Source organism: Novosphingobium sediminicola (genome assembly GCF_014196525.1).
GTDB lineage: Bacteria > Pseudomonadota > Alphaproteobacteria > Sphingomonadales > Sphingomonadaceae > Novosphingobium > Novosphingobium sediminicola.
The window spans coordinates 229,581-287,251 of sequence record NZ_JACIDX010000002.1 but is presented as its reverse complement, the minus strand read 5'-3'; the positions used below and the strand labels follow the sequence as shown (position 1 = coordinate 287,251).

Annotated in this window: 43 protein-coding genes (2 of these 43 cut by a window edge); 21 read left to right on the top strand and 22 right to left on the bottom strand. The window is 64.0% G+C overall.

Going from position 1 to position 57,671, the window contains the following annotated elements; all coding sequences use genetic code 11:
- The 3 genes in view from GGR38_RS03745 to GGR38_RS03735 are tightly spaced (at most 12 nt apart) and all read left to right on the top strand, a layout consistent with a single transcriptional unit that may run on beyond the window.
- A protein-coding gene (locus GGR38_RS03745) for an efflux RND transporter permease subunit (RefSeq protein WP_183622789.1) crosses the window boundary here: on the top strand, positions 1–1,982 show its 3' portion. It extends 1,144 nt beyond the left edge of the window; the window shows 1,982 of its 3,126 coding nt (coding positions 1,145–3,126); the start codon falls outside the window, past its left edge; its stop codon occupies positions 1,980–1,982.
- Positions 1,983–1,994: 12 nt separating this feature from the next.
- Entirely contained in the window at positions 1,995–3,098 is a 1,104-nt protein-coding gene (locus GGR38_RS03740; RefSeq protein ID WP_183622787.1) for an efflux RND transporter periplasmic adaptor subunit, read from the top strand.
- Complete coding sequence (locus GGR38_RS03735; protein ID WP_183622785.1) at positions 3,095–4,408, top strand: TolC family protein; 1,314 nt, start codon at positions 3,095–3,097, stop codon at positions 4,406–4,408. Before GGR38_RS03740 ends, GGR38_RS03735 begins: the two co-directional genes overlap by 4 nt.
- Here the strand turns inward: GGR38_RS03735 and GGR38_RS03730 are convergent.
- A complete protein-coding gene (locus GGR38_RS03730; protein ID WP_221226991.1) occupies positions 4,405–5,361 on the bottom strand; it encodes a bifunctional helix-turn-helix transcriptional regulator/GNAT family N-acetyltransferase in 957 nt (318 codons plus the stop codon). The two genes, GGR38_RS03735 and GGR38_RS03730, sit on opposite strands and share 4 nt — an antisense overlap.
- Before the next feature lie 61 nt (positions 5,362–5,422).
- The gene (locus tag GGR38_RS03725; RefSeq protein ID WP_183622781.1) at positions 5,423–6,307 is read right to left on the bottom strand and encodes a LysR family transcriptional regulator ArgP; all 885 of its coding nucleotides are present in this window, start codon (positions 6,305–6,307) and stop codon (positions 5,423–5,425) included.
- A 72-nt stretch (positions 6,308–6,379) separates the two neighbouring features.
- Here GGR38_RS03725 and GGR38_RS03720 point away from each other — a divergent pair, with 72 nt between their 5' ends.
- Entirely contained in the window at positions 6,380–7,000 is a 621-nt protein-coding gene (locus GGR38_RS03720; RefSeq protein WP_183622779.1) for a LysE/ArgO family amino acid transporter, read from the top strand.
- Positions 7,001–7,085: 85 nt separating this feature from the next.
- Here GGR38_RS03720 and GGR38_RS03715 read toward each other — a convergent pair whose 3' ends face one another.
- Positions 7,086–7,979, bottom strand: a complete 894-nt coding sequence (locus tag GGR38_RS03715; protein WP_183622777.1) for a LysR family transcriptional regulator — start codon at positions 7,977–7,979, stop codon at positions 7,086–7,088.
- Positions 7,980–8,070: 91 nt separating this feature from the next.
- Here GGR38_RS03715 and GGR38_RS03710 point away from each other — a divergent pair, with 91 nt between their 5' ends.
- Genes GGR38_RS03710 through mmsB form a run of 5 tightly spaced genes read left to right on the top strand, consistent with a single transcriptional unit; the run spans position 8,071 to position 13,480 of the window.
- Entirely contained in the window at positions 8,071–9,567 is a 1,497-nt protein-coding gene (locus GGR38_RS03710) for a CoA-acylating methylmalonate-semialdehyde dehydrogenase (protein ID WP_183622775.1), read from the top strand.
- Positions 9,568–9,585: 18 nt separating this feature from the next.
- Positions 9,586–10,728 (top strand): acyl-CoA dehydrogenase family protein, encoded by a 1,143-nt coding sequence (locus GGR38_RS03705; protein WP_183622773.1) that lies wholly within the window; start codon positions 9,586–9,588, stop codon positions 10,726–10,728.
- Positions 10,725–11,804, top strand: coding sequence for an enoyl-CoA hydratase/isomerase family protein (locus GGR38_RS03700; protein WP_183622771.1), 1,080 nt, complete (start codon positions 10,725–10,727; stop codon positions 11,802–11,804). The genes GGR38_RS03705 and GGR38_RS03700 overlap by 4 nt, the downstream gene beginning before the upstream one ends.
- Positions 11,801–12,583 carry an enoyl-CoA hydratase-related protein gene (locus GGR38_RS03695; protein WP_183622769.1) on the top strand — a complete coding sequence of 261 codons (783 nt, stop codon included), beginning with the start codon at positions 11,801–11,803 and terminating at the stop codon, positions 12,581–12,583. Before GGR38_RS03700 ends, GGR38_RS03695 begins: the two co-directional genes overlap by 4 nt.
- Before the next feature lie 27 nt (positions 12,584–12,610).
- Positions 12,611–13,480, top strand: coding sequence for a 3-hydroxyisobutyrate dehydrogenase (mmsB, locus tag GGR38_RS03690; protein WP_183622766.1), 870 nt, complete (start codon positions 12,611–12,613; stop codon positions 13,478–13,480).
- Here the strand turns inward: mmsB and GGR38_RS03685 are convergent.
- The 6 genes from GGR38_RS03685 to GGR38_RS03660 all read right to left on the bottom strand — a co-directional run bounded on the left by GGR38_RS03685 (position 13,477) and on the right by GGR38_RS03660 (position 22,777).
- Complete coding sequence (locus GGR38_RS03685) at positions 13,477–14,694, bottom strand: MFS transporter (protein ID WP_183622764.1); 1,218 nt, start codon at positions 14,692–14,694, stop codon at positions 13,477–13,479. The genes mmsB and GGR38_RS03685 overlap by 4 nt on opposite strands.
- Positions 14,695–14,848: 154 nt before the next feature.
- The gene (locus GGR38_RS03680; protein ID WP_183622762.1) at positions 14,849–17,425 is read right to left on the bottom strand and encodes a TonB-dependent receptor; all 2,577 of its coding nucleotides are present in this window, start codon (positions 17,423–17,425) and stop codon (positions 14,849–14,851) included.
- On the bottom strand, positions 17,426–18,361 hold the full coding sequence (locus GGR38_RS03675; protein ID WP_183622760.1) for a FecR family protein: 936 nt from the start codon (positions 18,359–18,361) through the stop codon (positions 17,426–17,428).
- Complete coding sequence (locus GGR38_RS03670) at positions 18,358–18,906, bottom strand: RNA polymerase sigma factor (RefSeq protein WP_183622758.1); 549 nt, start codon at positions 18,904–18,906, stop codon at positions 18,358–18,360. The genes GGR38_RS03675 and GGR38_RS03670 overlap by 4 nt, the downstream gene beginning before the upstream one ends.
- A gap of 121 nt (positions 18,907–19,027) precedes the next feature.
- Positions 19,028–21,796: a TonB-dependent receptor gene (locus tag GGR38_RS03665; RefSeq protein ID WP_183622756.1), complete on the bottom strand. Its 2,769-nt coding sequence runs from the start codon at positions 21,794–21,796 to the stop codon at positions 19,028–19,030.
- 132 nt (positions 21,797–21,928) lie between these two features.
- A complete protein-coding gene (locus GGR38_RS03660; RefSeq protein WP_183622754.1) occupies positions 21,929–22,777 on the bottom strand; it encodes an RMD1 family protein in 849 nt (282 codons plus the stop codon).
- Between the two features lie 187 nt (positions 22,778–22,964).
- Here GGR38_RS03660 and GGR38_RS03655 point away from each other — a divergent pair, with 187 nt between their 5' ends.
- From GGR38_RS03655 to GGR38_RS03640, 4 genes are all read left to right on the top strand, one after another.
- Positions 22,965–23,561, top strand: a complete 597-nt coding sequence (locus tag GGR38_RS03655; RefSeq protein ID WP_183622752.1) for an RNA polymerase sigma factor — start codon at positions 22,965–22,967, stop codon at positions 23,559–23,561.
- A gap of 58 nt (positions 23,562–23,619) precedes the next feature.
- Positions 23,620–24,462, top strand: coding sequence for a FecR domain-containing protein (locus GGR38_RS03650; RefSeq protein ID WP_246404207.1), 843 nt, complete (start codon positions 23,620–23,622; stop codon positions 24,460–24,462).
- Between the two features lie 89 nt (positions 24,463–24,551).
- Positions 24,552–27,341 carry a TonB-dependent receptor gene (locus tag GGR38_RS03645; protein ID WP_183622747.1) on the top strand — a complete coding sequence of 930 codons (2,790 nt, stop codon included), beginning with the start codon at positions 24,552–24,554 and terminating at the stop codon, positions 27,339–27,341.
- 18 nt (positions 27,342–27,359) lie between these two features.
- A complete protein-coding gene (locus GGR38_RS03640; RefSeq protein WP_183622745.1) occupies positions 27,360–28,547 on the top strand; it encodes a histidine-type phosphatase in 1,188 nt (395 codons plus the stop codon).
- A 36-nt stretch (positions 28,548–28,583) separates the two neighbouring features.
- Here the strand turns inward: GGR38_RS03640 and GGR38_RS03635 are convergent, their stop codons facing one another.
- The 13 genes from GGR38_RS03635 to GGR38_RS03575 all read right to left on the bottom strand — a co-directional run bounded on the left by GGR38_RS03635 (position 28,584) and on the right by GGR38_RS03575 (position 46,819).
- Positions 28,584–29,570, bottom strand: coding sequence for an MBL fold metallo-hydrolase (locus GGR38_RS03635; RefSeq protein WP_183622743.1), 987 nt, complete (start codon positions 29,568–29,570; stop codon positions 28,584–28,586).
- Between the two features lie 20 nt (positions 29,571–29,590).
- Positions 29,591–30,913, bottom strand: coding sequence for a PHB depolymerase family esterase (locus tag GGR38_RS03630; RefSeq protein ID WP_183622741.1), 1,323 nt, complete (start codon positions 30,911–30,913; stop codon positions 29,591–29,593).
- The gene (locus GGR38_RS03625; protein ID WP_183622739.1) at positions 30,910–32,244 is read right to left on the bottom strand and encodes a hypothetical protein; all 1,335 of its coding nucleotides are present in this window, start codon (positions 32,242–32,244) and stop codon (positions 30,910–30,912) included. Before GGR38_RS03625 ends, GGR38_RS03630 begins: the two co-directional genes overlap by 4 nt.
- A gap of 173 nt (positions 32,245–32,417) precedes the next feature.
- The gene (locus tag GGR38_RS03620) at positions 32,418–33,722 is read right to left on the bottom strand and encodes a TonB-dependent receptor domain-containing protein (RefSeq protein WP_183622737.1); all 1,305 of its coding nucleotides are present in this window, start codon (positions 33,720–33,722) and stop codon (positions 32,418–32,420) included.
- 48 nt (positions 33,723–33,770) lie between these two features.
- Positions 33,771–34,805 carry a TonB-dependent receptor gene (locus GGR38_RS03615; RefSeq protein WP_183622735.1) on the bottom strand — a complete coding sequence of 345 codons (1,035 nt, stop codon included), beginning with the start codon at positions 34,803–34,805 and terminating at the stop codon, positions 33,771–33,773.
- Positions 34,806–35,101: 296 nt separating this feature from the next.
- The gene (locus GGR38_RS03610; RefSeq protein WP_183622733.1) at positions 35,102–37,345 is read right to left on the bottom strand and encodes a TonB-dependent receptor; all 2,244 of its coding nucleotides are present in this window, start codon (positions 37,343–37,345) and stop codon (positions 35,102–35,104) included.
- Between the two features lie 98 nt (positions 37,346–37,443).
- Positions 37,444–38,442, bottom strand: a complete 999-nt coding sequence (locus GGR38_RS03605) for a FecR family protein (protein ID WP_183622731.1) — start codon at positions 38,440–38,442, stop codon at positions 37,444–37,446.
- A gap of 5 nt (positions 38,443–38,447) precedes the next feature.
- The gene (locus GGR38_RS03600; RefSeq protein ID WP_183622729.1) at positions 38,448–38,996 is read right to left on the bottom strand and encodes a sigma-70 family RNA polymerase sigma factor; all 549 of its coding nucleotides are present in this window, start codon (positions 38,994–38,996) and stop codon (positions 38,448–38,450) included.
- A 116-nt stretch (positions 38,997–39,112) separates the two neighbouring features.
- Positions 39,113–39,796 carry a Fe2+-dependent dioxygenase gene (locus GGR38_RS03595; RefSeq protein WP_183622727.1) on the bottom strand — a complete coding sequence of 228 codons (684 nt, stop codon included), beginning with the start codon at positions 39,794–39,796 and terminating at the stop codon, positions 39,113–39,115.
- Positions 39,797–39,800: 4 nt separating this feature from the next.
- Complete coding sequence (locus tag GGR38_RS03590; RefSeq protein WP_183622725.1) at positions 39,801–41,963, bottom strand: TonB-dependent receptor; 2,163 nt, start codon at positions 41,961–41,963, stop codon at positions 39,801–39,803.
- Between the two features lie 78 nt (positions 41,964–42,041).
- Positions 42,042–45,146, bottom strand: a complete 3,105-nt coding sequence (locus GGR38_RS03585; protein ID WP_183622723.1) for a TonB-dependent receptor — start codon at positions 45,144–45,146, stop codon at positions 42,042–42,044.
- Positions 45,147–45,290: 144 nt separating this feature from the next.
- Positions 45,291–46,247, bottom strand: a complete 957-nt coding sequence (locus GGR38_RS03580; protein ID WP_183622721.1) for a FecR family protein — start codon at positions 46,245–46,247, stop codon at positions 45,291–45,293.
- Complete coding sequence (locus tag GGR38_RS03575) at positions 46,244–46,819, bottom strand: RNA polymerase sigma factor (RefSeq protein WP_183622719.1); 576 nt, start codon at positions 46,817–46,819, stop codon at positions 46,244–46,246. The genes GGR38_RS03580 and GGR38_RS03575 overlap by 4 nt, the downstream gene beginning before the upstream one ends.
- 250 nt (positions 46,820–47,069) lie before the next feature.
- Here GGR38_RS03575 and GGR38_RS03570 point away from each other — a divergent pair, with 250 nt between their 5' ends.
- The 8 genes from GGR38_RS03570 to GGR38_RS03535 form a co-directional block, all read left to right on the top strand.
- Positions 47,070–49,904 (top strand): TonB-dependent receptor domain-containing protein, encoded by a 2,835-nt coding sequence (locus tag GGR38_RS03570; protein ID WP_343058972.1) that lies wholly within the window; start codon positions 47,070–47,072, stop codon positions 49,902–49,904.
- A 120-nt stretch (positions 49,905–50,024) separates the two neighbouring features.
- A complete protein-coding gene (locus tag GGR38_RS03565; RefSeq protein ID WP_183623023.1) occupies positions 50,025–51,176 on the top strand; it encodes an amidohydrolase family protein in 1,152 nt (383 codons plus the stop codon).
- A 15-nt stretch (positions 51,177–51,191) separates the two neighbouring features.
- Positions 51,192–51,761, top strand: coding sequence for a hypothetical protein (locus tag GGR38_RS03560; RefSeq protein WP_183622716.1), 570 nt, complete (start codon positions 51,192–51,194; stop codon positions 51,759–51,761).
- Positions 51,762–51,766: 5 nt separating this feature from the next.
- Complete coding sequence (locus GGR38_RS03555) at positions 51,767–52,261, top strand: c-type cytochrome (RefSeq protein ID WP_183622714.1); 495 nt, start codon at positions 51,767–51,769, stop codon at positions 52,259–52,261.
- A gap of 20 nt (positions 52,262–52,281) precedes the next feature.
- Positions 52,282–54,174 carry a carboxypeptidase regulatory-like domain-containing protein gene (locus GGR38_RS03550; RefSeq protein WP_183622712.1) on the top strand — a complete coding sequence of 631 codons (1,893 nt, stop codon included), beginning with the start codon at positions 52,282–52,284 and terminating at the stop codon, positions 54,172–54,174.
- The gene (locus tag GGR38_RS03545) at positions 54,171–55,892 is read left to right on the top strand and encodes a tannase/feruloyl esterase family alpha/beta hydrolase (RefSeq protein WP_183622710.1); all 1,722 of its coding nucleotides are present in this window, start codon (positions 54,171–54,173) and stop codon (positions 55,890–55,892) included. The genes GGR38_RS03550 and GGR38_RS03545 overlap by 4 nt, the downstream gene beginning before the upstream one ends.
- Entirely contained in the window at positions 55,889–56,788 is a 900-nt protein-coding gene (locus GGR38_RS03540; protein WP_183622708.1) for a cupin domain-containing protein, read from the top strand. The genes GGR38_RS03545 and GGR38_RS03540 overlap by 4 nt, the downstream gene beginning before the upstream one ends.
- A 17-nt stretch (positions 56,789–56,805) precedes the next feature.
- Positions 56,806–57,671, top strand: partial view of an MFS family transporter gene (locus GGR38_RS03535; protein WP_343058971.1) — the 5' portion only. It continues 424 nt past the right edge of the window; the window shows 866 of its 1,290 coding nt (coding positions 1–866); it begins with the start codon at positions 56,806–56,808; the stop codon falls past the right edge of the window.

Sequence of the window (57,671 nt, the reverse complement as noted above, 5' to 3'; positions counted from 1 at the left end):
CGATCAATCTGATGAGCCTTGGCGGCTTGGCGCTGGCGGTGGGCATTCTGGTGGATATGTCCACGGTGACGATGGAAAATATCCATGTACAATTGGCGCAGGGCAAGGCTCTGCCGCGCGCGGTGGCCGATTCCGGGCGCGAGGTGGCGGGGCCTTTGCTGATCGCGCTGCTCTGCGTGCTGTGCGTTTTCGTGCCGGCGCTGTTCATGCAGGGCGCGGCGCGGGCGCTGTTCCTGCCGATGACGCTGGCGGTGGGTTTTGCGATGATCGCCTCGTGGTTGCTCGATCGCACACTGGTGCCGGTGCTGGCGGTTTGGTGGTTGCGTGCCGATGCGATTGGCCATGACGGTCCGGACGAGGGGCTGCGGCGGCGCTATCAGGGAGTGAAGGAGCGCGTGGCGGGCCTGCCTGCCGGGCTGGTGGCGGGGGCCTATCTGGCCGGTGCGGCGCTGGTGGTGGGGCTGGGCGGGGCCTATCTGGGCGCCGATATTTTTCCGCAAGGGTCTGCCGGGCAATTGCAATTGCGCCTGCGCGCGCCCGCCGGGACGCGGCTCGATCTGACCGAGGATCTGACCAAGCGGGCATTGGCCATTATAGCGCGCGATACCGGCGATGGCGTGGCGGCCAGTCTGGCGCTGGTGGGGATGCATGGGTCGGCCTATCCGATCAATTTCATCCACCAATGGAATGGCGGCACGCATGAGGCTGTGCTTCAGGTTCAGCTTAAGGATCATCGCGATATGGCTGCGCTGCGCGACCGGCTGCGCGGCGATCTGGCGAAGGAGTTGCCGCAATTGCGCACCTCCTTCGAGCCTGCCGATATTGTCAGCCGGGTGATGAGTTTTGGCGCGCAGACCCCCATCGAGGTCGCCGTGCTTGGCAAATCGCTGGAGGACAATCGCGCCTATGCCGAAAAGATCCGTGCCGCGATGGGCCGGATCGGGGCTTTGCGCGATGTCCAGATCGCCCAGACGCTGGATTATCCAGCGGTCAAGGTGACGCTGGACCGGGGGCTGGCCGGGCTGGCGGGCGTTTCGGCGGACAATCTTACCCGTTCGCTCACGCCTTTCACCTCGTCGAGCCGCTTTACCCAGCCGGTCTATTGGGCGGCTAACACCGGCGTTTCCTATCAGGTGCAGGTGCAGGGCGCGCCCGCCAAACCGGCGACGATGGAGGATCTGCGCAATCTGCCGGTCAGTTCCGCCAGCGGCCATCCGATGCTGCTGCGCAATGTGGCGCAGGTGGCGCAGGGCAGCGTGCCGGGCCAGTTCGACCGCTATAACGGCCAGCGCGTGGTCAGCGTGACCGCCAATTATGAACATGCCGCGCTGGGCACCGTGGCGGGGCAGGTGCAGGCCGCCGTTGACAGCCTTGGCCCGCCGCCCAAGGGCATCACCGTGATGCTGCGCGGTCAGGTCGAGCCTTTGCGCGATATTCTGAGCAATCTGCAAACCGGCTTGCTGGTGGCGGTTCTGGCGATTTTCCTGATGCTGCTGGCCTATTTCCAGTCGCCCGGTCTGGCGCTTTGCGCGCTCTCCAGCGTGCCTGCCGCGTTGGTGGGGGTGGTGCTGACGCTGGGGCTGACGGGCACGACGCTCAATCTGGAAAGCTATATGGGCGCGATCACGGCGACCGGCGTGGCGGTGGCCAATGCGATCCTGCTGGTGAGTTTTGCCGAAAAGGCGCGGATCGACGGCATGAGCGCGATGGAGGCCGGATGGCATGGCGCATCGACCCGCCTGCGTCCCATCGTGATGACCAGCATGGCGATGGTGGCGGGCATGGCCCCGATGGCGCTGGGCCTTGGCGAGAGCGGGGCGCAGACCGCGCCGCTGGGCCGGGCGGTGGCGGGCGGGGTGATCACTGCCACGCTGGCCACGCTGTTCGTCCTGCCGGTGATCTTTGGCCTGCTGCGCGCCTCGGCCTCGCGCCATTCGCCTTCGCTCGATCCCGATGATCCGGCGGCTTCTTCTCATGCGTAAAGGTTTGCCGTCATGTCGATGACTTCATCCAAGGCTCTGTCGATGGCCATGGGCGCGGGCGTGCTGATCGCCGGGGGCCTGTGGTGGCATGGGCAAAGCGCCCCCGCCGCATCAAGCGCGCCTGCGGCGGCCTCGGCGCTGGATGCCGTCCATCCCGCCCGCGCCGATATTGCCGCCAGTTTCGAGGCCGACGCCAGCATCGAGCCATGGCAGAGCGCCGACCTCTTCGCCAAGGTTTCGGGCTATGTGGCCGATATGCGCGTCGATATTGGCGACAGGGTGACCGCCGGACAGGTGCTGGCCACGATCCGCCTGCCCGAGGTCGCGCATGAACTGGCCGAGGACCGCGCGACATTGGCCGCGCGGCGGGCCGAACTGTCGCTGCAACAGATCACGCAGAAGCGGCAGGAGGAACTCTATCGCGCCAAGGGCATCACCGATCAGGCGATGGACGAGGCAAAAGCGCACACCAGCATCGCCCATGCGCAGGCCGATCTGGCCGCCGCCACGCTGGCCAAGGCGCAGGCGGTTTCGGCCTATACGCGGATTGTCGCGCCCTTTGCCGGGGTGGTGACGCGGCGCATGGTCAACAATGGCGTCTTCATTCAGGCGGCCACCAATGGCCTCTCCTCGCCTTTGTTCACGGTGCAGCAGGTTGACCGGTTGCGCGTGATGGTGGCCGTGCCCGCCGCGCAGGCCGCCGCAGTGCGCAAGGGGCAGAGCGCGACGCTGAGCACGGGGAGCGACGATCCGGTCAAGGCCAGTGTCACCCGCACCGCAGGCAGCCTGGATCAGGCCACGCGCACGATGATGGCCGAAATCGACGTGCCGGGCGACCGTTTGCTGGCGGGCGGCTTTACGCGGGCGAAAATCGAGACGGCGCGACACACCGGCGCGCTGGGCCTGCCCAATGCGGCCATCGGCAAGGATGACAATGGCAGTTTCGTCATGGCCGTCATCGGCGGCAAGGTCGCGCGCCGGGTGATCACCACCGGGATCACCGATGGCAAGCTGACCGAAATCACCGATGGGGTGGGCGTGGCCGATGTCATTCTGGCCAATGCCAAATCCGCGCCGCCGGTGGGCAATGCCGTGACGGTCAAGGTGGCGCCATGAAGCGGGCCGCGCTGGCGCTGATGCTGATCGCCGCGCCCGCCATGGCGCAGGAGCCTGCTTCCGGCGAATTGGCTACGTTGGCGCGCGATGTGGTCAGCCTTGATCTGCCCCATGCGCTGCAACTGGCCCATGCGCGAAACCTCGATCTGGAGGAGGCCAAGGCGCGGGTTAAACAGGGCAGCGGCGTGGTCAGCGGGGCCTTGGGCGCGGCCCTGCCGGGGATCGCGGTGGGGGTTGATGCGATGCGGCTGGATGGGGCCTTGCCGGGGGCGGCGGGCGCCTATCAGGTGGGCCGGTTTGAGCGCGTCAGCCCCTTTGCGCTGGTCAGCTGGATCATGCGGCCCGGACAGGTGGTATTCGATATTCTGGCCGCGCGGCGCAATCTGTCCGCGCTGCGCCATGATGCCGAATTCACCGGCCGGCGGGTCGATCACGATATTGCGCAGGCCTTTTACGCGCTGGCTCTGGCGCAGGCGCATATTATCGCCAGCAGCGAGCGGGTCGAGGAAAGCCGCGAACTGTTGCGCCTGAGCGCGGCGCGCGAGGCATCGGGGCTGGGCCTGACGCTGGACACGCAAATGGCGCGGGAAGGCGCGGCCCGCGCGCAGATGGATCAGATCAAGGCGCTCAATGCCTATTATGCCGCTTCGCTGCGTCTGGCCGGGTTGCTCGATCTCGATCCGGCGGTGCTGCTGGTTCCTGCGCAGGGGGCCTTGCCCGAACCGCCCTCGGCTGAGGAGCCTGCGCTTGACACGCTGACCGCCGCCGCTCTGGCCCATCGCGCCGATCTGGCCGCGATCCGGCAACAGGTGGGGGTGAGCGATGCGGCGGGTGCGGCGGCGATATTGGCCGCCGTGGGGCCGCAGATTTCGGCCAGCGCGATGGCCGCCGATCCTATCCCCACCGGCAAGGTCAGCGACACGATGTTCCGCCTGCCCAGCGCCAATGCCAGCCTGTCGCTGACCCTGTCGGCCAGCGTGATCGGCAAGGCGCAGAGTGCGGCGGCATCGCGCGCGCTGGCCCGGATCGCGGTGCGGCGGCGGCTGGAGGATTTGCGCAAGGAGGTTGCCTCGGCGCGGCAGGAGATGATCGCGGCGCAAAAGGCGATTCCGCTGGCCCGCGAAAGGCTGGTGGCCAGTCAGAGCGCGCTGACGCTGGCCCGCGCCGGGTTGCAGGCGGGCACCGCGATTCTGCATCCCGTGCTGATCGCGCAGGCCAATGTGCAGGAGGCAAGGTCGGCCTATGCCGACAATCTGGCCCGCTACTGGTCGGCCCGCAACGATCTCGATCTGGCCACGGGCGGGCGTTAAGCTACGCCCGCCGTATAGCGCATGGCGACATCGCAGCGCGCATAGCGGGCGCCATAGCTGGCCATGATCTCGGCATCATGGGTAAAGCCCAGCTTTTCATAGAGATGGATCGCCGCCGCGCATTTGCGATTGGTCAGCAGATAGAGCGGATCGGCGCCCATTTCCCCCGCCCGCGCGATCATTGCGTCGAGCAAGAATTCCCCGGCCTTCAGCCCGCGCGCACTTTCGCGCACCCCCATCTTGGTTAGTTCGAAGCTGGACGCGCCGGTCTTTTGCAGCGCACAGGTCCCCACCACGCCAAGGCCGGGCGCCTCGACGAACAGGATCGCGCCGCCCGGTTCGATGATGCGCGCGCGCGGGTTTTCCAGCACCTCGCGGTCGGTGGCCTCCAGCGAGAACATGGCGTTGATCCACTGCGCGTTGATGTCGTGAAAATCGCGGGCCAGATCATCGCTGAATTCGCGCAGGCGCAAGCCGTCGGGGCGGGCGCGGGCGGCGCGCTCGGCAATCGAGGCTTCGTCCAGCGCGCGCTCGATGGCGGCGATCTGGGCCATGAAGCGGTCCTCAAATCCATCCAGCAATTCCTGCGCTGCCATGCCGATGCGGGGCCACAGATCGCTGGCGGCCTGATGCGCGGCGGCGCGGCCCGCCTCGGTCAATTCGACCAGCCTTGTGCGCTGATCGGCGGCGGGCGCATCGGCCAGGATGCCCAGATTGCCTAACTGGCCCACGCTGCGCGTGACGCCGGGTTGGCTGATGCCGATGGTTTCGGCCAGTTGGCCGATCGTCATCGGCCCCGCACGCAGCGCCGCCAGCACGGCCATATGGCCCGGCTGCATCGCCAATCCGGCATCGGCAATCGTGCTCATCGCGCCCGCTTGCATCTTTTCGGCCAAACGCTTGAGCCTGCTTCCCAGAAAGGCGGGGCCCATATCGGCAATCACATCGCGCATCACATTCTCCATATCGCGTTATATAACATGATATGAAATCGTCCCACCTGTCAAGGCCTCTCTATTGCAGCAATTTTTCCGCCGCCCCCCGCCGCACCGCATCGGTCAGCGTCTTGAGCGCGGAGGCATGCAGGCGTGTGACGGTCCAGTAAAGCTTGACCCGAAGCGGCGTGTCGGGCGTCAGCTCGACCAGCAGGCCCTGTTCGACCAGCGGGCGCGAGATCATCGCGGGGTGCATGCCCCATGCCATCCCGGCCAGCGCAAAGTTCAGAAAACCATAGGTGGACGGCACCCAATGCATCGGCCCGTTCAGCGCCAGACCATGGCTTTCGCGCGCCCATCGCGCCTGCAGCCCGTCGCGCCGCTCGAAACGCAGGCATGGCGCGAGCGACAGGCTTTCCTCATTCACGCCATCGGGGAAATAGCGCGCGGCGAAATCGGGGCTGCAACAGGCCTGATATTCAAGGCTGCCCAGTTCCACCGTCTTGCAGCCCTGCACCGCGCCCGGATCGGCGGACACCGCAGCCAGCACCTCGCCGGAGCGCAGGCGGTTGGCGGTAACCTCCTCATCCTCAATCATGAAGTCGAGCAAATAGCCGGTGGTGCGGGCGAAATCGGCGGCGGCCTGCGGAAACCATGTGGCGATACTGTCGGAATTGACCGCGATGCGCAGCGTGACCGGCGCGTCCATGGGCAGAGCCAGCGCGGGCCGCAATTCGGCCTCCAGCAATTGCACCTGATCGACATGGGCGCACAGGCGATGGCCCAGATCGGTTGCCACGCAGGGCTGGCCCCGCACGATCAGGATGCTGCCCAGCCTTTCCTCCAGCGCGCGGACGCGTTGCGAGACCGCCGATGGGGTGATGCCGAGCCTTTCGGCGGCGCGTTCGAAACTGCCTTCGCGGGCAACGCAGGCGACGGCGGCAAGGGCGGGATAATCAAGCATGATGAAGTTTTACTTCATCAAGATTAGCAGAACAAGTTTTCCTGAACCACGCTGCCGCGTCATAGCGCCCCCATGACAAACATCCTCCCCTCCTTCCTCACCGGTTTTGCCATGTCGGCGGCGCTTATCATGGCGATTGGTGCGCAAAACCTCTTCGTCCTGCGACAGGGGCTGAAACGCGAGCATGTCGGGCCGATCGTGCTGTTTTGCGGCGCGGCCGATGCGCTGCTGATTGCGGCGGGTGTGGGTGGGGTGGGTGCCTTGCTGGGCGCCATGCCGCAATTGACGATGGCGCTGACCATCGGCGGGGCGCTGTTTCTGGGCTGGTATGCGATCAAGGCTTTTGCCCGGATGATGGCGCCCGAGGCCATGGCCGTGACCGCCCAAGTCAGCGTGACCTTGGGCCGCGCGCTGGCGACGACGGCGGCTTTCACCTTTCTCAATCCGCATGTCTATCTCGACACGGTGCTGCTGATGGGAGCGGCAGGCTCTGCCCAAGCGCCTGCTCTGCGTCCGGTGTTCGTCGCAGGGGCGGCCAGTGCCAGCATCCTCTGGTTCGTCGGCCTTGGCTATGGCGCGCGCATTCTGACGCCTGTGTTCTCCCGCCCTGCGGCTTGGCGGGTGCTGGACGGCATCGTAGGGGTGACGATGCTGACGCTGGCGGTCACTCTGGTCGGGAGGGTTGCGACATGAGCGCGCTATCTCATCTGTGGCGGCTGTTGCTCGCTACATCCGAGGTCGCTGTCCGCCATCGCTATCATGCGCTCTGGCACGGCGATTAAACCCCGGCAAACAGCCGCGCATCCAGCTTCACGATCTCGCTGAGCCAGTCGATGGTGGCGCGGATGCGTTGCAGCCCATGGGTATCCTTATGCGTTACCAGCCAGAAGCTGCGGGTGATGACATGGGCGGGCAGAACGCGCACCAGCAAGGGATCGGCATCGCCGATAAAACAGGGCAGGACCCCGACCCCGGCGTGGGATATCAACATACTGTGCTGGGCCAGGATCGAGGTCGAGCGCAAAGTGGCGGCCAGGCTGGCGTCAATATCGCCCAGATAATTGAGTTCGGGGGCATAGATCAGTTCGGGAACATAGCCGATCAACTGATGCCCCTGCCGCAGGTCCGTCGGCGCCAGAATGGGCTTGCGCCCGGCCAGATAGGTCGGGCTGGCATAGAGGCGCAGCGCATAATTGGACAATTTGCGCGCGATCAGCGGCCCGGTTTTCGGGCGTGAGAGCAGCACGGCAATATCAGCCTCGCGCCGCGAGGGGCTGAGAAAACCGCTGGAGGCGACCAGATCGACCGTCAATCCCGGATAGCGCGCGGCAAACCCCCCCAGATGCCGCGCCACGACCCAACTGCCAAAGCCTTCCGACACGCTGATTCGCACGCTGCCGGTGGGGCCGGAGGGGGAATTGGCACTTTCCAGTTCGCTGCTGGCCATGGCCATCTGCTCGACCACCGCCAGGAGCTTTTCGCCCGCCAGCGTCAGGATCTGGCCCTCGCGCGTCTGTTCGAACAGGGTGGCGCCCATCTGGCCTTCCAACCGGCGCAGGCGGCGAGCGATGGTGGTGGCGTCCATGCCCATCATGCGCCCGGCCCGCGCCAGTTGCCCGGTGCGCGCCACGGCCAGAAAGGCTTGAAAATCGCTCCAGTCGGTTACCTGCATTTTTGCAGGTCTAACGGGCATTAATGTCTGTTGCCAGTCATTTTTGAGGCAATACAAATGGGGGAAATCAAGAAATGGGAAGGATGCGGAAGTGCGTTTTATCGACCATCTGATCGTTGGCGGTTCGGGCGCGGCTCCGGCGCGCAAGGCTCCGGTTTTCAACCCTTCAACGGGCGCTGTGCAGGCCGAGGTGGCGCTGGGCGATGCCGCGCTGCTCGACCGCGCGGTGGCCGCGGCGCAGGCCGCGCAGCCGGCTTGGGCCGCCACCAACCCCCAGCGCCGCGCCCGCGTGATGTTCGAATTCAAACGCCTTGTCGAAGCCAATATGCAGGAACTGGCCGAATTGCTGGCCAGCGAACATGGCAAGGTGGTGGCCGACGCCAAAGGTGACATTCAGCGCGGGCTGGAAGTGGTGGAATTCGCCTGCGGCATCCCTCATGCGCTCAAGGGTGAATATACCAATGGCGCTGGGCCGGGCATCGACGTCTATTCGATGCGCCAGCCCATCGGCATCGGCGCGGGTATCACGCCTTTCAACTTCCCCGGCATGATCCCGATGTGGATGTTCGGCGTGGCCATCGCCTGCGGCAATGCCTTTATCCTGAAACCTTCGGAACGCGATCCCTCGGTCCCGGTGCGCCTTGTCGAACTGATGCTGGAGGCAGGCGCGCCCGAAGGCATCCTGCAATGCGTGCATGGCGACAAGGAGATGGTGGACGCGATCCTTGACCATCCCGCCATCGGCGCGATCAGTTTTGTCGGTTCCTCCGATATTGCCAATTACGTCTATCAGCGGGGCGCGGCCAACGGCAAGCGCGTCCAGGCGATGGGCGGCGCCAAGAACCACGGCATCATCATGCCCGATGCCGATATTGACAAGGCGGTGGTCGATCTGGTCGGCGCGGCCTTTGGTTCGGCGGGCGAACGCTGCATGGCGCTGCCCGTGGTGGTGCCGGTGGGCGAGGGGACGGCAGAACGCCTGATCGAGAAGCTGCTGCCCGAAATCGCCGCGCTCAATGTGGGGGCCAGCCTTGATGATTCGGCCCATTACGGCCCCGTCGTCACCGCCCAGCACAAGGCGCGGGTCGAGGAGTGGATTACGAAATGCGAGGAAGAAGGCGGCCAGATCCTTGTCGACGGCCGCAATTTCACGCCGCAGGGGCTGGAGGGCGGCTTCTATGTCGGCCCCACGCTGATCGACCATGTGACGCCCGGCATGAGCAGCTATCACAATGAAATCTTCGGCCCGGTGCTGCAGATCGTGCGCGCGGCCGATTTCGAAACCGCGCTTTCCCTGCCCAGCAAGCATCAATATGGCAATGGCGTGGCGATTTTTACCCGCAACGGTCATGCTGCGCGCGAATTTGCCGCACGGGTCAATGTCGGCATGGTGGGCATCAATGTGCCGATCCCGGTGCCGGTGGCCTATCATACATTTGGCGGATGGAAACGCAGCGCCTTTGGCGATACCAATCAGCATGGTATGGAGGGCGTCAAGTTCTGGACCAAAATCAAGACCATCACTGCGCGTTGGCCCGACAGCACGCCTGAGGGCGGGAATGCATTTATCATCCCTACCATGGGCTGAGACAGGACATAGGATGCCATGACCGACGCCTTTGCGCTCAACGAGGATCAGCTATCGATACAGGAGGCCGCCGCCCGGTTCACCGCCTCCGCGATCACGCCCCACGCGGCGCGGTGGGACGAGGAGCATCACTTCCCCCGCGAAGTCATGAGCGCGGCGGGCGAAATGGGCTTTGGCGCGATCTATGTGCGTGAGGAGAGCGGGGGCATCGGTCTGGGGCGGCTGGAGGCGGCGCTGGTGATCGAGGCGCTTGCCTATGGTTGCCCGGCCACGGCGGCTTTCGTCTCGATCCACAATATGGCCGCATGGATGATCGACCGTTTCGGCGGCGAGGCGCTTCGGGCGCGATATCTGCCCGGTCTGGTGGGGATGGACAAGCTCGCCTCCTATTGCCTGACCGAGCCGGGCAGCGGATCGGATGCCGCCGCGCTGCGCACCACGGCGCGGCGGGATGGCGATCATTATGTGCTGAACGGCACCAAACAGTTCATTTCCGGCGCGGGGGTGAATGATGTCTATCTCATCATGGTCCGCACAGGCGAGGCCGGAGCCAAAGGAATCTCCTGCTTGCTGGTGGAAAAGGGCACGCCGGGTCTGTCCTTTGGCGCCCCGGAGCGCAAGCTGGGCTGGAACGCCTCGCCCACCGCGCAGGTGATCCTTGAGGATGTGCGCGTGCCGGTGGAAAACCGGCTGGGCGAGGAGGGCGACGGCTTCAAAATTGCCATGGCCGGGATCGACGGCGGGCGGGTCAATATCGGCGCGGCCTCGCTGGGCGGAGCGCAGCGCTGCCTTGACGAGGCGGTGCAATATACCAAGGACCGCAAGCAATTCGGCAAGGCGATCGCTGATTTTCAGAACACGCAATTTGTTCTGGCCGATATGGCCACCGAACTGGAGGCGGCGCGCGCGCTGCTCTACACCGCTGCGGGCAAGGTGAGCGCGGGCGCACCCGACAAGACCGCCTTTGCCGCCATGGCCAAGCGTTTCGCCACCGATACCGGGTCGAGCGTGGTGGACCGCGCCCTGCAGATGTTTGGCGGCTACGGCTATCTGCGTGATTACCCCATCGAGCGCTTCTGGCGCGACCTGCGCGTTCACCGCATTCTGGAAGGGACCAATGAAATCATGCGCATGATCATCGCGCGGGATCTGCTGAAATGAGCGAGGTTCTGACACGGGTCGAGGGGCGTACGGGCCTGCTTTCGCTTAACCGCCCGCGCGCGATCCATGCGCTGACGCTGGATATGGTGAGGGCAATGACGGTCGCCTTGTTGGCATGGCGTGATGATCCTGCGGTGGGCGCGGTGATGATCGACCATGCGGTTGACCCTGCTGGCGACCCCAAACTGTCGCGCGGCTTTTGCGCCGGGGGCGATATCAACCTGCTGCGCCAATCGGCGCTGAGCGATGGCGGGGCGCTGGGGCGTCGGTTCTTTTACGAGGAATATCAGCTCAACCATCTGATCTTTGCCTATGGCGGCGGCGAGGATGGCAAGCCGGTGGTGGCCTTTATGGACGGCATCACTATGGGCGGTGGCGTGGGCATCAGCGGCCCGGCGGGTTTGCGCGTGGCGACGGAAAACACAAGGCTGGCCATGCCCGAGAGCGGGATCGGCCTGTTTCCCGATGTTGGCGGGGGGTGGTATCTCTCGCGCCTTGCGGGGCGGTTGGGGCAATATCTGGCGTTGACCGGCGCTCGGCTGGATGGGGCGGAATGCGTCTGGGCCGGATTGGCAACGCATTATCTACCCGCGCAGAGCCTGAGCGAGGCCAAGGCGCGGATCATTGCAGGCGAGGCGCCAGAGGCGGTGTTCAATGCGCTGTCCGTCACGCCGCCCGCCCCCGCGCTGGCCGACCATGCCGCCGACATCGCCCGGTTGTTCGCCAGCGACCGGCTGGAGGACATTCTGGCCGCGCTGGAGGAGGATAGTGGCGCCTTTGCCGCCCGCACTCTGGCCACCATCCGCACCAAAAGCCCGACCACCTGCAAGGTTGCCTTGCGCCAATTGGCGACCAGCCTGACCCTGCCCGATTTCGCCGCCAATATGGCCATGGAATACCGGATCGGCTCGCGCGTGCTGATGCTGCCCGATTTTGCCGAAGGGGTGCGCGCGGTGATCGTCGACAAGGATAATGCCCCCGCATGGAGCCCGCCCCGCCCCGAGCAGGTGACCGAGGCCATGCTGGACGCTATCTTCGCCCCACTATCAGCGTTGGAAGAATGGAAACCTCTATGAGCTTTGAGACGATCCTGGTTGAACAAAAGGGCGCGGTCACGCTCATCACGCTCAACCGGCCCAAGGCGCTCAATGCGCTCAACTCGCAGGTCTGCGCCGAACTGGTCGCCGCCTTTGCCGCCTTTGAGGCCGATGAGACGCAGGGCTGCGCCGTGCTGACGGGCAGCGGTGAGAAGGCCTTTGCCGCCGGGGCCGACATTAAGGAAATGGCCGACAAGCCCGCCGCCGACTTCTTCCTGCAGGATTTCTTCGCCGACTGGCAGGCCAAACTGGTCAAGACCACGCGCAAGCCGTGGATCGCGGCGGTCAATGGCTTTGCGCTGGGCGGGGGCTGCGAACTGGCGATGATGGCCGATTTCATTCTGGCCGCCGACACCGCCAAGTTCGGCCAGCCCGAGATCAAGCTGGGCGTGGCCCCCGGCATGGGCGGATCACAGCGCCTGACCCGCGCGGTGGGCAAGGCCAAGGCGATGGAAATGTGCCTGACCGGGCGGATGATGGGCGCGGTGGAGGCCGAGAGCGCCGGTCTGGTGGCGCGCATCGTGCCGCTGGCCGACTTGCTCGACGATGCGCTGAAAACCGCGCAGACCATTGCCGAGATGCCCCGCATGGCCGCTATTGCGAACAAGGAAATGGTCAATGCCGCCTTTGAAACCACGCTGGATCAGGGCCTGCTGCACGAACGCCGCCTGTTCCAGATCCTGACCGCCAGCGCCGACAAGGCCGAGGGCATGGCGGCCTTTGTCGAGAAACGCGCAGCCCAATGGCAGGGCCGCTAAAACTATAATAAATAAGGAGAGGTCATCATGAAAATCGCTTTCATCGGCTTGGGCAATATGGGCGGCGGCATGGCGGCCAATCTGGTGAAGGCGGGCCATCAGGTCCACGCCTTCGATCTGGCGCAAGCCGCGCTGGATCGGGCGGTCGCCAATGGCTGCGCCACCTTCACCAACGTGCGCGATGCGGTGGGGGATGCGGATGCGGTTGTTTCGATGCTGCCCAATGGCGCGATTGTCCGGTCGGTCTATGCCGCCGATGTGATCGGCCATGCGCCGGCGGGCGCGCTGCTGCTCGATTGTTCGACCATCGATGTGGCCAGCGCGCGCGAGGTGGCCGCCGGGGCGCAGGCGGGCGGCTATCGCATGCTCGATGCGCCGGTGTCGGGCGGGATCGCGGCGGCCAATGGCGGCACGTTGACCTTTATGGTGGGCGGCACGGAGCAGGATTTCGCCGCTGCTCAGCCGATCCTCGCCGCCATGGGCAAGGCCGTGATCCACGCTGGCGAGAGCGGCGCGGGGCAGGCGGCCAAGATTTGCAACAATATGCTGCTCGGCGCCTCGATGGTGGCCACGTGCGAGACGTTCAAATTGGCCGAAAGGCTGGGGCTGGATCTCCAGACCTTCTATGACATTTCCTCGAAAGCCTCGGGTCAGTGCTGGTCGATGACCTCCTATTGCCCGGTGCCGGGGGTGGGGCCGGTAACGCCTGCGGACAACGATTATCAGGGCGGCTTTGCCACCGCGCTGATGCTCAAGGATCTGAAACTGGCCATGGCGGCCGCGCAGGATGCCGGCGCGCCCGTGCCGATGGGCCACCGCGCGCAGGAGCTTTACGAAGCCTTTGACGCGGCGGGTAATGGCGGGGTCGATTTCTCCGCCATCATCAAAACGCTCTAGCCCAGACGGCGCGCCACCCGCGCCGCCACGGCCCAGATGCCCAGCCCGGCCAGCGCCAGACCGGCCCCGACAAAGCCGGTCGAGGCCCAGCCATAGCCTGCCGTAATCGCCATGCCGCCCATCCACGGACCCAGCGCATTGGCGATGTTGAAGGCCGAATGGTTGAGCGCGGCGGCCAACGTCTGCGCCTCGCCCGCCACATCCATCAGGCGCGTTTGCAGCACCGAACCGAGCGCGCCGCCGATGCCGATGGCAAAGACCACCACCGCCACCGCCCAGACATGTCCCACGGCAAAGGGATAGATCGCCAACCACACTGCGCTCCACACCAGCAGACCTCCGGCGGTGGGCATCAGGGCACGGTCGGCAAAGCGCGGGGCGATGATGTTGCCCAGCGTCATGCCCACGCCAAAGATCGCGAAAATCAGCGGGATCGCCGCCTTGGAAGCATGGGTCACCTCGATCAGCGTCGAGGCGATATAGGTATAGACGCAGAACATGCCGCCAAAGCCGATCGCGCCAATGGCCAGCGTCAGCCACACCTGACCCTGGCCCAGCGCGCCCAGTTCGCGCATCGGGCTGGCCCCGGCCGTGGGCCGGTCATGCGGGGCAAAGCGCGCCACCATCGCGGCGCAGAGCAGCGCCAGCACCGCCACCACGCCAAAGCCCCAGCGCCAGTTGACCGATTGGCCCAGTACGCTGGCCGTGGGCACGCCGATGATCGTCGCCACCGTCAGGCCGAGCATGACATAGCCGACTGCCTGCGTGCGCTTTTCGGGCGGCACAAGGCTGGCCGCCATCAAGGCCGCCACGCCGAAATAGGCCCCATGCGGCAGGCCGGAGAGAAAGCGGAACAGCAGCATCCAGTGATAATCGGGCGCCAGCGCCGAAAGCGCGTTGCACAGGCCGAACATCGCCATCAGCAGGATCAGCAAGGTCCGCCGCGCCAGATTGGCCCCCAGCACCGCCAGCATCGGCGCCCCTACCACCACGCCCAGCGCATAGGCGCTGATCACATGGCCCGCCGTTGGCGCATCGACATGCAGCCCGTCGGCCATATAGGGCAGCAGGCTCATCGTGGCGAATTCGGTGGTGCCGATGGCAAACCCGCCCATCGCCAGCGCCAGATGCACCAGGGCAACGGGCGAGGAACGGGCGGCATCATCTGCGGGCGTAAAAGCAATCGTTGCAGGGTCCAGCGCGGGGGCGCTCATGGGTGGGGCCTTTCGTCATTCGGGGGCAGGCCGCAATGCGATACAATGTAGTGCAATGCGGCAAAGGCAAGTTCCTATATAGGATGGAATATGCCTTTTGTCAGGCCCTCAAATGTTGCGTTGCAGCAATTGCAGTCCTATGCATGAACTGTCGCTACCATCCCATCGTATAGGACAGGCGCAAGGCTCTGCCCGCCAGTGCCCGGCCGACGGCATAGGGGGCGCTCCCGCCCGATGCGCTGTCGCCCGCGATGGCGTCTCCCTGCATCACGGCAATGGCGTCGGTCAGATTGCTGATCTCGCCCTCGATCCGGCCTCGCGCGCCCAAATCCCATCCGAATTGCACCCCCATCACCACATAGGGCGGCAGGCGCAGGCTGTTGGCGTCATCGGCAAAGCGCCGCCCCGTTGCGGTCATATCCAGCGCCACATGCCACGGCGCGCGCGGCGGGGACAGGGTGATCGCGCCATGCAGCATGATGTCGGGAATGCGTTGCGGCACATGGCCATTATAGTTCGGATAATCCGAGAGCCGCGATTGCTGCCATGTCATTGCGCCCCGCGCCTGCGCCCACTCGGTCAGGGGCAGCTGCGCCTCCGCCTCGATGCCCAGATTGTGCGATGAGGCCTGCCGCGGCACCAGCGTGATCGCGCCTGATGTGGGCTCGATGGTGCTGGCCGAAATATCCAGTCCGCGAAAACGGTTGGCAAATCCGGTCAGCCCCAGCCGGACCCGCCCCTGCGTCAGCACCAGCCCCGCCTCGGCCTCGACCACATCGAGCCTATGGGCGGTGCTGGGCGCCGCGCTGGTGCGATAGGCGCCCACCGAGGGCAGGACATGGCCGATGCTGGCCCGCGCGAAGATGCCCAGCGTTTCGGGCCGGGCCTGCCAATGCAGGGCGATGGTGGCATTGGTGGCAGCAAAATCGCTGGAATAGGCGGCGCTTTGTCCGCTATCGACCTGCGCGGCGCGATTGGCGATGGTTGCGGGGGTGGACAGGTCAGCCGTGCGCGCGATGCCGACAATCCCGCGCAGCACCTCCCATTCATGCCGGACCCCGGCATCCAGCCGCCATCGCGGCGCGATCTGCCATTCGTCACTGGCATAGGCGGCGAGGCTGGCGGTGCGCCCCATCGTCTGTTCCCATGTCGATGCGCGCGAGAGATAGCCGCCGTCGGTGAGAGCCGGGCCGCCCAGCGTATCCAGCGCATCGACCAGCAAGCCCTGCGAGCGCGCTTCGACCAGCGCGCGCGCCACGATCCGCTGATAGCGCCAGCGATTGACCAGCGCATAAAGCCCGCCCGCCAGATTATGCGCGCCCAGTCTTTCGGCGCGCTCGATCTGGACGATCATCTCGTCAAGCTGGACCGTGGCGCTGGCGGGCTGGACCACCTCGACCAGAGCAGAAGAGGCCAGCGCAGCGCCATCGCTGCGGCGCAGGGCATAATGGCTGTCCTGATCGGCAAGGAAATCGGCAGCACTCATCGGCGCCCCGCTCGACAGGATGGCATTGCGCTGGGTGTCCGAACGGCGCAGGCGCAGGCGCGCGGTCCACCCGCTCGACACCAGCGCGCCCGACAGATCAAAAACGCGGTTGCGATTGTTGCGCCCCACCGCGCGCGTCACCGGGCCACCGGCGGTGATAAAGCGCACATTGTTGAAATCCGGCCCGAACCACGATCCGCGCCTGGGGTCGAACCCCGGCAGAGCGCTCCATTGCCCATTGTTCAGAACCATCGGATAGGAGGAGGTGTTGAGGCTGGCGTCATCCTGATAACGCGCGGTGATGGTCAGGCGGCCATCGGGCAAATCATGCTCGGCGCGCAGGCGGATCTGCCCTCCGCCCAGCGTCTGGGTGATATGGCGCAAGGTGGGATCGCGCGCGATATAGCCCCCCGCGATGGCCTGCCAATCCCCCAAAGGTCCGCCGATCCAGCCATCGAGGCGGGCAAGGCCATAGGTGGTCCCCGTGATCCGCATTTGCCCCCCGGCATGATCGGGCGGGCGGCGCAGATGCAGGTCGAGAATGCCCCCCGGCGCATTGGAGGCCAGCACGCCCGATGGCCCGCCGCGCACATAATCGACGCTTTCCAGCATGATGTCGGGCCGCATGAACTGGTCGATGTCGGTCCATGGCAGGCTGGTATGCTGGATCGGCAGGCCGTCTTCCTCGACGGCCATGGCGGTATAGCCATCCATCGGAATGCCGCGCAGCCGGGCGATATTGGCGCTGGTGCCCGCGCTGGTGTCAATCCACAGGCCGGGGATCGATACCAGCATTTCGGCCATGGTCAGCGGCGGGCGGCGGCGCAATTCCTGGGCCGAGATACGCGAGAGCGAGAAGGAGCGCTCGCTTTCCAGCATCACCCCCGCGCCGTGGCGTCCGGTGACGAGGATCGGGCTGTCATCGTTGATGGCCGGAGCGGGCTGGGGAGCAGGGCGGGGCGCTGCGGGACGGCGGCGGACCACCACGCCCATCGGCTCCACCCGGCAGACCAGCCCGGCGGGAGGACAGATCCGCGCCAGCGCTCGCCGCAAATCCTGACCCCCGCGCAGCGCGGGCAGGCGCAGGCCAACCAGGTCGCGCGGGTCCAGCGCAATGGCCACGCCCCCCGCCGAGGCCGCTGCGACCAGCACCTGCGCCGCATCGCCTGCGGGCACGGCGCGTTGCAGCACGGGATCGCTGACGGCGGCGCTACCGGCCGCCATACTTGCCAGCAGCGCAAGCATTCAGGGCGCCATGCGCCAGCCCGCGCCATCGGGCCGAACATGCCAGCCATGCGCCAGCGCGATCAGGCGCAGGCTGGCAAGCGCGTCATGGCTCTTGTAACGCCCGCTGATCAATTGACCCGTCAGTTGCGGAGAGAAAGCCAGCGGTGCGGCGGAATGGCGCTGCAAACGGGCAACCAGCGCGTCGAGCCGCTCATTATCGACCACCAGCCATTGCGGATCGGCGGCCTGCGCCGGATCGGGGCGGAAGGTAAAGCGGTGCAGCCTGTCCGCCTTGTCCAGCATCAGCCCTTGGCCCGCGCCGATCAGCAGGGGTTGATCCAGCCCCTCGATCACCACTCTTACGCGGCCCTGTTCGACGCGCAGGCCTTGGCCCGCCGGGCTGTTATCGACCGAAAAGACCGTGCCGATGGCGGTGACGGCCATCGGGCCGCTCTCAACGGTAAAGGGGCGTTCCGGCGCATGGGCGACCTCGAACAGCGCCCGCCCGCCCGCCAGATGCAGGCGGCGCGCAGCGGGCGACATACGCACGTCGAGCATGGTGGCCGGATCGAGATGCACCACCGAGCCATCGGCAAGGCGCGAGGCGCTGTCCTCATTGAGGCCGGTGGCGAAATGCTGCGCCTGCTCGGCGGGCGGGGCGAAATGCCATGCGCCAAGGCCAATCGCCAGCATCAGCGAGGCGGCCAGCGCCAGCCAGCCATGACGCGCGGGCGCGGCAGGGGCCTCAGTATCATTGGCGGGAAAGGCGGGCAGGGTCTGCAATGCCTGCGTCACCGCCGGATCGTCCATCACGCGAGCCACGGCGCGGGCGGCCCGCACATGCGCCGGGTCGCGGGCCAGCCAGTCGAGGAAGGCGGCGCGGCGGGCATTGTCCCATTCCCCGGCGTCCTCCAACCAGTCGGCGGCCTGTTCGTAGAGATCGGCCCGGCTCATTGCGCCGCCTCGGCTTCATCAAGGGCGCGGGCCAGTTGGGCCATGGCGCGGCTGATATGCTTTTTCACCGCTTCGGGTTGCAGGCCCAGCGCTTCGGCTATTTCCTCGCGGCTCTGGCCTTCCAGACGGCGGCGGCGGAACACTTCGCGGCGCAGCGGGGGCATGGCCTCCAGCGTGGCGGTGAACAGGGCCAGCCTCTGGCGGTGCTGCACATGTTGATCGGGCAGCGGCGCGGCGCAGGCCAGCGCGTCGTCGATCGCGCATTCATCGGCCATGGCGGCATGGCGGGCGTGATCGGCCATCAGATTGCGCGCTATGCTGATCGCGTAGTGATCGGGGCGGGCGATGCCTTGTTCGCCAAGGCCGGTTTCGCCGGCGCGGCGAAGCGTTCGGGCCAGACTTTCCTGCACAATATCCTCTGCATCGGCGCGATTGGCGATATGGGCATGGACATAGCGGCGCACCCGCGCCATCGCATGGTTGATATGCCCCAGCAGCGCGCTTGAGCGATCACCTGCTCCATATCCATTTGCGCCGCTTGCCATATCGACCCTTGTTTCCGACCGCAGCCTTGTTTGTTTCGGCGCGCTATCGGGGGGGTGTTTCAAACATATGAAACGCTCGTGCGAAATGGGGCCGGATTATTCCGGCCCCGCCGTCACGGCATCACATGGTGATGCGCGCGCCCACCATCAGCGAGCGACCGCTCTTCAGATAGGTGTAAACGCGGTTCGAATTGTCGGCGACATTGCCGACATATTGAGAATCAGCCGCATTGTTGAGGTTGACAGCATCCAGCGTGATCGCCGCATTGGGTGTGATATTATAGCGCAGCGATGCGTCGATCTGGGTGCGCGGATTGTATCCGGCCAAATCATTGGCATTGGCCGCGGGCAGGTCGGTCAGATAGCGGCCATGATAGGACAGCGATACGCGGGCGTCGAATTTCGCATCGGTGTAATACAGGGTCGCATTGGCCGAATGGCGCGTCAATTGCGGCAAAGTGGCCACGAAAGCCTTGCCCGTCGTGGCGTTGGTATAGGTGGCCGTGCCGTCGGCATAGGTGTAATTGGCCAGCAGGCCGGTGTTCTTCAGCAATCCGGGCAGGAAGTCGAAGCCGACATTGGCGGTCAGCTCGACGCCCTTCACATTGGCCTGTTGCCCGTTCGAATACCACTGGCGGGTGAAGACGTCGCTGGCCGAATTGCTGGTGGTGGCCACGTTGAGCAGGGTCAGCGGCAGGCCGGTCGAGGCATAGGTGGGATAGTCATAGCTGCTGATGATCAGGCTCTCGATATGTTTGAAGAACGGCGTGACGGCCAGCAGCGTGCGCGGCGAGAGGTAATATTCAGCCGACAGCGAGAGCGAATCCGCACGGAAGGGTTTGAGGTTGGGATTGCCCTGACGGATAATCCGATTGTTGGCATCGACCGAGCCGGAAATCATCAGATTGCCCAGCGTGGGCCGCGACAGGTTGCGGTCGGCGGCAAGACGGAGCTGGAACTTGTCGCTCAGACCCCAGACCGCGTTGAGCGAGGGGAGGAAATCGGTGTAGCCGCTGCCCTGAGAAAGCCAGAGGCCGCCGATATAGCCTTGCGAGGTTATGGCCGTATGCATCACGCGCAGGCCCAGATTGCCGCGCAGATCATGGCCCAGCAGGCTGCCGCGATAATCGCCCTGAACATAGCCGCCCGACACCTGTTCGATGATGCGGGCCGTGCTGGCCTGATCCATTGCCAGAGCATAGGAATCGGCATTCATGCTGGCGCGCACGGTGTTCAGGTTCGGCGCGGCCCAGGTGGTGGGCAGGCCCGACACGCCCAGCCCTTCGCCGAAATTATAGGGCATGGTGGTCAGCGCCGTGGCGGGCGAGGAATTGACCACATTGCTGGTCACATCCAGCGTGTAATAGCGCTGGTTGAGCATCTGGCGCGTGTAGATGCCGCCGAAATGCAGCTTGATCTGGCTGTTTACATCGTAATGCAGGTTCAGCTTGGCTTCGATATTGTTGTGCATCACATGCTGGTTCTGCAAACGCAGCAGGTTGAAAATATAGCTGTTCGGGCTGGTGATGTCGAAGCCATAGGTCATCACCGGCAGGTTCGGGTTCTGGCTGAAATCAAAGCCGACGGTCGATCCGCTGGTGGTGTGGCTGGAATCGCCGCGCGTGTAGTAAAGCTCGGTGCGCTGATTGTCATATTGCGCCATCTGATAGCCGATCAGCGCATCGGCGGTCAGGCGATCGGTGATGCGCGCCTTGGCGTTGAACACGCCCTGATAATAATCGTTGCGCGCTTCATAGCGGCCCGTGTCCGAGCGGACCCAGACATTGCCGAAAGTGCCGCTGGTGATCTGATTGCCCGTCACGCCCAGCGCGGAAACGGTGGTGCGGGAAAGCGCGCTGCTGCTGTTCCACGAATTGCTGTCGAGGTGATATTCATCGCGTGTGTTGCGCAGGCGGCCATAGAGCAGGTCGATGTCGAATTGCAGATCGCTGCTGGGGTGGAACTGGAACGCCGCCGTCACGCCCAGTCGCTTTTGCTGGATCGCATAGAGGTCATAACGCAGATAGCGCGGGAAATAGAGCGCGCTGGCCGAGGCGGCCCCGGCGTTCAGCCGCGAGGTGATCGAGGAATCGACGGAAGGAGAGACATTGTTCAGGTTCCAGCCCCCGGTTGCCCAGCGCACGGTGGAGAAGCCCTTTTCCACCACATTGCGCTGCGAATAGGCGACCGAGACGAGGGCGCCCAGCGTGCCTTCTTCGTTGCGCCAGCTGGCCAGACCCGCGATGCGCGGGGCGACATCCTTGGAAAAGCTGTTGTAGAAGCCCTGACCCGAAAGGGCAAAGCGCGGCTTGGCATAGTCGAGCGGGCGGGCGGTGTGCAGGTCGATCGTGCCGCCGATGCCGCCTTCCTCGACGCTGGCCTCGGCCGATTTGCGCACATCGATGCGGGTGAAGAGTTCCGAGGCGAACAGGTTGAAATCGAAGGAGCGCGAATTGGACGTGCCGCCGCGTGCGTCAATCGAGCCGGAGGTGGAAATGGCGGTCATGCCCGCCACGCGCACCAACGTGTAATCGGGGGTGAAGCCGCGCAAAGACACCTGCCGCCCTTCGCCGCCCGCATCGCGGGTGATGGCCACGCCCGGCACGCGCTGGATCGCCTCGGCCAGATTGGTGTCGGGGAAGGAGGCGATGTCGCTGGCCAGAATGGAATCGAGCGAGACGGAGGCGCGGCGTTTCAGGTCGATGGCATTCTTGATCGATTGGCCAAAGCCGCGCACGACGATGGTGGAGGCCTCGTCGCTCTGGGCGGCGGCCTCTTCGGCGGCCGGGGCGGTTTCATGGGCGCGGGCCATGGCGGGCATCATGGCCAGGCCAAGTGCCGCCGCGATGACGGTGTGAGAAGGACGCAGGAAAAGATGAACCGAACGCATTGCAAAACCCCTTGCACGGATGTGACGTTGGGGAAGACGCAAGGATCGGGGCGAGGGGGACAGGGCGCGCGCAAAAATAAATCGCGTCAAAATGTCATGAAATTGCAATAGTATGCTTAAGAATCGCGACTTCTATCGCCAATGCATGTTCAACAGCGCCAGCACAATTTCAAAGGCAATCAGCGCGATAATCGCCAGTTCAAGCCGAAAGGCGCGCTTGTCCTGAATGATGTTGAGCAGCACTTCGGCAAAATCGCCCAGCGCCACGAATTTGCGCTCCAGCACCTCGGCGCGGTCGTCCAATTCGTGCTCGGCCTCCAGCCTTGCATAGAGCCGGTCCAGCTCGGGATTGTCCCATAGCACATCGGGGCGCTCGTCGGCCTGAACCTTGGCCATCACCCGGTGGCGCGCGGCCAGAACCTCGCCTACCAATTGCATCGCCTGACGCACTGGCGCGCGCGTCCGCCCGGTTTCGCGCAGGTCGGACACCAAAGGGGCGATGCGATCAAACGCCTGCGAAACCGCGATTTCGTCGCGCGATAGCACCACGCTGCGCGCCAGCACGATGGCCACCAGCGTGAGGCGCGCCTCATCCCCATCGGCCAGCAGGATCTGGCCTTCCTCGCCGATGCGATCGGTGCTGTGGCGGGTCAGACTGATCTCGGCGGTTTCCACCTCGATCGTGCCCGCCGGATCGCGCAGATAGCGGCCCAGCGCGTCGTCAATGCGGCCCGGTGTCTCGTCCGGCGCGGTGATGGAAACCACCGCGCCATAGCGGAACACGAAGGACAGCCCCTGGCCCGCCCATGGCGGCAGGCGGCGATTGTCCTCGACCAGCGCGCGCGTGTCGATGCGCCCGGCCAGCACCCTTGCACTGGCCACCAGCCGCCCGGATGTGGGCAGCGCGCCCAGCATCACAAAATCGGGATGGCCCAGATAGCCGGACGAGGAAGCGGGATTATCGACGGCGGTGGCGATCATGCTGTTTTCCCGTCAGGGTTTGCGAAAAATTGGCGCAAAGATAGGGCGGAAATATAACACTTCTTGTCGCCCGCGTGGATTTATATCCGCTGCCGTGCCGCTCCAGCTATTGGGAGTAGAGCGGATGGGGCACTGTCACCAAGTTTTCGCATTAGCCCCCTAGCGGCTGGGCGCAGGAGATTGCGCCATGCCCTGTGCCTCGCCCGCCATCATCGGCTGGGTTGCCCGCCATATCGTGCCCGAAGAGCCTGCTGTGCGGGCTGCGTTGCGCCGTTTGGGCGTAGCGCCGGGCGATGTCGATGATATTGTGCAGGACGCCTATTGCCGCTTTGCCGCACTGTCCTGCGTCGATCATATCACGCGCCCGGGCGCCTATTTCATGCAGACCGCGCGCAACCTGTGGCGTGACCAGTTGCGCCGCGCGGCGATTATTCGTTTCGAGGACCTTACGGAAAGCGCCCAGAACTTCGTTATAGATGAGACGGCGGGCATCGAAAGCGTGCTGGCGGCGCGCGAACAATGGCGGATCGTCGAGGAATTGCTGGCGGCTTTGCCTGATCGGTGCCGACAGATCTTTACGATGAAGCGGATCGAGGGCCTGTCGCAAAGAGACATCGCGCAAAAGCTGGGCGTCAGCGAAAGTGTGGTGGAAAACGATATACAAAAGGCGCTCCGCCTGTTGCAGGCGGGGTTGCGTTGCGCAGAAATGGACGGCCCGCTACCTTCGGGCGAAGACAGGAAAGACATTGCAGCAAGAGGGACAAAAATCCGCCGCTACGCTTGAGGCCGAAGCGGCCGCTTGGGCCGCACGGCTGGATGCTGCGGGGGGGGAAGATCTGCCCTTGGCGCAGCGCGCTCAGTTTGAGGCATGGTTGGACGAGCATCCGCGCCACAGCGGGGCCTTGCTGCGCGCGCAGGCGGTGCTGCATCTGGCCACGGCGGCCGCGCCTGCGGCGCAGGAAACGTCGCCGCTGCGTCGCTGGCGGTTGGCGGCGGGCGCCTTGGGCCTGCTGGCGGCCTCGCTGGTGGCCTGGCTGGCGATTGATCCGGGGGCCCAGACCTATGCCACCACGCAGGGCGAATTGCGCCGCCTCGCTCTGGCCGATGGCAGCGCGCTGACGCTGGATGCGGCCAGCAAGCTGCGCGTCGATCTGGACGAGGACACGCGCAAAGTCAGCCTCTCGCAGGGGCGGGCGCTGTTTCGCGTGGCGCATAATGCCGCGCGCCCGTTCAGCGTGCAGGCGGGCGATGTGACCATCACCGACATCGGCACGGTCTTTTCCGTCAGCACACAGGGCGACACGGTCAACGTGCTGGTCAGCGAGGGCGAGGTCGAGGTGCGCCGGGGGGGCGTCCTCTTGCGGCTTACTGCGGGGCAGGGGGTGCGGCTAGGCAAGGATGGCGCGCCGGTGCGTATGGGGCTGGCCGCGCCCGCGCTGGAGCGCGCGCTGGCATGGACCAGCGGGCGGATCGATCTGGACGGGGAAACGCTGGCAAGCGCGTTGGCCGAATTCAACCAACATAACCGCGTCTCGATCCGACTGGCCAATCCGGCGCTGGGTCGGGAAAAATTCTATGGCGCCTTTCGCCTCGACGATCCCGAAGGTTTCGCCCGCGCAGCCGCGCTCGGGCTGAATGTGCAAATGCGCGCGGAGGAAGGCGGATGGGTCATCGGCGCAAAATAAATTTGATGCCGCCCCAAAGGAAACCCGAACGCGGCCCGTCGAGCAGGTGATGGGGCCGAATAGCCGGCCCGCCGTCCTGTGAGGGTTTCATGATCGGGTTTCTTCGCCATCTCGCTATTGGCACCATGCTGACCAGTGTTGCTATGCCTTTCGCGGCCCATGCCGCCACGTTCGACGTTCCGGCACAGGATGTCGCGGGCGCGGTGCGCCTGTTTGCGCGGCAGGCCAATGTTCAGATCATCATCACCGGCAGCGCCGCCGAGGGCCGCCGCAGCAATGCCATTACCGGCGCAATGACCATCGACGAGGCGCTGGCCCGGATGCTGCGCGGCACCGGCCTGTCGGTGCGCAAGGCGGGCGAGACATCCTATGTCATCACCGCCGGGCTGGCCGATGCGGGCGATGAGAGCGGCGCCATCGTCGTCACCGGCGCTCTGGCGGCCCAGCGCGAGGCTGTGGCCGAAAAGCGCGGGGCCGACAATGTGGTCGAAACGCTGCGCGCCAATGATGTGGGCAAATTGCCCGATCAGAACGTGGCCGAAGCGATCAAGCGCCTGCCCGGCCTGACCGCCGCCAACGATCAGGGTGAGGGCCGCTATGCGATCATTCGCGGCATCGATCCGGCGCTGGCCAATGTCACGATGAACGGCATGACCCAGCCCGCGCCCGAGCCCGATGGCCGTCAGGTCAAGCTGGACGACATCCCCAGCGCGATGATCCAGTCGATCAGCGTCTCCAAATCGCTGCTGGCCAGCCAGGACGCCAATGCCATCGCGGGCGAAGTCTCGATCAAGACCAAGACCGCTTTTGACAGCAAGAAGCCCTTCTTCCTCGACCTGCGCGGGGCGGCGGGCCAGTATCAGATCAACAAGAAATCGCCCTATGAGCTGGACGGCACGCTGGGCGGCCGTTTCGGCAGCGCGCAGCAATTCGGCGCAGTGCTCAGCGTCAATTACTCGCGCCGCCCGATTGAGAGCCAGAACTATCAGGGATCGAGCGCGGCGACCTATGCCACCACCGGCGTTCCCGATGGCAACGGCTTGCGCGACTATAATCTGACGCGCACGCGCCTCGGCCTGGTGGGCAATTTCGATTGGCACCCCAATGAGCGGACCAAGCTCTATCTGCGCGCCACCTATTCCGAATTTCAGGACCACGAAACCCGCGACCAGAACCGTTTGGCCGTTACCGCCTATGACGCCACCACTGGGGCGCCTTCGAAAGCCACAGCCACCATCCTCGTGCGCCGCCGCGAGGAAAACGACCATACGACCGGCCTGACGCTGGGCGGGGAATTTGCCGATCTGGCGGGTGGAACGCTGGAGGTGTCGGGCGGCTATTCGCGCGCGGTCAAGGTCGATCCGGTGCGCAGCGAATTCACCTTCACCACGGCCAAGGGCGGCGTCACCTCGCTGGCCTATGACGGTTCGACCTATCCCTATACGCTGGCCCCTTCGGGCAGCTTTGCGGGTCTGTTCAACGATCCGTCGAAATTCTACTTCTCGAAATATAACCTCGAACACCGCTATGCTTTCGAGGAAATCTGGCAGGGCAAGGCCGATTACACCCATCCTATCGCATGGGGCGATGGTTCGGAAATCAAGGCCGGCGTCAAGCTGATGGACCGCCACAAGGCCGATGACCACGACAAGACCACATGGAGCGCGACCAAGACCACGCTTGCCACCGGATGGTTGCTCTCCAATGTCGGCTATACCGGTGGCAGCAGTTTCTATGACGGCATGTTTGCTATCGGCACGCGCATCAACTATGCCGCCGCGCGTGATTATCTCAACGCCAACATGGCCAGCTATGCCGCCGTCAGCACCAGCAGCACGATCTCGGATTCGCTTTCCAGCGACTATGACGTGCGCGAGACGATCGGCGCGGGTTATGTGATGGCCAAGCTGAAATTCGGCGGCCTGACCGTGATCCCAGGCCTTCGCGCGGAAACCACCCATGACAGCACAAAGGCCAAGCTGGTGACGGCCTCATCGACGCTGGGCGACGGGTTCAACAGCTTTGGCAAGGTCAGCTATACCGACATCTTTCCCGGCCTGAACGTCAAATATGATGTCAGCCGCGACCTTCTACTGCGCGGCGCGGTGACGACCTCGATCGGGCGGCCCAATTATCCCAATCTGGCGCCCTACGTGATTGTTGACACCTCGACGCCGTCCACGCCCGCTATCACCATGGGCAACCCCAATCTCAAGCCCTATCGCGCGGTCAATCTGGACGCGGCGGTAGAATATTATCCGGCCAAGGGCAGCATCCTGTCGGCGGGTATCTTTTACAAATCCATCGACAATCCGATCTACACCTATGGCCAGACTGGGGTGAACGGCACATTCGCCAATGTCGCCTATACCAACGCCACCGTGACCCAGCCGATCAATGCGCAGGACGAGCAGATCACCGGCGTTGAATTCAATGCCCAGCATCAGTTCACCAATCTGCCCGGCGCGTTCTCGGGCCTTGGTCTTTCGGCCAATTTCAGCCATGTCTGGGGCCATGCCCGCGCGCCCATGGTCCGCGCCGGGTCCAGCCTGCCCTTGGCCTATCAGTCGAAGAATGTCGCCTCGGCGCAGGTGTTTTACGAGAAATACGGCTTTGGCGCGCGCCTCGCCTTTTCCTATCGCTCGGCCTATCTCGACACTTTGGGCACCAGCGCCGCGCTGGATCAGTACACCGACGCCAATGGCCAGCTTGACCTGCATGTCTCCTATCAGATCCGCAAGGCGATCACCGTGTTTGGCGATGCGGTCAATCTGACCGATGCGGGGTGGCGGCGCTATCTGGGGGCGAACCGGGCCTATTTGATCGAGCGCGAACGTTACGGCACGCTGCTGCGCGGCGGCATCCAGATGCATTTCTGAACCAAGGGGCTGATTTTGATGCGCAAGATGATGATGATCGCGGCGGCCTTGGCCTGCGCCGGGCCGGTGCAGGCCAAAACCGCCGGCCCGGTGGTGGAAAGCGTTGCGGTGCTGATGCGCCATGGCATTCGCCCGCCCACCAAGGACCCGGCCATGCCCGCCGGGACTGCTGCCTCGGCTTGGCCGCGCTGGGATGTGCCGCCGGGCTGGCTGACCGGGCATGGCGGACAGGCGGTGGAGCGGCTCGGCGCGGAGGATGGCGCATGGCTGCGGCGGATCGGCGTGCTGCCCGCCGCGCGCTGCCCCGCTGCCGCCCGGATGCATCTCGTGGCCGACAGCGACCAGCGCACCATCGCCACTGCCCAGCACTGGGCCAAGGGCGCGCTGGCCAAATGCGCCCCCGCCATCGACCATTTGCCGCAGGATCAGGGCGATCCTCGCTTCGGCCCGCTCTCGGCAGGGCTGGCGCGGATTGATCCCGTCGCGGCGGCAGGCGCGGTCGAACAGGCGGTCGGGCCGGAAGGTCTGGCCGGGATCGACCGCAGGCTGGCCCCGCTCTATGCCCGTTTGAACGCGATCCTGTGCGGCGGGGCCGCTGCGCCTTGCGGCGTCGGCGCAGAGCCTACGCAAATCCGCCCCGCCACGGCGGAGGCCCGCCCCAAATTGTCGGGCGTGCTGGACCGGGCATCGACCGCCGCACAGATCCTGCTGCTGGAATATGCCGATGGCAAGCCGATGGGCGAGGTCGGCTGGGGCCGGGCCAGCGCGCGCGATATTGCCGCGCTTTCCACCTTTCATGCCGAGGAATTCCGCCTGCTCGCGCGCCCTCGGCCCATTGCCGCGCCCAATCTGGCCGGGTTGACGCCTGTGCTGCGTGAAGGGTTGCAGGGGCGCGTCAGATTGTCGCTGATCCTTGGACATGACACCAATATCGCCAATCTGGCGGGGGTGCTGGGTCTGCATTGGCGCGTGGCCGGTTTCGCCGCCGATGATCCGGCGCCAGGCGGGGCCATTGTGCTGGAAGTGCTAAAGATGCCTTCGGGCCAACGTCTGGTGCGCGCCAGCTATCGCGCGCAATCGCTGGAGGCGATGCGGGGCGGCAAGGGCGCATCGGTGCGTCAGCCCATGGCCATCAAGGCCTGCCGCCATCCGGCGCAGGGCGGCCTGTGCTCGCTGGACGAGGTTTTAGCCGCTCTGGAGCCGTAAATCGGACAGGGCGGGGATCACCCGCCCTGTTTCGCATCACCGTATACGGTTGATGTCATAGGATATTTGCAGACCATCCACCGCCATCACCCGCGCCGTTGGCGATGGCGCGCCGCCCATGCCCGCCGGTCGGTCGGGCGCCCGTACCGCGCGGCGTTGATAGACTGTCACGCCTTCCGGCGTTGCCGGGCCATTGGCTGCCCCGGGCATTCCACCGGGGCCGCCCTTGGGCGTCTCGCCTTCCTTGCCCGCCAGAACGGCCTGTGCCGCCGCCAGCAATTTGTCCGCATCACGGCCATCGAACATCCCCGGCCCGCCCGCGATCCGGTCGAATTGCGCGCGATGGGCGACAACCCGGCCCATGATTTCGGCGAACTGCTCCACCGTGACCCCGACCCGCACCCCGCGCGGCATGAATTCATCGCCGCCAAACAGGATGCGCTGTTTGGTATCCAGATACATCGTGCTGCCCGGCGTATGATTGCCGCCCATGATGACCCGAATGTCGCGCCCGCCCAGTGGGATGACATCACCATCCTTGATGATCTGCACCGGATAATCGCGCGGGAATTTCATCGCGCCAAAGCTGGGATAGGGAATGGTGGCCTTTTCCGCCGTTTCCTTCGACATCAGCGCCCGGTCGAAATAGCCGTTGAGCGCGGTATGGTCGAAATGGAAATGGGTGCTGGCCACCATGCGTATCGGCTTTTGGGTCAGCGTTTGCAGATATTGGCGAATATTGCCAGCGCCATAGCCGGTGTCGATGGCCAGCGCTTCCTTGTCCCCTTCGATCAGATAGGAATAATCGCCATCGCTTTCGATCTGCCATGTGCCCGGCGCGATCAGCTTGGATCGGTAATAGGGCACATCGGCGGGTGTCAGCGTGCCATCGTCCGACCGGATCAGCACATTATGCAGCGCTGAATAGTCGATCAGCGCGGGTGGCGTATAGGCTTTATCCGCCGCCAGAGCAGGCGCAGCCATAGCGCAGACGAGGGCCAGACCCGTTAGATAGTGGCGCATCCTCGCGCTCCTTTTCCCAATCATTTGTGCCACTGCATGATCCAATCGCGGATTTCGGGGATCGTATAGGCGATCCGCCAGGTGTTGACGTGGTTCGACCCGCCATTGTCGCTCTGCCCCTCGGGAACCACGGTGCCCTGAGCCAAAACGGTATAGATCACGCGGTTGCCCTGCGCGGTGATGGCGGCGACATGGTCGCGCCATTGCGGGGCGTCCCAGCGGCCATCCCACGTTGCGCGGCTGATTTTGGCGCCATGGCGCTCTATTTCGGCGGTGATCGCGTTCTGGCCGGGAAAGGCTTTGAGATCGCCCTGTGCCACCATGATCCACATATTCTGCCGCGCCAGCAAGGCGCATTTTTCCGCCGCCCATTGCCCCGCCACGATGAAGGAGGCGGCAAACAGGTCGGGATATTTGATGTTCATTGCAATCGACATCATCGCCCCGCCCGACTGGCCGGTGGTGTAAATGCGGCGCGGATCGATGGCATATTTCCGGCCCAGCATCCCGATCAGCGCCACCGTGCTGTCCATTTCGCCGGTGGTTTCGGAATCGTCATTGGCCACCTGCCGCTCGAATTGCGGGGCCAGCACGAAACAGGGGCGCTTGGCCTGATCCTGCGGACTGGCCCAGCACAGTGCGCCCAGTCCCTGCACCAGCGTGGCCTGTGTCAGCGTGGTGGTCACGCTGGCGTCATGCATGAACAGCACCAGCGGATAGCGCTTTTTGGGCGAATAACCCTTGGGAACAAAGAGGTTATAGCGGATCAGCAAGCTATTGGCCGGATCGCGCCATTCCATCTGGCGAAAATCATCGACGATGGGGGTAATCACCGCCCCGATACCCACCGGCGCTGGCGAGGGGGCCACTACGCGCCCATTGGCCAGCCTGACCGGAGCGACCTGGCGGATGCTGGCCTGAGGCCGCCGGACGGTGAAGGCGGGCATGCGCGGCGGGCCATTCATCGGTGGGCCGCCAGCGGGGGCACCGGGATTGGGGCCAGCGGGAGCGTTGACCCGCAGCATGGCATCCTTGTCCTGCGCCGAAAGTTCGAGGATGACGAAACGCCCGCTCGGTCTTGGCGATCCGGTGGGGCTGTCGCTGGTATAGGCGCGCGCGATCTTGCGCCCCTCGACCGCAAAGGCCTCCGCGCCCAGCTTGCCGCCCAGCACCGGAACGCCGTAATCCAGCGCGATGGCGACGAATTTTGGCCCTTCGCCAAATACGCGGGTCACGGCCGTGGCGCGCGGATAGGCGCCGCCCGCCGCCCGTGCCGCCCGATGCGAAAGCAACAGCGCCAGCCCGCCCTGAATCAGCGCACGGCGGTGAAAGGAATGGTTCATTTGGCGCCCTTTCCGGCTTTGGCCATATGGCCCAGTTGCGCGATGATGGCCTGTGCCATGACCTCGGCCGAACCGGGGCCGTAGGATGAATTCATCGCCTGATAGGTGATGCGCCGATAGCTTTGCGCATCGGGCAGATATTTGGCCGCGCCATTGACCATCGTGGCGACTATCGTGTGGCGATAGGGCGAATGGGCGCGCAGCCACGCCCCGGTTGCCGCGCTCAATTCCACCTGAACCCCGATGATAGCCACATCGCCCAGCGTCAGCAGCGTATAGGGCGCATCGGCCCGCCCGTTGATCTGATAGCGATAATCGCGCGAGGGTTTGAGCTGGGAAAGCTGTTTGGGCCGCTCCTGCGTGGTCAGGCTGACCTTGCCGTGAAACAGGGTGAGGCGTTCGGCACGGACCGGGGCAGCGGCGCGGGCCGCGCGCAAGGCGGCATCGCCCAGCCGCTCACCCTGAAGCGCCACCAGCGGATAGCCCGCCGCGCCAAGGCTGGCCAGCGCGGGCTTGCCATCCGCGCCATAGGCATAGCGGCGCGCGGTATAGGCAGGCACCTGATCCCCCGCCGCCCCGGTCAGGAACAGGCTGACCCCGCCCAGATGCTGTTCCACCCGCCGCATCGTGGCCCCGGCCAGATCGGCGCTGATCGCCTTACTGCTATCGGGGCCGCCTGTCTGGTCCATTACCGAGGATTGCACGGCATAATTGACCAGCGAGGCGATCGGGCGATGATCGGCGCTTTCCAGTTCCACTGTCGCCACGGTCCGATCCGAATAGCCCGCCTCATCGGCGCCCAGCCACCAGCCTTCAGGGGTTTCGACATTGCGGTTGACGGCGACCTGACTGATCGCGGCGCCAAAGCGCAGCGTGGCGGGGGCGGCCGTGTCGGCGGCCTGATGCGCGGCCTTTTCCAGCGCGGCCATGGCATTGGCGACATAGGCGCGGGCGCGAAGGGTTTCGGCCTCGTCCACGGCAATACCCGGCGGCGGATTGGCGGCAAACATATGCGGCGCGGAAAATGTATGCGAGGCCACCACCAGCACATCCTCACCTGCCGCCCCGGTCGCCTTGCCCACTACAGCCTGCATCGTGGCGACATCGCGCGCGCTCAAGGAGGTCTGGTCGATCAGCGCGATGGCCACCTTGCTGGTTCCGTCGCCCAGCGTCAGCACACGGACTTCGAGCGGGTCAAGCTGGGCGGTGAACCTGTCGATGGGCAAGAGGCTGGCGGGCAGTTCGATGGCGGCCCTGCCTGCACCGGCGGTCAAGCCGGCCTGCGCCGCGCCCGGCGCAAGGGCGGCGGCCAGAAAAAGCATCGCCTTCATGCGCGGGAACCTTCGCCCTTGCCGCGCCGTATATTTCATCATGACCCTCTCCAGCCTGTATCGCGGACCTTTTGGTGCATGCGTTCATGGCGATCCGGGGCGGCTAACTCAAACCCGTTCGCCAACATATCAATGAAGATGGCGCAATTTTGAATTTATAATCGAGCTGCGACCTACCAGTCGAGCCGCGCCGAAAGGCCGATATTGCGCGGATCGCCAAGGGTGGTGGCGGGCAGGGCAGACATCTTCACCGCATAATTGGCCAGATTGCGCACATAGGCCGAGAGTTCGAACCGGGCCGAAGCCGCGCGATAGCTGACGCTCAGCCCGCCGGTCCAATAGGCCGATTGCCACCCGAACAGCGCGGCATCCTGCACTGGCCCCACCCAATAGCCCGAGGAGTGGAAGCCATCGCCCTGTGCGCGGATCACCCCGCCCGAGCGCAGATGAAAACTATGCTCATAGCGCAGGCGCAGGGTGAAGGCCGGAGCATGGGGCTGGACCGCGCCATCCAGCCGAAAGAAGTGCAGCGCGCCGGTCTGCTGATCATTATAGCCGATCCAGCAGCCCGGCGTTTGCGGCGCCGCCACCGTGGCGCAAGTGGGCAGGTTTTTGCCGAAGCGCGCATGCATCAGGGCGGCTTCCAGATCGAAGTGGTCATTGCCCCCCGGCCTCACCCGAATGCTTCCTTCCAGCCCATAGCTGCTGGCGCGGGCAATGTTGAAAACCGGCACCGAGCATTGGGCAGGCTGCGCCCCGCCCGCCGCGCAGACATAGGACTGCCCATTGGCCAAAGTGACGGAAAAGCCGTTGTAATTGTCGATGTCCTGATAATGGCTCTGCCGATAGGCATAGGCGGCAAGGTTGAATTGCAGCACCCGGCCAAGGCTCGCCTTGATCCCGCTTTCCAGCGCCAGCGTGCTTTCCGCGTCAAAGCGGCGCGCGTCCGACAGATTGCCGTCATAGGTCAGCCCGCCGGGGCGATAGCCCGAGGCCAGCGTGGTGTAATGCAGCACATCGCGCGCTACATCATATTCATAGCCCAGTCGAAAATCGGTGTGATGAAAATCCGCCGCATAGGTCGTGCTCATCGAGGCTGGGCGCAGCACGCGATGATCCCAGCTTTGCCGCAGCCCGCCCACTACGCGCCAGCCATCGCGCACCGGCGCCGTCACCTCGCCAAACAGCGCCAGCGTGCGCGCGCCGACATGGCTGGCCCCCGCCGGGCCGGGCACCGTCTGATCGGCCTGCGCCCAACTCGTCTTGCCATAGGTCCACAGATATTGGCCGATGTTCCAATGCCATGGCCCTGCATCGGGGCTGTGCAGGCGCAATTCCGCCGAAGTCTGGCCGAAGGGGGCAAATTCGTGGACGGTATAGCAACTGCTCGCCCCGCTGATCAGCCATGGCGCTCCGGCGTGGGGGCAGATCGCCTGATGCCCGGCGATGGAAAGATGGGCCAGCGCCGCGTCGAGCACCGCGCCTTGGCCAAGCCGAAGGCTGGCATGGCCGGTGATGGCGCTTTGCTAGAGATCGGCGTGATTGCGGCCCTCGGTCCTGTCTCCCAGTGCCCATGGATTGCCCGAGGCATTGATGCTGTCGGCGGCATAGGGCGCGACCTTGTCCACCACAAAGGGCACATCGGCCTCGGCCCCGCCGCCCGTGCCGCCCAGATGGCTGATCTCGGCGCCAACGCGGAATTGGAGCGGGGCGGATGGCTTGAACAACAGATTGGCCCGCATCGATTGCGTGGCCAGATCGGCCAGCGCCGGGGTGAACCAACTGTTGCGCGCCGCCGCCATGCCCGACAGACGCAGGGCCGCGCGAGGCCCCATTGGGATCGTCTGCCCCGCCTCGACGCGTCGCAATCCGGCCGAGCCAAGCGTGACCGTGGCGCTGCCCGAGAAGTCGTTGAGGCGGGGCTGGGCGGTGATGACATTGACGATGCCGCCCTCGGCATTGGGGCCATAGCGGGTGGATTGCGGCCCCTTGCTGATTTCGACGCGGTCAATGTCATACCATCCGATCGACGTGCCCAGTGCCATGATCGAATAGATGCCGTCGAATTCCAGCGCGACCGAGCCTTGCGTGGTGCCGCTGGGCATATCGGCGCCAAGGGCGCGGATGTTGATCGAAATGCCGTCGGGCTGGCGGCTGCTGTTGATGCCGGGGATGCCGTTCAGCACTTGCTCCGCGCCGGTGGCGGCGGCCATGGCCAGCCCACGGCCCGGCAATATGGACAGGCCGAGCGCCGATTTCTGGGCGTCCTGGCTGTATCGCGCGGCGGTCACGATGATCGGGGGCCAGGCAGGGTTGGGCTGGGCGGGGGCGGATGGGTGCGGAGCAGGCGCTTTGGCGGGCGCGGGGCGCAGCACGAAGATGAGGCCATTGCCGGACACGGCCTGAAAATGCGATCCGGCCAGTAATTGCGCCAGAGCCTGCGTCGGGGTGAGGCGGCCCTTGATGGCGGGTGCCTGTTGGTGGTGCAGCGGGGTGGGATCGAACAGCAACTGAATGCCCAGCGCCTCGGCCGCGTGGGCCAGTGCCTGATCGAGCGGCATGGCGGGTTGATTTAAGGCGGGCTGATGAGGGGCGCGCTCGGGCAGCCCTTGCGCGTTGGCGCAGGGCGCGAGGACCAGCAGGCCTGATCCAGCCGTTAGCCAGAGGGCGCAGCGCCCCAAGCCCATTTCATCCTCTCCTGCCCGTGGCGATATTATGCGTCGCTGGGGCGATCTAAGGGAGGCGGGTCCTCTTCGGCTAGGCCGGCTGTTGAATTAATGAATGTTATGGGCAAAAAATGAATGGCCTGCGCAACAGGCTGCGGCGCAGGCCATTCATCCCAAATCAGGCGGCGGCGTCAGAATTTGACGGCGAAAGTGGCGCCATAGGTGCGCGGATCGCCAATCGAGGTTGCGGGCAGCACCGATTGCTTGACCGCATAGTTGCCAATGTTCTTCACAAAGGCGCCGACCGAATAGCGGCCCGAGGGCGAGACATATTTGGCATCCGCTGTGCCCATCCAATAGGCGGGCTGATAGCCAAGCTGTGCATCGTCCTGAACCGGATTGACCCAATAGCCCGAGGAATGGAACGCATTGCCGCCCACCTTGAAGGTCGCGCCCGAGGCAAAGCGGAAGGTGTGATTATAGGCGACATTGAAGGACAGCTTGGGCGAATGGGGCTGGACCGCCCCGGCCGCGTCGAAGAATTTCAGCACGCCGGTGTTCTGGTCATTATACCCATCCGCGCAGCCCATCAGCGCCGCCGCCGCGTTCAGGCCGACCGTGGCGCAGGTGCCCTGCTTCTTGTCGAACTTGGCGTCCAGATAGGTGCCGGAGAGTGAGACTACGTCATCATTGGTGATGTTTGCGATCAGGCTGGCGTCTATGCCGAAAGTATGCGCCTTCATGCCAAAGGTCGGCACGGTGCAGACGGCGCGTACATCGCCATTGGCGCAGGCCACGCCGGTGCCGTCATTGGGGTCGAACCCGTTATACTTGTCCAGATTCTGATAATTGCTGATCTTGTAATAGAACATGGCCGCGTTGAATTGCAGGCGATTGTCGAAAAAGCGGTTCTTTGAGCCCACTTCAAAGGCGGTGTTGACCTCGCTCTGGAAGGTGTAGAGCTGGCTCAGAACCGGGTTATAGGCGCTTTGTCCGCCGGGGCGATAGCCGGTCGAAACCGTGCCATAGACCATCGAGCGGGGCGCCACGTCATATTCCAGCCCCGCGCGGTAATCGGCATGGCTCATGCTGATGCCAAAGGTCTGGGTGACAGTGTTGCCGTTCTGGAAATTGTCGGTGCGGCGGTCCCAGCTCTGGCGCAGGCCGACAATGGCGCGCAGCCGGTCGGTGATGGGATAGGTCACTTCGCCAAACAGCGCGTTGGTCGAGGTGGTATGCACCACATCCTGATCGGTATCGGCCACGCCGCTGTTCACGCCGCGAAAGCCCCACAGATAGTTCCAGTGGTAAAAGCCCACGTTCCACAACACTTTGCTGCCCGCACCATTATGCAGGCGCACTTCGCCGGTATATTGGTTGAACCGGTCGAATTCTTTCAGCGTGGCGTTCTGGAAAGGCGCGAAGGTGGTGGACCACGGGGCCAGATAGATGTTGGCCGTCTCGCCGCCCGAGATCATCGTATAGGAGCCTTGGGCATCGAGCGCGACGCCATTGCCAAAGTCATAGCTGCCGCTGGCGCCAAAGGCGTGCTGATAGATACTGGTATGGGTGGTGTTGACCGGGTTGGAGGGCGATTGCGCCCACGGATCGCCGGTGTTGTTGATGGAATCGCCCGAATAGACCGGCACCTTGTTGGTCAGCACCGGAAAGACGTTCGAGCCATTGCCCGCTCCGCCCACGTGATCGACCTCATAGGACAGTTTCAGGCTCAGCGCGTCATTGGGTTTGTAGAGCAGTTTGACGCGCAGGGATTGGCCCTTCTGATCGCCCTGTGCGGGGTGGAAATAGGAATCGCGCGCGATCGCCGCCCCGGCCACGCGCAGCGCCAGCTTCTCGCCCAGCGGCACATTGAGCGCCACTTCGCCGCGCACAAGGCCATAATTGCCCACGGTCAGCGCGGCATTGCCCTCCAGCTTGTTCAGCTTGGGATCGTTGGTGTAAATATTGACCAGACCGCCATCGGCATTGGGACCATAGCGGGTACTTTGCGGGCCGGGCAGCACTTCGACGCGGTTGACGTCAAACAGGCCCACGGTGGTTCCCTGCGAGGTGACGTTATAGACCCCGTCGATCACCACGGCCGATGCGCCCTGCGCGGTGCCTGCGGGCAGATCGCCGCCCATGCCGCGCACGTTCACGCTGAAGCCGCCGGGCTGGGCGGTGGTCTGAACGCTGGGCAGGGCATCAAAGATCTGCGCCAGATTGGCCGCTGCCTTGTCCTGAAGGCTCTCGCCGCCGATCACCGAGACCGAGGCCGAAACCTTCTGAAGGTTCTGTTCGTGGCGCGATGCCGTCACCACGATGTCGGAAATGCCTTGCTCGCCGCCGGCGGGTGCCTCGGCCGCCAGCGCGGGCGCGCCGGCCATGGCGGTGCCCGCCAGCAAGATGCCGATAAGGTGAATTGAATGCCTCATGCTTCCTCCGCATTGTCCATTGCCCCACACATTTGCGCGCGGGGTCGGGAGTGCAGACGCATCCTTTGGAAAAATCCGCACATGGCGGACTCGAAAAATTATTCGGCGCGGCGGATCAGGATGACATCGGCCCGCCGCTCCACCCGGACGGGGAAAAGCAGGGGCAGGGCATCGAGCAGCCCTTGCGCATTATCGGCGCGAAACACCCCGCTGACCGGCCATGCGCCAAGCGCCGGGTCGGACAGCCGGATCGGCGTGGGTGCATAGCGGTTGATGTCGGACACCACGCTGGAAAGCGGCGTATGGTCGAAATGCAGCCGCCCTGTGCGCCAATCGGCGGCCGCCTCGGCGCTGTTGGCGGCCAGACGGCTGATGCCGGTGCGGTTGTCATAGGTCAGGGTCTGGCCGACAGAGAGTTCGGTGCCCGCCGCCCCGCTATCGGGGCGCAGGGCCGCCTTATCTGTTTGCGCATCGCCCACCCGCACGCGCCCCTGCGTCAGGGCCACGGTAATCAGGCCATCGCGCGCCTTCACATCAAATTCGGTGCCCAGCGCGACCACCGCGCGGGTTCCTGCGGTCACCACAAAGGGGCGGGCCGCATCATGGGCGACCTTGAAATAGGCCTGTCCGCTCTCCAGTCGGATCAGGCGGCGGCGGGGCGTCATAGTGACGCTGATCCGGCTTTCAGCGTCCAGCATCAGTTGCGAACCATCGGCCAGAGCAAGGCTGCGCATGGCGCCATGGCCGGTCGAAAACACCAGCGGTTCGGGCGCGCTTTGCGTCCACCACCATCCGCCTCCGGCCAGCAGCAGCAGCGAGGCCGCCGCCGCTATGCCCCACCAGCGGCGCGGCGGACGATCATCATTGGCCGTCATCGGTCGCCTGGCCTGTTCGCGGATGGCCAGCATCGCCGGGTCCTCGGCCAGTTGATCCAGCGCCGACCATGCGCGGGCCAGCCTGTCATAGGCGGCCCTATGCGCCGGATCGCGATCAAGCCATGCCTGCCAGCGGCCTCGTTCGTCGGCATCCATGCCCAGTTGCGCGCGCAGCATCCAGTCTGCGGCCTCGTCCTCGATGGGGTTTGTCTTGCTGCCCATCGTGCTCAGTCCCCCTCCGCCAAGGCCGATGCGATGCCTGTCATGCCCCGTTTGATGAGTTTTTCAACCGCGCTGACCGAGATGCCCATATGGCGGGCAATATCGGCCTGACGCATACCTTCAAAGCGGAAAAGCAGAAAGGCCTGTCGCGCCCGGTCGGGCAGGGCGGCGATTTCCCGGCTTAAACGATCCATCGCTTCCTGTCCCAGCATGGCCTGTTCGGGCGAGATATCGGCGGGCGCGTGGAGTTCCTCACAATAGCTGTCGATCATTGCGCCGCCGCGCGCGGCCCGCCGCCGATAGTAATCATTGAGCACATTGCTGGCGGTTTGAAAGATATAGGGCTGCAGCGCGCGCACATCGGTGGCCCCATCGCGCGCGGCAAGGCGCAGCAGGACATCCTGTGTCAGATCCTCGCTTTCATGCGGGGGATCGACCCGTCGCCGGAAATAGGCATTGAGCGCGGAGCGATAACGCTGAGCCATGGTGGTCAGCATTCTGCCATTCGCGCCCGCGCCATCGGTGTCGGTCCGGTTTTCCGGCGCGCGCGCCACATTGCTCTCCTTGCCCGCCCCTTTTGCGGCCCTATCCGCGCTATAGGGGGCGGGGGCCTGCGCCATGGGATAGAAAACATGACGCGGGCCATTGGGAATTATCGGCAGGGACGCGCCTATCCATCGGCCCACATGCGCACCAGATTGTGATAGGTCTGATTAAAACCCAGCAGCGTTTCGGACGGGACAGGGCAGGCGGCAAGGCCCTGAATGGCGCGGTCGAGTTCGAACAGGGTCTGGCGCTGGATGGGATCGCGCAGGATGCTCTGGACCCAGAAGAAGCAGGACAGGCGTTCGCCCGATGTGACCGGGCCGACCGCATGGATGGTGGAGGAAGGGTAGAGGATCATGTCGCCCGCCTTGCCCTTTATATCCAGCGGCATGGCGCCCATCGTGATGGACAGCGCGCCGCCCTCATAATCCTGCGGCGGGGTCAGAAAGAGCGTGGCCGACAGGTCGGTGCGTATCCGCAAGCCTTGCGATTGGCGCAGCGCGCCGTCGATATGCGCGCCATAGGCTTCGCCCGCGCGGTAACGATTGAACATGGGCGGCGCGATGCGGGCGGGCAGCGCGGCGGACATGAACAAGGCATGGCGCCCCAGCGCTGCACTGATGATCGCCCCTGCCTCGCGCGCGGCGGGGCATTGTTCGGGCAATTGCCGGTTGCGCTTGACCGGCGCGGAAAGGGGACCGGCGGTGGCCAGACCATCCTCCCACGGCCCGGCTAAGAGGATGGCGCGCAACTGTGCCAATTCCGCCGCATCGAGCACGGCGGGGATGGTGAGGGGATAGGCGGTCATCGGCCTATCCTTTCCAGCCCAGCGTGATGAGCGCGCTGCGCGCCGCGCCGGGGATCACGTGAAAGGGGTGCAGTTGATCGTAATACAGCGCGTTGGTGAGGTTGGAGACATTGATCTGCACATCGAAACCGGGCGCGACCTCATAGCGCGCCCGGGCCTCCAGTGTGGCATAGCCGGGGGCCACCAGATAGGAGGCATTGGTGTTCTGGCCCAGCCTGCTCGATTGAAACAACAGGCCCAGACCGGCTGACAGGCGAGGCGTAAAGGCATAATCGCTTTGCAGGCTGCCGCTGTGGCGCGGGGCCAGCGGCAGCGGCGCGCCGATGCGGGGCGAGCCCGATGCGTCGGGATTGGCGCTCCACAGGGTTGCCGTGTCCAGATAGGCATAGCCGGCGCGCAGGCTCCATCGCGCGGTGATATTGCCGGAAATCTCCAGCTCCATCCCGCGCGACCTTTGGCGCCCTCCATTGAGGTTGAAGGCCGAATTGGCCGGATCGGGCACGCGCACATTCGATTTGATCGTGTCAAACACCGCCGCGCTGGCCATCAGGCGATTGCTTAGCAGGCTCCATTTCACCCCCGCCTCGATCACCCGTCCGGTTTCGGGCCGGAGGTCAAGATTGGCCTGCGCCACCGAGCGGCCCGAAGAGATCATGCTGGTGATCCCTTCGGCGGATGGATTGAAGCTGTCGGCATAGCTGAGATAGAGCGAGCCATTCGCGGCGGGCTTATAGACCAACGCCCCGCGCAGCGAGAGTTTGCGATTGACCGGCGATTGGTCGGTGCTGCTGCTCTGCGCGCCGGTGGCGCTATAGCCTGTGCTTTGATAATGCGCCTTATAGCGGTCCCAGCGTAGGCCCGCGATGGCGATCCAGCCTTCGCCGATCCTGATCGTGTCAAGTGCATAGAGGCCCAGCGTCGCGGCGCGCGCATGAGCGTGCAGCCGGACATAGGAGGAGGTTTCGGCAAAGGCCTGCGGCAGGGGATTGGCCAGATTGGTGGCGATCACGCCGGTGTGGAAGATATAGGTCGGGCGTGGCACTTCCTGCCCCAGTTCGATCCCGCCGACCAGCGTATGGTCCCATGCGCCGGTCTTGAAATTCGCGGTGATGTCGGTCTGATTTTGCAGGAATAGATCGCTGCTTTGCCCGGAAAATTCGTTGCGGGTGACGGTGATCGCCTCAAGCGGCGTGGTGGCGGCAATGCCGGTGGGAACCGCCGCTTCGGAGGTGCGAAAACTGCGGTCGGCCGAGGAATAGCGCGTCCGGTTGCGCAGGCTCAGATGGTTGCTGACATCATGCTCCAGCTTGAGCGTCACTATATTGACGGTGGTGTTCAGGTAATCGTCGGAAAAGCCATAGTAATTGCTGCGCGCGACCGGAGCCGGGGCGCCGTTGAACCATGGAATGCCGTAATCGGGCCGGTTGTGCTCTTCCTGATGCAGATAGGACAGGGTGAGGCGGGTGTCGGTGCCCATGCCCAGCGCCAGCGTGGGCGCGATGCCCCAGCGGCGGTTGAGAGCTTCGTCGCGCCCCGCCACATGCGAGGTATGGCCCATAGCGTTGACCCGCAGCGCGCCATGGTCGCCCAATGGCTGGTTGGCGTCGAGGGTTGCGCGGCGCGTGTCATCCGTGCCTGCGGCCAGTGAAACGGCGGTTGAGGCGGCGCTTTCGGGCGCCTTGCTGACCTGATGGATGACGCCGCCGGTCGATCCCCGGCCAAACAGGATACCTGCCGGGCCTTTGAGCACCTCGATGCTCTGGCTGTTGAACGGATCGCGATAATAATAGGCAAAGTCGCGCATGCCATCGAGGAACATATCGTCGCGCGTGGTAAAACCGCGCAGCGAGGCATTGTTGCCCTGCCAGCTTGTCTCGCCCGCGCCAAGGCTGATGCCCGGCACCATCCGCAGCGCATCGGCCAAATTGTTGACGCCGCGCGCCTGCCATTCATCTTGGTTCAGCACGGTCAGCGATTGAGGTGTATCAATCTGGGATGTTTCGATTTTTTCCAGACTGATGCGATTTTCCGCCATCTGGCCGTGAACGATGATGGCGGGGGACGCTTCGGTATCGGCATGGGCGATCCGGGGCAGTAAAGCGCAGGCCAGCGCCGGAAGGAGCGCGGCGCTGGCCGCACGGGAGTTGCTGGGAAGAGGCAGGGCCATGGGATCTCCGTTAATGCAATTCATTCTCAATGAGCCGCATTCCCGGAATTTCCTTCCAGCCAATTTCCTTTCCCGGTTTCAAAAACGAGTGCGAATGCCGAAACTGATATGGCGCCCTTCAATGTCATCGCCCTGCGCAAAGCCGCCCAGATAGTTCATCTGGGTCGATCCGCCGGTGCTGGCAAAGACGGCGGGCGCCTTGTTGAACAGGTTCTGGACGTTGATAAAGGCGGTGGCCCAGCGGTTGATCGTATGCTGGACATTGATGTCGAAATAGGTGGTGGATCGGACCGGGCCGGTGCTGAAAACCAGCGAGGAATCGCCGTGCTGGCGCATAGCCCCGCGATAGCGGTTTTGCAGCCGGATCAGCCAATTGTCCGACGGCGCATAGGACAGGCTGATCGTGCTTTTGATATCGGGAATGGGGGGCAGCGCGCCCACGCCATCGGCCGCTCCGCCCACATCGACCACGCCCGCAACGCCATTGTTATAGCGCAGCGTGGGCTGATAGGTGATCAGCGCGCGGATGGTCAGGGGATGGTCCCTGATCCGGGCTTCATAGCGCGCATCTATGTCCATCCCCTGCGTTGAAAGCGAGGCGACATTATAGGTCTGGGCCAGCAGCAGCGTGGGATAATTGGCCGGGCTGGTGTCGGAATAGGGCAGGGGGCGGATATAGAGCGCGCAGACCGAAGCCGTCCCGCCGGAATTTTCACAGGCGGCCTGCGTGGCGGGCTGAAAGGCGCCGATGCCGACGATCGCCTGATCGATCTGGATCGAGTAATAATCCACCGACAGGGTGAGACCGGGCAGGAAAGCAGGCCGAATGACCCCGCCCAGTGTCAGAGTATCGGCCTCTTCCGGTCTCAGATCGGAGTTGCCTTGCGACAACTGGATGGCAATGCCCGATGTGTTGGTGTGCAGATCGGTGTAATTGGTGGTGCTGATCGTGGCGGGGCGGAACAGATCATAGAGGTTGGGCGCGCGGATATCACGCGAACGCGTGCCGCGCAGAGTGAGCGCATCCGACACTTTCCACACCAGCCCCAGTTTCCACGTCCCCACGCTGCCGCTGGTGTCATAATGGGTATAGCGCGCCGCGCCGTTGAAGGAGAGCGAGCGGATCAGGGGCTGTCCCGATATAAGGGGCACCTCCAGCTCGGTGGCGATTTCGCGCACGGTCTGGCTGACCTGCGGCAGGGGGGCATTCTGATCGCCCATATAGCGCAGCGCATAGGGTGTGTTGAGACAGTTGAACTCGATCCCTGCGCAATCCATCGGATCATCGGGCGCGGCATTCGATCCCACCTCATAGGTCAGCCGCCGCCATTCGCCCACCAGCACCGCTTTGACCGGACCGGCGGGCAGATCGAACAGGCGACCCTTGATGCTGGCGTTCACATCGTTGGTGACATAGCGGTAATTGACCATAGTCGGCTGTGAGATATAGGCGATGGCGGCGGCCTGTTCCGAGGAAGGGCCGAACAGGTTGAGCGGCACGCAACCGGCATAGGCCGGGTTGCTGAGCGCGGCGTGGCACACTGTCTTGCCGCCCGCATCCACCGCATCAATCGCGGCCCAGAAGCGTTGCAGATTGATGCCGTTGTTGTTGCGGATCGTCTGGGTCGAAAGGGTGCGATAGCCATCGACGCTCCATTCGAAACGACCCAGCCTGCCCTCCAGCCCGGCATCGATATTGTAATAGGATTCCAGCGCATTGTAGCGATAATTAGGCAGCGCCAGATCCAGTTTCGAGAACTGAAAGCTCTCGCCCGCGCCCTGCGCGGCGATGATGGCCTGATAGGGCTGCTGCACGCCGGACAGATAGGCATTGTTATAGCCGATGGCGATGCGGCTGAAATAAGGGTTCTGCTGGGTGTAGCTCTGTTTGAACGCGCTGAATATAGCCGAGGCATGGAATTTCAGCCCATCGCTGAAGGCATAATCGAGCCGCGCCATGCTGCGATGGGTGGTCAGCGCGGAGCCTGCGGTCGAGCCTTGAAAATAGGCGCCGTCGCCCCCGATATTGACTGCGGCGGTCGTGGTGGGCGTGCCCGGCTGAAAGGTGGAGAGCACGCCGTTTTGGGCGAATTGCAATCCGGCCAGCGGTCCCGAGTTGATCAAACCGCCAAAACTGGCCGAATTGAGCGTGGTGCCATAGGCAAGGCTGTAGGGCGCTGCCGCCGTGCCCAGACCCACCATGCTGGCGTAATTGTTGAGGAAAGGACGACTTGCGCGCAGAAAACCCCGGTTGTCGGAGAATTCATAGCCGATCTCGACATGGCCCTTGTCGGAAGCGAAGCGGGCGCCCCATGCGGCGCCAAGGCCCGCCTTGGCATCGTCGCCATATTGCGAAATGCCGCCGCGCGCCTCGGCCTTGAAGCCGGTAAAATCGGTGTCGCTGATGAAATTGACCACGCCCGATACCGCGTCCGATCCATAGGTGGCCGAGGCCCCGCCCGTCACCACATCGACCCGTTTGAGCAGGATTTGCGGGATGACATCGACATCGACCTGCCCCTGCGCCTGCGTCGGCCCGATGCGGCGGCCATCGAGCAGGATCAACCCGCGCAGCGATCCTATGCCGCGCAGATTGAGCATGTTGAAGCCGCCGGTGTTCACATTGGATGTTGTGTTGATCGACCCGCTGATCGCCGGAATGGTGTTGAGCGCATCAATGATCCCGCCCGGATGGGCCTGCAACATCTCGCCCGCAGGCAGGATCAGCGTGGGCGTGGGCGGCGTGCTGCCCGTGTGGATCAGGCGCGATCCCGTCACGATAATGCCCGACCCGCTGAGCATGGGCATAGGTTCGGGACGATGGAATGCGGGTTCGGTGCGGGGCGGCGACAGATGCAGGGGGCGATGTGCGGGCAGTTCCGTTTCCACTGGCGGCAAGGGGGGCGTGGTGGGAGGGGCGGGAACAATGGCGTAGGTGCGCCTGGCGATCACGCGCAGCGTCAGCCCGGTGTCCTGAAGCATCCGGGCCAGCGCTTCATCGACCGTGAAATCGCCATTGACCGGCCGCGCCCATTTGCCCCGAATCAGCCGTTGCGAGGCGACGATCTGAATATGCGCCCGGTGAGCAATGGCGGCAATCGCGGTTTCCACCGGCTGGGCGGGAAGGGCATAGGTCTGCGTCTGCGCGAAAGCGGGCGTGGCCGCGCAAAATGCCGCGCACAAGGCGGCGCATGAAACGCCTATGCCTGACCTTTGGCCCAACACGCTGTCGGCCTACCCCCATCCTGCCATGCGGTTGCCCCTTTGCGGGGCTGCGCCGCAATTTCTCCCCATGGAAGGCGCCGGAACGCCCCCATAACCTCATTCTTATCGTGTTTTCCGTTCCAGCCGGATGACTGTCGGGTCGGATATGTCCACCTTCAGATCAAGGCTGGCCTTGACCGCCTCGGCAAAGCCCATTGGATCATTCATACGGAAAACGCCAGCTATCTGTTCCCCCGAAATCTCCGGGTCCGCGATCAGCAACTGGCGCGTGTTATAGCGATTGAACTCTTCGGCGGCATCGGCCAGCGTGTTGCCGGCCAGATCGATCTCGCCCGTTCGCCATGCCAGCGCGCGTTCGACCTGCTCGCTTTGCGAGGGACGATAATGGATGATCGCGCTGTCGGTGGCCACGACCCTTTGTCCGGCTTTGAGGCGCAGGCGCTGATCGGCGCGATCGGGCGACCATGTTTCCACCACGCCTTCGGTCACCATCACCTCGACCGCATTTTCATGGCGGCGCACCGAAAAAGCGGTGCCGACCGCGCGTGTGACCATATTGCCCGCATTGACCACAAACGGCCGCGCCGGGTCCTTGGCCACTTCGAACCATGCCTCGCCTCGCGCCAGCGAGACCATGCGGCGGTTGCGCTCCATTCGCACCGAAACGCCGGTGTCGGAATTCATCGTCATCGCCGATCCATCGATCAACGGCACGCGGCGCACCTCGCCCTTGCGCGTCGAAAAAGTCTGGTCGCGATCCAGCAGGAAATAGGCCCCGCCGACCGCCGCCAATCCCGCCGCCGCCGCGCCGCCCAGAAAGGAGCGCCTTTGCCACAGAGGCGCGCGGACCGGGGCTTCATCCTCGGGCGCGGCCTGATCTTCGGTTTGCGACAGCGACATCCAGATCGCCTGTGTGCGCAGCAGTTTGCCGCGATGCGAAGGGTCCTCATCCAGCCACATCTGCCACCTTGCGGTTTCCTCTGGCGTCAGATCGCCCGCGTCGATCCGGGCGACCCAATAGGCGACGGCATCATCGCTGTTTTCGAATGCCATGCTCATGGTACAACCCTTTCAAGGCGTTCTGCGGCCATATTGCCGGGGCGGGCCTTCCTTTCCCATGCCTCGCGTATCGCGCGCACACCCAGCCAGACCTGCTTTTCCACCGCCTTTTCCGTGATGCCCAGATGCGATGCGATCTCCTTTTGCGACCATCCCTCGATCTTGCGTAATTCAACGATCCGGCGGCAGCGGTCGGGCAGGCCCGCGATCAGGCCGCGCAACTTGGCGCTGGCATGGCGCAGGTGGGCGGCATCTTCCATATCGTCATTGTCAAACTGGATCGTGCTGTCGATTTCGGAAAAGGATTCGATCGAGACGACCTGCGGCCGCCGCAATTTCTTGGCCAGAAGATTGCGTGCGATAGAAAAGAAATAGGCCGGCGGCGATGCGATGGCCTCGAAAGCGTCGATGGTGGCAAGGCGGCAATAGGCTTCCTGCAGCAATTCGTCCGTATCCTCGGGCGAAATGCGATTACGCCTGAACCAGCCGCGAATGCGTGATTCATGGGGCAGGATCTCTTTGGCGACCCACAGGGACATACGAAGATGACGCTCCAGTTCAGTATTGGCCATGCCTCCAGCGCCGCCTCCCCATGCAGCATAACGGCTCTTTTCTAAGCTCGCCATGTCTATGAGGGTTTGAGGGGGGATTTTCCTTCCAAATTTTATCCATTAAAAATCAATATTTTGTAAAATAGTTCTTTGGAATGACGCCGCCTCTCGAACATGGCGTGAAAAAATCAGTGCCGCGAAAAAAGATCGGAAGGATTTTTCCCGCATTCCGCCTCCAACCGTGCCGAAGGATAAAGCACGGGAGGATGGAATGCCCAAATTTTCTGACAGACGCCGATTCTTGCTGGGAACGGCTCTTACAACCGCAATAATGTTGCCCAGTATTTCTTATGCAGAAGAATCGCCGGCGCCGGATAAGGAAATTATTGTTACCGGTTCGCGCCTGGTCGCCACCGGAAACAACAGCCCGACGCCGGTTACTGTGGCCAGTGTTGAGACGATGCTGACCGCCCAGCCTGCCGGTGTGGTCGAAGGGCTCAATGCGCTGCCCGGCCTGCTCGGTTCGATCAACACCACCTCGAATGTGAACACCGGCGGTTTCAACACGCTCAACCTGCGTGGCATCGGTTCGTTGCGCGGGCTCATTCTGGTCGATGGCCGCCGCGTCGGTTCGACCCAGAATCAGGGGCAGGTCGATGTCGACGTCATCCCGCAGATCCTGATGAAGCGGGTGGATGTGGTTACGGGCGGCGCCTCGGCGGCCTATGGTTCGGATGCGGTTTCGGGCGTGGTCAATTTCGTGACCGACCACAAGTTCAACGGTTTCAAGGCCGATGCGCGCGGCGGCATCTCCGGTTATGGCGATGACCGCAAGATGGGCTTTGGCGCGGCCTGGGGCAGCGATTTCAACGAAGGGCGCGGCCATTTCGAAATCGGGCTGGAATATAGCGACAGCGCCGGTTTCACCCGCGCCAGCCGCCCTTTCCTCAACAATTACGCCAGCATGGTGGGCGCGGGCACAGCCGCCAGCCCCTATAATCTGGTCTATGGCGCCACGCTCAATTCGGTGGCCTTTGGCGGGCTTATCAACAGCGGCCCGCTGTCGGGCATGATGTTTACCCCCAATGGCACGCTGACCGCTTTCAACCCCGGCACGCCCACCAGCAGCAGCGCGATAAACATTGGCGGCGATGGGGCCTATTTCAAAGGCTCGACCGCCGGTTCGGCGCTGGTCACCTATCGCTCGATGGCGCGGCTGGATTATGACATCAATGACAGTCTCCATGCCCACGCCTCGCTGATCTTCACCAAGTTCAAGCAGAGCTATACCCAGCAAAACCCGCTGTTCAGCAAGATCGCGATTGCCTACAGCAATCCTTTCCTGTCCTCGGTGCAATCGGCCTATGCGGCCACCATCGCGGCGCAGGCCGCGGGCAGCTCGTTCCAGCTCTCCAAGATGGATCTGGGCCTTTCGCCCTATACCATCAACGCGTTTGAAACCTATTCGAACGCCGATGTCGGCTTTGACGGCAAGCTGGGCAATTTCACCTGGCAGGCGGGCTATTACCGCACGGAATCGATCCAGAGCACGCGCAACAATGCCGCGATCAACCTGAACAAATTCTATGCCTCGGTCAACGCGGTGAACAGCGGCGGCAACATCGTCTGCAACGCCTCGCTCACCAATGCCAGCTTTGCCAATTGTGCACCCTATAACATTTTCAACGCCGGCGATCCCCGCAACGCGGCCGCCATTTCCTATTTCACGCAGGTGGCCGCCAACACCCAGCATTGGACCACGGACGATTTCAACGCCGATATCCATGGCAAGCTGTTCGATCTGCCCGCTGGTCCGGTCAATGCGGTGGTGATGGCGGAATGGCGGCGGACTTCGCTGGAGGTGACGTCCAATGCCACGCCCAATGACGCGATTGATTGCAACGGGATTCAGTTCAACTGCGTCAACAATGTGAATGCCGTGCGCTATCTGGGCGGCGGCGGCGCGGCGCCCTTGCCGCAACGCACGCAAAGAGTGACCGAATTTGCCGGTGAAATCGAAGTGCCGGTGCTGCACAATCTGCCCTTTGTCGATTCCTTCACGCTGAATGGCGCGGCGCGCTACACCAATTACAGCACCAGCGGGACGGTGTGGACGTGGAAGGGCGGCGCGGTCTGGCATGTGGGCGATCAGTTGACGCTGCGCGCCACGCGTTCGCGCGATATTCGGGCGCCCAACCTTTATGACCTCTATCTGCCCGCAGCCATCACCACGACGACCTATACCGACATCCTGACCGGGGTGTTCAATCCGCAACAGCCGCAATTGAGCCAGGGCAACCCCGCGCTGAAACCCGAAAAGGCCGATACGCTGACCTTTGGCGCGGTGTTCAAGCCCAAATTCATCCCCGGCTTCAGCCTTGCCGTCGATTATTACCGGATCAAGATCAATCAGGCCATCGTCGGCATCGCCGCATTCCAGCCCGCGACATGGGCGTCCTGCGTTTCATCGGGCTATACCGGCTCGGTCTGCTCGCTCTATGTGCGGCCCTATGCCTATGGTTCGCCGCAATATGCGACTGCGGCCAATGCGCCCACGCTGCTGCTCTCGCAATCGCTCAACGTCGCCTCGCTCAGCACGCATGGCGTCGATATCGAGGCCAATTATGCCGGGCGTCTGGGCAGCCATCCCTATTCGCTGCGCGCGCTGGTCACCTATCAGCCCACGCTGCGTTACGATCAGGGGCCCAGCGGCGTTGTCGATGTGGGCGGCGCGGCCGATGGTGTGGGCGGTCTGCCGCCGATCGCCAAGTGGAAGATCGTGGCCGATGCCAAATTCGACGTCACTGAAAAGCTGCATGTCTCGCTGCGTGAACGCTGGCGCGCAGGTCTGCGCCAGCATGGCACGGCCTCGCTGGCCTTTGCCATCGGCGACATTCCGGCCGTGGGCTATACCGACACCAACATCAGCTATGACGTGACGCCCAACATCAACGCCTATCTCAACGTCCAGAATCTGTTCGACAAAAAGCCGCCCGTTTTCGCCAGCACAGGCGGCCAGAGCCAGATGAACTATCTGGGCGGCTTTGCGCAGGGCGATGACATCGAAGGGCGCTACTTCACCGTTGGCGTGCGGATGAAGATGTAATTCCGGCCGGATCGGGGGAGCGCGCGCTTCCCCGATATTTTTTGCCAGCTGGGGAAGGATCGCGCCGCTTTGCGCACTCAAACTGAGGCAGTCCTTTTCAAACAACGGGACAGGGAGAAGATGATGGAGCCGACACGGCGCAATTTCATGAAAGCCGGCGCGCTTGCTTCGGCGGGTGGTTTGCTGGGCGGGGCTCAGACCCATGCACAGGCCAAGGGCGCGGCTCCGCTGCTGGGCAAAAGTTTTGCCGAACATGCCAGCCCCAAGCTGTGGACCAGGCCCCAGCGGCCGACCGGGCCGATTTCGATTGACGTACACAGCCATTGGGCGCCCCCGGCCTATCTCAAGGCCAAGGCCGATTTGGGCCAGCCCGATTTCCTGCCGCCGATCAACCACGATCTGGACCATCGCAAGGCCGGGCAGGAAAAGCTGGGCATCCAGATGTCGCTGCTGACGCTGGGCGGTTTTCGTCCGTGGGTCTGGGTGACGCCCGAACAGGGAGCGATGATCGCGCGCGTCTCGAACGATGCCGCCATTGCCGCGCATAAAGCCTATCCCAGCAGCTTCATCGGCGGGATCGAGGTCAATTGCTCCGATCCGGTTGGTTCGTTGGCGGAATTGAACCGTGTGGCGGGGCAACCGGGGATGGTTTGCCTCCATCTGCCCACGTCGCTGGCCGGGCGCGATTTCATGTTCGAGCCTGCGTTTCAGCCGATCTTTGCCCGCGCGCAGGAATTGCGCCTGCCGATCCTGCTCCATCCGCTTGACGGCGAGGCCAACTGGTTTGGTGGCAAGCGACTGGCCGATGCGGCATCGGGCGTGGCGCCGGGCGGCAATGAGGCGGCCAATCGCTTTCCGGGCCTGACCAATTCGCTGGGCAATTCGCTGGAGGTCGCGGTCTGCATGACCAAGCTGATTTCCTCGGGCACGCTCGACAAATATCCCGACATTGACTTCATCGCCACCACGGGCGGCGGGGCCTTGCCCTATGTCGGCGGGCGTCTGGAAAACCGGGGCGGGGGCAAATATCCCAAGGCGGTCTATGAATATTTCCGCCGCTTCTATTTCGACACGCTGACCTATTGGCCCGAATCCCTGCGCTTCATGGTCGAGATGGTCGGGCCGGATCGCGTCGTGCTGGGCACCGACAATATGTATTCGCCCGGCGTGATGATCGAACAGCCGCACTCGCTGATCGATCAGGCGAATTTTGCCGAGAGCGACCGCGATCTCATTCTGCGCGGCAATCTGCACCGCCTGTTCAAGCTCTGAGACGGGATTTCCACCATGATTATCAAGAAGGATTTGCCTTGCCTCGCCCTGCTGGCGCTGGCCGCTCCCGCTTTTGCGCAACAGGCGCCTTCCGGCCCGCCCAAGGAGCCGCGCGACAAGGGCGTCTATATCACGCTGGATCAGATGAAGGCGATTGCCGACGGCGTGGTCGAGGCCAATGGCCAGCCCAAGGCTTTCAGCAAGCGGCTGATCAATGCCAGCACCCATTCCACCGCCTTCATTCGCATGACCAAGCCCGAAGGCCCCCATGCCCATGGCACATGGAGCGAGCTTTTCGTCGTGCGCGAGGGCAGCGGCATTCTGGAAACCGGCGGCACGATCACGGGCATCACCGGCCATGATTCGGCAACCCACAAGGATCTGTTCCTCGATCCCCAAACGCCCCAGCCCGCCCCGCGCAAGCCCGCCCCCGGCGATCTGGCGGGCACCGATGTCGAGGGCGGCTATCGTCAGCATGTGAAGGCGGGCGACATCATCCTGATCCCGGCGGGCGTCTCGCATCGCTGGGTCGGGGTGGATGGTTTCGTCACCTATCTCGACATCAAATTCCCCAAGGCGGATTGAGGCATATGGCGCAGAGGCGGGCAAAATGGGCGGTGCGCGGCGTGATGCTGGGCGCGTTGATGATCGGATTGGCGGCGCAGGCGCAGGAAGGGGGCGCTCCGGAGAAAAACCCGATCAAGGTGGAAACGCGCCCCTATGATACGGCGAAACTGGCCGCGGACGAGGCCATTCCCGCCAATGTCTATCGCGGTCGCACGATCTGGCTGCAACGCTGTGCCTATTGCCATGATGGCGTGGGTCAACCTTCGTATCATACGGTCGGCCCCTTCCTTGCGCCGGAGATCACCTCGGGCCTTGGCGATGCGGGCTTACGTCAATTCCTGACGATGGGAACGGAAAACATGCCCTCGTTCCAATATACGCTCAGCCCGGCGCAGATGGATGACGTGATCGCCTATGTCAAAACCATCCCCGCCAATGCCCAGCCCACCGAGGACCAGCTGGCAGGCCGACTGCCGGGCGCCAAACCCGTTCAGGGCGCTCAAGGATCGGTGGACTGACCATGGGAGCGAACCAGCCAATGCACACAATCCGCAAAATCGCCCGCGCCGTTCTGGTCGGGGCGGCGGCGCTGACCGTGGCCAGCGTCCATGCGCAAATGTCGAAGGTCGAGGCGCCCGGCCTGATGGGCGTCATCCGCGACGCCGGGGGCAAGCCGATGGCGGGCGTGACGGTGACGCTGCGCAACGTCAAGCAGACCTTTGGCACCAGCGTCCATACTGACGAGCGCGGGGTCTATCTCTTCCCGCATCTGGACGCCGGGCAATATCGCGTGATGGCGCAGGCGGTGGGCTTTTCAGCGGCACGGGCAGAACTTGCGCTTGATGGCGAACATACCGGGACGCAGGCGCTCAGCCTGAAACCGCTGGCTGACTATGGGTTGCAGCTCAACGGCTATGAATGGTTCAACGGCCTGCCGGATGACAGCGCCGCGCATAAACGGATCAAGCAGATCATGTATGTGGCCTGCACCGGATGCCACAGCCTTGATGTCGTGCTGCAAAATCGGTTCGACGAAAAGGGCTGGAACATCATCGTCAAATCGATGGAAAACGCCTTTTATCAGGGCCATCGACCGGGCGATCTGAATGCCGCGCAATTGCGCTGGGAAGGGCAGATCATCCGCCGCCACCGCGATGAACTGGCCCATTATCTGGCCGAGGTGCGCGGGCCCACTTCGAAATTGCTGCCCAAGCCCTTGCCGCGCCCCGCCGGCGATGCGGCCCGCGCGATGGTAACGGAATACGAATTGCCGCTGAAGGAAACCGCCAATGACCCCAGTTGGTATACCGGGCAGGAATGGGCGCTTGGGCCATCGGTGGGCATGCATGGACAGGTGGGCATCCATGACGTGATCGCCGACGTGAACGGTCAGGCATGGATCACCCAGGCGCGCGAAACCTTTGAAACCAATCGCTCGGTGGTCAAGCTGAACCCCAAAACCGGCGCGATGCAGCATATCACCGTGCGCGGCGCCAACAATCAGATGCTGTTTTTTGAACAGATCGCCGAGGCCGACGGCAATGACAATATCTGGATGCATGGCGGCCCTTATATCGTCCGCCTCAACCCGCGCAGTGATGCGTTCGAAGGCTGGCGCAAGCCCGATGTGATGGGGGGCATGGGCAATTCCACCGATGTCGATTCCAAGGGGCGCGGCGTCACCAATGCCCGCTATGGCACGGTGGTGTTCGACCCGGCCGAACTGGGGCGCAAGGATGTCGCCTATCCGGGATGGCACTATTACCAGCAGAACACGGTCGGCGATGGCACGACCTATGGCATTTCGGTCGATGCGCATGACAATATCTGGTGGTCGGAAAGCTATGTCGACAAGGTGGCGATGCGCGATGCCAAGACCGGCAAGGTCACCGAATTCGACATGCAGGACCCGGAGTATGAGACCCGCCGTGGCCTGATGACGCGCGAGGATCTGACATGGTATGATTCCATCGGCGGGGGCACATGGGCGATCAATTCGGCCTCGCCGCTGCCCTATATGAACATGCCGCGCCGCCTTGCCGCCGACAAGAACGGCGACAAGGTATGGGTGCCGATGTGGGCGCAGGATTCCATCGCCGGTATCGACATCAACACGCACAAGATCACATGGCACAAGCTGCCGATCCACACCCATCCCTATAAGACGACGGTGGATCGCGACCATAATGTGTGGACCGACAGCGGAATGGCCAATGCCGCCTTCCGCTTCAACCCCACCAGTGGGGAATGGACGATGTTCCCGATCCCCAGCCACGGCTGCGCCTCGCGCCATATGAGCTATGACCGCTACAGTAACGAGATCTGGGTGCCTTGCGATCAGTCGAACAAAGTGGTGCGGTTTCAGTTCCGCAGCGCGGAGCAATTGAAGGCGCTGGAAGCCGCAGCCAATCCCGTGGGAGGCAGGAAGTGAGCCGCGCCTTGCGCCGCGCGGCGCTTGCCGGACTGATGCTGGGTGCGCCCGGCATCGCCCATGCCGCATCCTGCGAGGATCTGGCGGGGGTGAAACTGGCCGATGGCGCGATCACCGCCACTCAGAGCGTCACCTCGCTCGACGCCGTCTCGCCCGCTTTGGCCAAGGAAAGCGCCGCGCCCTTCTGCCGCGTTACGGGGACGTTAACGCCCACTCCCGACAGCCAAATCAAGTTCGAAGTCTGGCTGCCGCTGGAACGGGCGTGGAACGGCAAGTTTCAGGCGGTGGGCAATGGCGGCTTCTTCGGCTTTCTCAACCATCGCGGGGCCTTGGGGGGTGTCAAACGCGGCTATGCCACCATGACCAGTGATCTTGGCCATACCAACAGACCGGGGGCCAGCGAGGATTCAAGTTGGGCGCGCGGGCACGGGGCAAAGGTGGTCGATTATGCCTATCGCGCCGAGCATCTGAGCGTGCTGGCCTCGAAAACCATCCTTGCCGCCTTTTACGGTCGGCCTGCGGACCATGCCTATTACACCGGCTGTTCGGCGGGGGGCATTCAAGGCCTGACCGAATTGCTGCGTTATCAGTCCGATTTCGACGGCTATGTGATCGGCAATGCCACGCCCGATCATGTGGGGCAGGAACTGGGCGCGATGTGGAACACGTTGCAGGCCTCGCTGAAATATCCCGCCGATGCGCTCAAACCGGCGCAGGTCAGCGCGATCCACGAGGAAGTTCTGAAGCAATGCGTGGCCGCCAGCGGCGGGTTGGCCGGGGATCGTTTCCTGACCGATCCGCGCCTATGCCATTTCCGGGTCGAGGCGCTGGCCTGCAAGGCGGGCGAGGGCGTCACCTGCCTTAGCCCGCGTCAGGTGGCGATTGTCCGCGCGATCTATCTTGGCCCGCGTAACTCGCGCAATGGCGAGGAGCATCTGGCCGGGATCATGCCGGGCAGCGAGCTGACATGGGACCGCTATTTCACCGGCAAGACCAACCCGGCCAAGGCGGATCGTCCATGGGCCGGCTTCATGATGGACATGGCCTATGGCGACCCGGATTATTTGGAGGGCCAGAAATACCAGTCCTTCGATTTCGACCGCGACGTAACCAAATTGCGCACCGCGATGGTGGGCGGCGAGACGCTGGACGCCAGCTGGAACACGCGCAACCGTGACCTCGACGCCTTTGCCGGGGCGGGGGGCAAGGTGATCCAGTATCACGGCTGGGACGATCCCAATATCCCGCCGATGGAGGCAGTGAAGTTCCGCAAAAGCCTGATCGAAAGCATCGTCAAACGCCGCAAGCTGACCCCGGCCAAGGCAGAGGCGCTGGTGGACAGCTATTATCACCTCTTCATGGTGCCCGGCCTTGGCCATTGCAGCGGGGGCGACGGGCCATGGAACATCGGCCAGTCCGGCCCTGCGCCGGGCATGCCGACCGATGGCGAGCATGATCTGCTCTCCGCCCTTGAAAACTGGGTCGAACGCGGGGTGGAGCCCAAGCGCGTGATCGGCGCGCATCTGGCGGGCGGCGCGCCCGGCCCCGGAAACCCCAATGGCGGCGGGGCGAATGCTGCGCCCGATATGACCCGCCCGATCTGCGCCTATCCCGCCGTGGCCAGTTATCGCGGCAGCGGCGACAAGAACGATGCTGCCAGTTTCACCTGTATCGCGCCGCCCGCCGGACGCACCAAGGGCAAAGGAATTGTCTCGTGAAGTGGTTTCTTCCCCCTTGCGTATTTCTTGTCGCTCTGGCCGGTGTGGCGCAGGCCCGGCAGGCATCCCTCTCGCCTGCCGGGCCATTTCATTTGAGTGCTGCGCGCGGGCCTCTGCGCGGGGTCGATCTGGCCCCCTTCAAGGGCCGGGCCTCCAGCGAGATTCTCGCCGGTCCGGGCAATGGGCTGGAAAGCGCCTTTGTCGTCTATACCCGCCTTGCCCCCCACGCCGCCGCGCAGGGCAGCATCGCCCTGCCGGTGGACCACACCTATCTGGTGCTGAAAGGCACGGCGCGGGTGGAAATCGGCAATGAGCGCTTTACGCTGAAGCCCGAGACGCTGGCGTTGCTGCCAGCGGGCGTTCCGCATCGTATCTGGAACGAGGTCGGCGAGCAGGCCGATGTGCTGGAAGTCATCACGCCCGCCCCCGCGCGCGATCTGGCCGGGTTGATCCGGCCTGCTGCGGCCTATCATGTGGATGGGGCGGCCCAATATGTCCGCGCCGCGCCGCCGCTGGGCGAACTGGCAGGCGGCACAGGCCATGCTTCGCTCAACGAACGCATTCTGGCCTCACGCGCCACCGGATCGCCCCATGTGCTGGAGCGGCTCAATGATATGCTGCCGGGCGGCGGGCGGACCGAGACGCATCTCCACCCCTTCGATCAGGTCTATTTCGTCCGCAAGGGCGAGATGAGCGTGCAATATGGCATGAGCCATTACAAGGCGCCCGCCAACACGCTGGTCGTGCTGCCCGTGGGCGTGGCGCATAACAATCTGAACGAGAGCGATCAGACGCAGAGCATCGTCACCCTGCTGCTGCCCGAACCGGAAAAGGGGCGCGCGATGGGGGCGGGGGTCACGCTGTCCGGCGGCGCCCCTGCGCCGCGTAACCCTTGAAATCACGGAGGATCCCTGTGCCTTCTTCACAACCCGTCGAACCGTCGCGGGCATCCGGCATCGGCGCGATCATTGCGGCATCCAGCGGCAATCTGGTCGAATGGTTCGATTTCTATGTCTATGCCTTCTGCTCGGTCTATTTCGCGCCTTTGTTCTTTCCCAAGGCTGACGCCACCGGGCAATTGCTCAACACGGCGGGCGTGTTTGCCGCCGGTTTCCTGATGCGGCCCATCGGCGGCTGGGTATTCGGGCGTCTTGCCGATCGGCGGGGGCGGCGCGCGGCGCTGGTGGCTTCGGTGCTGACCATGTGCGTGGGGTCGATGGTGATTGCGCTGTTGCCCACTTATGCGACGATTGGCGTCTGGGCGCCGGGCCTGTTGATGCTGGCGCGGTTGGTGCAGGGTTTTGCGCTGGGCGGCGAATATGGCACGGCGGCCACCTATATGAGCGAAGTGGCGACGGAAGGAAGGCGCGGGTTTCTCTCCTCCTTTCAATATGTCACGCTGATCGGTGGGCAATTGGCGGCCTCGCTGGTGGTGGTCATCCTGCAACACAGCCTGCCCGAGGCGGCGTTGCAGGAATGGGGCTGGCGGGTGCCCTTCATTCTGGGCGCTCTGGCCGCTCTGGCGGCGCTGGCCGCGCGGATGCGGCTGCGTGAAACCACCTCGGCTCATGACAGGCAGGACAGCGAGGCGGGCAGCCTGATCGCGCTGCTGCGCCAGCATCCGGCAGCCTTCCTCTCGGTGCTGGGCTTTACGGCGGGCGGCTCGCTGATCTTCTATACGTTCACCACCTATATGCAGAAATTCCTCGTCAATTCCGCAGGCATGGCGATCGGCGCGGCCAGCGAGGTGATGACGGTCTGCCTGTTCATCTTCATGTG

Coding starts and splice junctions, on each gene's coding strand:
- GGR38_RS03740 (WP_183622787.1), top strand. CDS start 1,995: ATGTCGATGACTTCATCCAAGGCTCTGTCGATGGCCATGGGCGCGGGC.
- GGR38_RS03735 (WP_183622785.1), top strand. CDS start 3,095: ATGAAGCGGGCCGCGCTGGCGCTGATGCTGATCGCCGCGCCCGCCATG.
- GGR38_RS03730 (WP_221226991.1), bottom strand. CDS start 5,361: ATGCGCGATGTGATTGCCGATATGGGCCCCGCCTTTCTGGGAAGCAGG.
- GGR38_RS03725 (WP_183622781.1), bottom strand. CDS start 6,307: ATGCTTGATTATCCCGCCCTTGCCGCCGTCGCCTGCGTTGCCCGCGAA.
- GGR38_RS03720 (WP_183622779.1), top strand. CDS start 6,380: ATGACAAACATCCTCCCCTCCTTCCTCACCGGTTTTGCCATGTCGGCG.
- GGR38_RS03715 (WP_183622777.1), bottom strand. CDS start 7,979: ATGCAGGTAACCGACTGGAGCGATTTTCAAGCCTTTCTGGCCGTGGCG.
- GGR38_RS03705 (WP_183622773.1), top strand. CDS start 9,586: ATGACCGACGCCTTTGCGCTCAACGAGGATCAGCTATCGATACAGGAG.
- GGR38_RS03700 (WP_183622771.1), top strand. CDS start 10,725: ATGAGCGAGGTTCTGACACGGGTCGAGGGGCGTACGGGCCTGCTTTCG.
- GGR38_RS03695 (WP_183622769.1), top strand. CDS start 11,801: ATGAGCTTTGAGACGATCCTGGTTGAACAAAAGGGCGCGGTCACGCTC.
- mmsB (WP_183622766.1), top strand. CDS start 12,611: ATGAAAATCGCTTTCATCGGCTTGGGCAATATGGGCGGCGGCATGGCG.
- GGR38_RS03685 (WP_183622764.1), bottom strand. CDS start 14,694: ATGAGCGCCCCCGCGCTGGACCCTGCAACGATTGCTTTTACGCCCGCA.
- GGR38_RS03680 (WP_183622762.1), bottom strand. CDS start 17,425: ATGCTTGCGCTGCTGGCAAGTATGGCGGCCGGTAGCGCCGCCGTCAGC.
- GGR38_RS03675 (WP_183622760.1), bottom strand. CDS start 18,361: ATGAGCCGGGCCGATCTCTACGAACAGGCCGCCGACTGGTTGGAGGAC.
- GGR38_RS03670 (WP_183622758.1), bottom strand. CDS start 18,906: ATGGCAAGCGGCGCAAATGGATATGGAGCAGGTGATCGCTCAAGCGCG.
- GGR38_RS03665 (WP_183622756.1), bottom strand. CDS start 21,796: ATGCGTTCGGTTCATCTTTTCCTGCGTCCTTCTCACACCGTCATCGCG.
- GGR38_RS03660 (WP_183622754.1), bottom strand. CDS start 22,777: ATGATCGCCACCGCCGTCGATAATCCCGCTTCCTCGTCCGGCTATCTG.
- GGR38_RS03655 (WP_183622752.1), top strand. CDS start 22,965: ATGCCCTGTGCCTCGCCCGCCATCATCGGCTGGGTTGCCCGCCATATC.
- GGR38_RS03645 (WP_183622747.1), top strand. CDS start 24,552: ATGATCGGGTTTCTTCGCCATCTCGCTATTGGCACCATGCTGACCAGT.
- GGR38_RS03640 (WP_183622745.1), top strand. CDS start 27,360: ATGCGCAAGATGATGATGATCGCGGCGGCCTTGGCCTGCGCCGGGCCG.
- GGR38_RS03635 (WP_183622743.1), bottom strand. CDS start 29,570: ATGCGCCACTATCTAACGGGTCTGGCCCTCGTCTGCGCTATGGCTGCG.
- GGR38_RS03630 (WP_183622741.1), bottom strand. CDS start 30,913: ATGAACCATTCCTTTCACCGCCGTGCGCTGATTCAGGGCGGGCTGGCG.
- GGR38_RS03625 (WP_183622739.1), bottom strand. CDS start 32,244: ATGAAGGCGATGCTTTTTCTGGCCGCCGCCCTTGCGCCGGGCGCGGCG.
- GGR38_RS03615 (WP_183622735.1), bottom strand. CDS start 34,805: ATGCCGCTCGATCAGGCACTGGCCCACGCGGCCGAGGCGCTGGGCATT.
- GGR38_RS03610 (WP_183622733.1), bottom strand. CDS start 37,345: ATGAGGCATTCAATTCACCTTATCGGCATCTTGCTGGCGGGCACCGCC.
- GGR38_RS03605 (WP_183622731.1), bottom strand. CDS start 38,442: ATGGGCAGCAAGACAAACCCCATCGAGGACGAGGCCGCAGACTGGATG.
- GGR38_RS03595 (WP_183622727.1), bottom strand. CDS start 39,796: ATGACCGCCTATCCCCTCACCATCCCCGCCGTGCTCGATGCGGCGGAA.
- GGR38_RS03590 (WP_183622725.1), bottom strand. CDS start 41,963: ATGGCCCTGCCTCTTCCCAGCAACTCCCGTGCGGCCAGCGCCGCGCTC.
- GGR38_RS03580 (WP_183622721.1), bottom strand. CDS start 46,247: ATGAGCATGGCATTCGAAAACAGCGATGATGCCGTCGCCTATTGGGTC.
- GGR38_RS03575 (WP_183622719.1), bottom strand. CDS start 46,819: ATGGCCAATACTGAACTGGAGCGTCATCTTCGTATGTCCCTGTGGGTC.
- GGR38_RS03570 (WP_343058972.1), top strand. CDS start 47,070: ATGCCCAAATTTTCTGACAGACGCCGATTCTTGCTGGGAACGGCTCTT.
- GGR38_RS03565 (WP_183623023.1), top strand. CDS start 50,025: ATGATGGAGCCGACACGGCGCAATTTCATGAAAGCCGGCGCGCTTGCT.
- GGR38_RS03560 (WP_183622716.1), top strand. CDS start 51,192: ATGATTATCAAGAAGGATTTGCCTTGCCTCGCCCTGCTGGCGCTGGCC.
- GGR38_RS03555 (WP_183622714.1), top strand. CDS start 51,767: ATGGCGCAGAGGCGGGCAAAATGGGCGGTGCGCGGCGTGATGCTGGGC.
- GGR38_RS03550 (WP_183622712.1), top strand. CDS start 52,282: ATGCACACAATCCGCAAAATCGCCCGCGCCGTTCTGGTCGGGGCGGCG.